This is a genomic window from Ralstonia sp. 22086 (assembly GCF_052045975.1).
Lineage (GTDB): Bacteria > Pseudomonadota > Gammaproteobacteria > Burkholderiales > Burkholderiaceae > Ralstonia > Ralstonia wenshanensis.
On the sequence record NZ_JBQEPZ010000003.1, the window covers coordinates 1 to 55,532 of the forward strand.

Annotated in this window: 57 protein-coding genes; 21 read left to right on the forward strand and 36 right to left on the reverse strand. The window is 63.2% G+C overall.

The window, feature by feature from the left end; genetic code table 11:
- From sdhD to ACTJK6_RS13150, 3 genes are all read right to left on the reverse strand, one after another.
- On the reverse strand, window positions 1-294 hold a 294-nt coding region (gene sdhD / locus ACTJK6_RS13140), incomplete at its 3' end, for a succinate dehydrogenase, hydrophobic membrane anchor protein (protein WP_440839327.1).
- Between the two features lie 10 nt (window positions 295-304).
- Window positions 305-715 carry a succinate dehydrogenase, cytochrome b556 subunit gene (gene sdhC, locus ACTJK6_RS13145; RefSeq protein WP_232040412.1) on the reverse strand — a complete coding sequence of 137 codons (411 nt, stop codon included), beginning with the start codon at window positions 713-715 and terminating at the stop codon, window positions 305-307.
- 272 nt (window positions 716-987) lie between these two features.
- A complete protein-coding gene (locus ACTJK6_RS13150) occupies window positions 988-1,797 on the reverse strand; it encodes a GntR family transcriptional regulator (protein ID WP_232040413.1) in 810 nt (269 codons plus the stop codon).
- 352 nt (window positions 1,798-2,149) lie between these two features.
- Here ACTJK6_RS13150 and ACTJK6_RS13155 point away from each other — a divergent pair, with 352 nt between their 5' ends.
- The 10 genes from ACTJK6_RS13155 (at window position 2,150) to ACTJK6_RS13200 (ending at window position 13,754) form a co-directional block, all read left to right on the forward strand.
- On the forward strand, window positions 2,150-3,136 hold the full coding sequence (locus ACTJK6_RS13155) for a malate dehydrogenase (protein ID WP_024975343.1): 987 nt from the start codon (window positions 2,150-2,152) through the stop codon (window positions 3,134-3,136).
- Window positions 3,137-3,252: 116 nt separating this feature from the next.
- Entirely contained in the window at window positions 3,253-4,233 is a 981-nt protein-coding gene (locus tag ACTJK6_RS13160) for an HpcH/HpaI aldolase/citrate lyase family protein (RefSeq protein WP_260801796.1), read from the forward strand.
- 23 nt (window positions 4,234-4,256) lie between these two features.
- Window positions 4,257-5,153, forward strand: a complete 897-nt coding sequence (gene prpB / locus ACTJK6_RS13165; RefSeq protein ID WP_440839328.1) for a methylisocitrate lyase — start codon at window positions 4,257-4,259, stop codon at window positions 5,151-5,153.
- A gap of 258 nt (window positions 5,154-5,411) precedes the next feature.
- Window positions 5,412-5,966 (forward strand): hypothetical protein, encoded by a 555-nt coding sequence (locus ACTJK6_RS13170; protein WP_440819170.1) that lies wholly within the window; start codon window positions 5,412-5,414, stop codon window positions 5,964-5,966.
- A gap of 35 nt (window positions 5,967-6,001) precedes the next feature.
- Entirely contained in the window at window positions 6,002-6,409 is a 408-nt protein-coding gene (locus tag ACTJK6_RS13175) for a 2-methylcitrate dehydratase (RefSeq protein ID WP_440839330.1), read from the forward strand.
- 77 nt (window positions 6,410-6,486) lie between these two features.
- The gene (acnA, locus tag ACTJK6_RS13180) at window positions 6,487-9,192 is read left to right on the forward strand and encodes an aconitate hydratase AcnA (protein WP_260801799.1); all 2,706 of its coding nucleotides are present in this window, start codon (window positions 6,487-6,489) and stop codon (window positions 9,190-9,192) included.
- A 217-nt stretch (window positions 9,193-9,409) separates the two neighbouring features.
- Window positions 9,410-9,691 (forward strand): hypothetical protein, encoded by a 282-nt coding sequence (locus ACTJK6_RS13185; RefSeq protein WP_440839331.1) that lies wholly within the window; start codon window positions 9,410-9,412, stop codon window positions 9,689-9,691.
- Between the two features lie 98 nt (window positions 9,692-9,789).
- Entirely contained in the window at window positions 9,790-11,001 is a 1,212-nt protein-coding gene (locus ACTJK6_RS13190; RefSeq protein ID WP_045206230.1) for a DUF2863 family protein, read from the forward strand.
- A gap of 161 nt (window positions 11,002-11,162) precedes the next feature.
- Window positions 11,163-12,761, forward strand: a complete 1,599-nt coding sequence (locus ACTJK6_RS13195) for an ABC transporter substrate-binding protein (protein ID WP_260801802.1) — start codon at window positions 11,163-11,165, stop codon at window positions 12,759-12,761.
- A 156-nt stretch (window positions 12,762-12,917) separates the two neighbouring features.
- Complete coding sequence (locus ACTJK6_RS13200; protein ID WP_316879040.1) at window positions 12,918-13,754, forward strand: BspC domain-containing protein; 837 nt, start codon at window positions 12,918-12,920, stop codon at window positions 13,752-13,754.
- Window positions 13,755-13,794: 40 nt separating this feature from the next.
- Here the strand turns inward: ACTJK6_RS13200 and ACTJK6_RS13205 are convergent, their stop codons facing one another.
- Both ACTJK6_RS13205 and yaaA read right to left on the reverse strand, forming a co-directional pair.
- Entirely contained in the window at window positions 13,795-14,940 is a 1,146-nt protein-coding gene (locus tag ACTJK6_RS13205; RefSeq protein WP_316869748.1) for a M14 family metallopeptidase, read from the reverse strand.
- Between the two features lie 14 nt (window positions 14,941-14,954).
- Window positions 14,955-15,728 carry a peroxide stress protein YaaA gene (gene yaaA, locus ACTJK6_RS13210; RefSeq protein ID WP_440839332.1) on the reverse strand — a complete coding sequence of 258 codons (774 nt, stop codon included), beginning with the start codon at window positions 15,726-15,728 and terminating at the stop codon, window positions 14,955-14,957.
- Between the two features lie 37 nt (window positions 15,729-15,765).
- Here yaaA and ACTJK6_RS13215 point away from each other — a divergent pair, with 37 nt between their 5' ends.
- Entirely contained in the window at window positions 15,766-16,290 is a 525-nt protein-coding gene (locus ACTJK6_RS13215) for a putative toxin-antitoxin system toxin component, PIN family (RefSeq protein WP_440839333.1), read from the forward strand.
- A 12-nt stretch (window positions 16,291-16,302) separates the two neighbouring features.
- Complete coding sequence (locus tag ACTJK6_RS13220; RefSeq protein WP_440839334.1) at window positions 16,303-17,475, forward strand: pyridoxal phosphate-dependent aminotransferase; 1,173 nt, start codon at window positions 16,303-16,305, stop codon at window positions 17,473-17,475.
- A 20-nt stretch (window positions 17,476-17,495) separates the two neighbouring features.
- On the opposite strand, the gene ACTJK6_RS13225 is transcribed toward ACTJK6_RS13220, so the two are convergent.
- Window positions 17,496-18,149 carry a glutathione S-transferase gene (locus ACTJK6_RS13225; RefSeq protein WP_440839335.1) on the reverse strand — a complete coding sequence of 218 codons (654 nt, stop codon included), beginning with the start codon at window positions 18,147-18,149 and terminating at the stop codon, window positions 17,496-17,498.
- 46 nt (window positions 18,150-18,195) lie between these two features.
- On the opposite strand from ACTJK6_RS13225, the gene ACTJK6_RS13230 reads away from it, so the two are divergent.
- The 4 genes from ACTJK6_RS13230 to ACTJK6_RS13245 are packed head-to-tail and all read left to right on the forward strand — an operon-like array spanning window position 18,196 to window position 22,454.
- Complete coding sequence (locus tag ACTJK6_RS13230; RefSeq protein WP_440839336.1) at window positions 18,196-19,767, forward strand: 3-hydroxyacyl-CoA dehydrogenase; 1,572 nt, start codon at window positions 18,196-18,198, stop codon at window positions 19,765-19,767.
- A 33-nt stretch (window positions 19,768-19,800) separates the two neighbouring features.
- Window positions 19,801-20,580 (forward strand): oxepin-CoA hydrolase, alternative type, encoded by a 780-nt coding sequence (locus tag ACTJK6_RS13235; protein ID WP_260801808.1) that lies wholly within the window; start codon window positions 19,801-19,803, stop codon window positions 20,578-20,580.
- A gap of 12 nt (window positions 20,581-20,592) precedes the next feature.
- Window positions 20,593-21,327 (forward strand): histidine phosphatase family protein, encoded by a 735-nt coding sequence (locus ACTJK6_RS13240; RefSeq protein ID WP_440839337.1) that lies wholly within the window; start codon window positions 20,593-20,595, stop codon window positions 21,325-21,327.
- Between the two features lie 38 nt (window positions 21,328-21,365).
- Complete coding sequence (locus ACTJK6_RS13245) at window positions 21,366-22,454, forward strand: phosphotransferase (RefSeq protein WP_440839338.1); 1,089 nt, start codon at window positions 21,366-21,368, stop codon at window positions 22,452-22,454.
- Window positions 22,455-22,463: 9 nt separating this feature from the next.
- On the opposite strand, the gene ACTJK6_RS13250 is transcribed toward ACTJK6_RS13245, so the two are convergent.
- Entirely contained in the window at window positions 22,464-22,883 is a 420-nt protein-coding gene (locus ACTJK6_RS13250) for a glyoxalase (RefSeq protein ID WP_440839339.1), read from the reverse strand.
- Window positions 22,880-23,593, reverse strand: coding sequence for an SDR family oxidoreductase (locus ACTJK6_RS13255; protein ID WP_440839340.1), 714 nt, complete (start codon window positions 23,591-23,593; stop codon window positions 22,880-22,882). Before ACTJK6_RS13255 ends, ACTJK6_RS13250 begins: the two co-directional genes overlap by 4 nt.
- A gap of 120 nt (window positions 23,594-23,713) precedes the next feature.
- Between ACTJK6_RS13255 and ACTJK6_RS13260 the strand changes: the two genes are divergently transcribed.
- Entirely contained in the window at window positions 23,714-24,700 is a 987-nt protein-coding gene (locus ACTJK6_RS13260; protein ID WP_414560793.1) for a LysR family transcriptional regulator, read from the forward strand.
- 52 nt (window positions 24,701-24,752) lie between these two features.
- Here ACTJK6_RS13260 and ACTJK6_RS13265 read toward each other — a convergent pair whose 3' ends face one another.
- The gene (locus tag ACTJK6_RS13265; protein ID WP_440839341.1) at window positions 24,753-25,697 is read right to left on the reverse strand and encodes a LysR family transcriptional regulator; all 945 of its coding nucleotides are present in this window, start codon (window positions 25,695-25,697) and stop codon (window positions 24,753-24,755) included.
- 93 nt (window positions 25,698-25,790) lie between these two features.
- Here ACTJK6_RS13265 and ACTJK6_RS13270 point away from each other — a divergent pair, with 93 nt between their 5' ends.
- The 3 genes from ACTJK6_RS13270 (at window position 25,791) to ACTJK6_RS13280 (ending at window position 28,401) form a co-directional block, all read left to right on the forward strand.
- Window positions 25,791-26,228: a PaaI family thioesterase gene (locus ACTJK6_RS13270; RefSeq protein ID WP_440839342.1), complete on the forward strand. Its 438-nt coding sequence runs from the start codon at window positions 25,791-25,793 to the stop codon at window positions 26,226-26,228.
- A gap of 81 nt (window positions 26,229-26,309) precedes the next feature.
- A complete protein-coding gene (locus ACTJK6_RS13275; protein WP_440839343.1) occupies window positions 26,310-27,572 on the forward strand; it encodes an acyl-CoA dehydrogenase family protein in 1,263 nt (420 codons plus the stop codon).
- Window positions 27,573-27,708: 136 nt separating this feature from the next.
- Window positions 27,709-28,401, forward strand: coding sequence for a glutathione S-transferase N-terminal domain-containing protein (locus ACTJK6_RS13280; RefSeq protein ID WP_440839344.1), 693 nt, complete (start codon window positions 27,709-27,711; stop codon window positions 28,399-28,401).
- Window positions 28,402-28,551: 150 nt separating this feature from the next.
- Here ACTJK6_RS13280 and ACTJK6_RS13285 read toward each other — a convergent pair whose 3' ends face one another.
- The gene (locus ACTJK6_RS13285; RefSeq protein ID WP_440839345.1) at window positions 28,552-29,538 is read right to left on the reverse strand and encodes a zinc-binding dehydrogenase; all 987 of its coding nucleotides are present in this window, start codon (window positions 29,536-29,538) and stop codon (window positions 28,552-28,554) included.
- A 97-nt stretch (window positions 29,539-29,635) separates the two neighbouring features.
- On the opposite strand from ACTJK6_RS13285, the gene ACTJK6_RS13290 reads away from it, so the two are divergent.
- Window positions 29,636-30,514, forward strand: a complete 879-nt coding sequence (locus ACTJK6_RS13290; RefSeq protein WP_260801817.1) for a LysR family transcriptional regulator — start codon at window positions 29,636-29,638, stop codon at window positions 30,512-30,514.
- Between the two features lie 5 nt (window positions 30,515-30,519).
- Here the strand turns inward: ACTJK6_RS13290 and ACTJK6_RS13295 are convergent, their stop codons facing one another.
- The 26 genes from ACTJK6_RS13295 to ACTJK6_RS13420 form a co-directional block, all read right to left on the reverse strand.
- Window positions 30,520-30,822 carry a hypothetical protein gene (locus ACTJK6_RS13295; RefSeq protein ID WP_440839346.1) on the reverse strand — a complete coding sequence of 101 codons (303 nt, stop codon included), beginning with the start codon at window positions 30,820-30,822 and terminating at the stop codon, window positions 30,520-30,522.
- A gap of 66 nt (window positions 30,823-30,888) precedes the next feature.
- Window positions 30,889-31,515: an urease accessory protein UreG gene (ureG, locus tag ACTJK6_RS13300; protein WP_009241038.1), complete on the reverse strand. Its 627-nt coding sequence runs from the start codon at window positions 31,513-31,515 to the stop codon at window positions 30,889-30,891.
- A gap of 11 nt (window positions 31,516-31,526) precedes the next feature.
- Window positions 31,527-32,216, reverse strand: a complete 690-nt coding sequence (locus tag ACTJK6_RS13305; RefSeq protein WP_440839619.1) for an urease accessory protein UreF — start codon at window positions 32,214-32,216, stop codon at window positions 31,527-31,529.
- A complete protein-coding gene (gene ureE / locus ACTJK6_RS13310; protein WP_440839347.1) occupies window positions 32,209-32,877 on the reverse strand; it encodes an urease accessory protein UreE in 669 nt (222 codons plus the stop codon). The genes ACTJK6_RS13305 and ureE overlap by 8 nt, the downstream gene beginning before the upstream one ends.
- 1,377 nt (window positions 32,878-34,254) lie before the next feature.
- Window positions 34,255-35,973, reverse strand: coding sequence for an urease subunit alpha (gene ureC, locus ACTJK6_RS13315; RefSeq protein ID WP_316879022.1), 1,719 nt, complete (start codon window positions 35,971-35,973; stop codon window positions 34,255-34,257).
- Between the two features lie 22 nt (window positions 35,974-35,995).
- The gene (locus tag ACTJK6_RS13320; protein WP_102066395.1) at window positions 35,996-36,301 is read right to left on the reverse strand and encodes an urease subunit beta; all 306 of its coding nucleotides are present in this window, start codon (window positions 36,299-36,301) and stop codon (window positions 35,996-35,998) included.
- An 11-nt stretch (window positions 36,302-36,312) separates the two neighbouring features.
- On the reverse strand, window positions 36,313-36,930 hold the full coding sequence (locus ACTJK6_RS13325) for a HupE/UreJ family protein (RefSeq protein WP_316879021.1): 618 nt from the start codon (window positions 36,928-36,930) through the stop codon (window positions 36,313-36,315).
- 34 nt (window positions 36,931-36,964) lie between these two features.
- Window positions 36,965-37,267: an urease subunit gamma gene (ureA, locus tag ACTJK6_RS13330; RefSeq protein ID WP_045206205.1), complete on the reverse strand. Its 303-nt coding sequence runs from the start codon at window positions 37,265-37,267 to the stop codon at window positions 36,965-36,967.
- A gap of 90 nt (window positions 37,268-37,357) precedes the next feature.
- Window positions 37,358-38,245: an urease accessory protein UreD gene (locus ACTJK6_RS13335; RefSeq protein WP_440839348.1), complete on the reverse strand. Its 888-nt coding sequence runs from the start codon at window positions 38,243-38,245 to the stop codon at window positions 37,358-37,360.
- A gap of 143 nt (window positions 38,246-38,388) precedes the next feature.
- Window positions 38,389-39,081: an urea ABC transporter ATP-binding subunit UrtE gene (gene urtE / locus ACTJK6_RS13340; RefSeq protein ID WP_316655230.1), complete on the reverse strand. Its 693-nt coding sequence runs from the start codon at window positions 39,079-39,081 to the stop codon at window positions 38,389-38,391.
- A 30-nt stretch (window positions 39,082-39,111) separates the two neighbouring features.
- Window positions 39,112-39,963 carry an urea ABC transporter ATP-binding protein UrtD gene (gene urtD / locus ACTJK6_RS13345; protein WP_009241045.1) on the reverse strand — a complete coding sequence of 284 codons (852 nt, stop codon included), beginning with the start codon at window positions 39,961-39,963 and terminating at the stop codon, window positions 39,112-39,114.
- Window positions 39,960-41,129: an urea ABC transporter permease subunit UrtC gene (gene urtC, locus ACTJK6_RS13350; protein ID WP_440839349.1), complete on the reverse strand. Its 1,170-nt coding sequence runs from the start codon at window positions 41,127-41,129 to the stop codon at window positions 39,960-39,962. Before urtC ends, urtD begins: the two co-directional genes overlap by 4 nt.
- A 1-nt stretch (window position 41,130) precedes the next feature.
- Window positions 41,131-42,762, reverse strand: a complete 1,632-nt coding sequence (gene urtB, locus ACTJK6_RS13355; protein WP_440839350.1) for an urea ABC transporter permease subunit UrtB — start codon at window positions 42,760-42,762, stop codon at window positions 41,131-41,133.
- 106 nt (window positions 42,763-42,868) lie between these two features.
- On the reverse strand, window positions 42,869-44,131 hold the full coding sequence (gene urtA, locus ACTJK6_RS13360; protein ID WP_232040451.1) for an urea ABC transporter substrate-binding protein: 1,263 nt from the start codon (window positions 44,129-44,131) through the stop codon (window positions 42,869-42,871).
- A gap of 264 nt (window positions 44,132-44,395) precedes the next feature.
- Window positions 44,396-44,875: a MaoC family dehydratase gene (locus ACTJK6_RS13365; protein WP_232040452.1), complete on the reverse strand. Its 480-nt coding sequence runs from the start codon at window positions 44,873-44,875 to the stop codon at window positions 44,396-44,398.
- 37 nt (window positions 44,876-44,912) lie between these two features.
- Entirely contained in the window at window positions 44,913-45,398 is a 486-nt protein-coding gene (locus tag ACTJK6_RS13370) for a MaoC family dehydratase (protein WP_232040453.1), read from the reverse strand.
- 56 nt (window positions 45,399-45,454) lie between these two features.
- Complete coding sequence (locus ACTJK6_RS13375) at window positions 45,455-46,585, reverse strand: acyl-CoA dehydrogenase family protein (protein ID WP_440839351.1); 1,131 nt, start codon at window positions 46,583-46,585, stop codon at window positions 45,455-45,457.
- Between the two features lie 35 nt (window positions 46,586-46,620).
- Window positions 46,621-47,817, reverse strand: a complete 1,197-nt coding sequence (locus tag ACTJK6_RS13380; protein WP_232040455.1) for an acyl-CoA dehydrogenase family protein — start codon at window positions 47,815-47,817, stop codon at window positions 46,621-46,623.
- Window positions 47,818-47,900: 83 nt separating this feature from the next.
- Window positions 47,901-48,362, reverse strand: coding sequence for a DUF1178 family protein (locus ACTJK6_RS13385; protein WP_414560805.1), 462 nt, complete (start codon window positions 48,360-48,362; stop codon window positions 47,901-47,903).
- Window positions 48,363-48,499: 137 nt separating this feature from the next.
- Window positions 48,500-49,111, reverse strand: coding sequence for an NUDIX domain-containing protein (locus ACTJK6_RS13390; RefSeq protein WP_232040457.1), 612 nt, complete (start codon window positions 49,109-49,111; stop codon window positions 48,500-48,502).
- Window positions 49,112-49,155: 44 nt separating this feature from the next.
- Window positions 49,156-49,470: a DUF2818 family protein gene (locus ACTJK6_RS13395; RefSeq protein WP_232040458.1), complete on the reverse strand. Its 315-nt coding sequence runs from the start codon at window positions 49,468-49,470 to the stop codon at window positions 49,156-49,158.
- A gap of 13 nt (window positions 49,471-49,483) precedes the next feature.
- Window positions 49,484-50,959 (reverse strand): NADH-quinone oxidoreductase subunit NuoN, encoded by a 1,476-nt coding sequence (gene nuoN / locus ACTJK6_RS13400; RefSeq protein ID WP_440839352.1) that lies wholly within the window; start codon window positions 50,957-50,959, stop codon window positions 49,484-49,486.
- A 16-nt stretch (window positions 50,960-50,975) separates the two neighbouring features.
- Window positions 50,976-52,442, reverse strand: coding sequence for an NADH-quinone oxidoreductase subunit M (locus ACTJK6_RS13405; protein ID WP_024975298.1), 1,467 nt, complete (start codon window positions 52,440-52,442; stop codon window positions 50,976-50,978).
- A gap of 12 nt (window positions 52,443-52,454) precedes the next feature.
- The gene (gene nuoL, locus ACTJK6_RS13410) at window positions 52,455-54,515 is read right to left on the reverse strand and encodes an NADH-quinone oxidoreductase subunit L (RefSeq protein WP_316879012.1); all 2,061 of its coding nucleotides are present in this window, start codon (window positions 54,513-54,515) and stop codon (window positions 52,455-52,457) included.
- A gap of 29 nt (window positions 54,516-54,544) precedes the next feature.
- Window positions 54,545-54,856, reverse strand: a complete 312-nt coding sequence (nuoK, locus tag ACTJK6_RS13415) for an NADH-quinone oxidoreductase subunit NuoK (protein ID WP_004630788.1) — start codon at window positions 54,854-54,856, stop codon at window positions 54,545-54,547.
- A 17-nt stretch (window positions 54,857-54,873) separates the two neighbouring features.
- Window positions 54,874-55,506, reverse strand: a complete 633-nt coding sequence (locus ACTJK6_RS13420) for an NADH-quinone oxidoreductase subunit J (protein WP_024975296.1) — start codon at window positions 55,504-55,506, stop codon at window positions 54,874-54,876.
- Window positions 55,507-55,532: the final 26 nt, after the last annotated feature.

A 55,532-nucleotide genomic window follows, 5' to 3' on the forward strand; every position in this document is an offset into this window, starting at 1 on the left:
CGTCAAACGCACTGCCACGGGCTTCACGTAGTCCATCCAGATGTCACGCACACCGATCCAGGCGTGATACGTGAGCGACACGAACGCCAGGAACGTCAGCATCTTCATCCACTGGTTGGAGAACAGCCCCGCCCAGCTTTGGTAAGACGTGTCTTTGGAGAGCAGGAACGCAGCCAGCAGCACGATGGTGTACACCGCCATGATCACGGCGGTGACGCGCTGCGCGAGGAAGTCCTTCAGGCCGTAGTGCGCGCCGACAACGAGGCGCTTGGGACCAATATTGTTTTGTGCCATTGCGGATTCCTCAGAACAGGCCGAACAGCTTGGCGCCGAACACGACGGTCAGCAGCAGGCTGACGATCAGCACGCTCACAGCCGACTTGGAGGCCGAGGCCTTGTCGATGCCGATATGCAGATCGAGGATCAGGTAACGGATGCCGGCGCAGAAGTGGTGCAGGTATGCCCAGATGAGGGCAAGGACGACGACCTTGGCAAAACCGTTGGACAGAAGCGCCGAGAACTTGGCGAAACTGATTTCCGACGTGAGACTTTGCTCGAACAAGTACAGCACGAACGGAAGAAGAAGGAACATCAACGCACCGCTGGCACGGTGCAAGATGGACACCTTACCGGCCCAGGGCAAGCGGTAACGGGCGATGTCGCCCACACCGATGTTCCTGTATACCGGCCTGGCTTTCTTGATGGCTTCTGCCATGGTCAGACCCCAATTGGCTAATCAACAAACAAAACAGCTTTGCACAAATCCGCGAGATTTTAGCGCGCTTTTGTTGCGCAGCGCACCATTAATTCCATGCGACGCGCTCCACTTTTGTGCTTCCTGCCCTCGCCTGCCAGTGGCGTGATACGGGGGCCGATTGTCCTCTCTACACTGCCTTCATGCCGCGCAATACGCTGTTGCGCGACGCACAACCCCAGACCCAGTCGAAGTCGCAACGGGCCGCACGAATCGGGCCTGGCAGCGCGTCGTCAATTCAATTCGTTCTGGTAAAAGTGCCGCGTCGTGACGTACAGGCCACGACGTATCTCCACCGGTTTGTCGCCGAACGTATGCGACACGCGCTCCACCGACAGCAACGGCGATTGAGCCGCCACCGAGAGCAATTCAGCCGTGGTCGCGTCAGCCGCCACTGCACGGATGCGCTCGGTGGCACGCAACATGCGCACACCGAACTCCGCCTCGAAAAAGGCGTACATCGGGCCCTTCCACTCGGTCAGTTTTTCAGCCGTCAGCCCTTTGAAACTCGCGCCCGGCAGCCAGATTTCTTCCAGCACGGTCGGCTCACCCGAAAAGAACAGGATGCGGCGGATCTGCACGACGCTGTCGCCGGCCTTGAGTTCGAGCAGGCGGGCGATCTCGGCCGGGGCGCGCATGCGCTTGCACTCCAGCACACGGCTGCTCGGATAGTGCTGTTCGCCCTGCTCCGGCATCAGACGCAAAAACCGGAACTGCACGCCCTCTTCGTAATGCGTGGTAACGAAGGTGCCCTTACCCTGGCGCCGCGCGACGAGGTTTTCGGCCGCCAGTTCGTCGATCGCCTTGCGTACGGTACCCTGGCTGACCTTGTAGCGGGCCGCCAATTCCATCTCACTGGGGATCATCTCGCCCGGCTTCCATTCGCCGGCCTGCAGGCTTTGCAGGATCAGCGTCTTGATCTGCTGATACAACGGGCTGAACGTGGGAGAGCCGCCCGCGCCGCCCGAAGAAGCGGGCGATGCGCCGCCTTCGCCGCCCGGGGGCGGCATCGCAGCGGATAGAGGGCTGGGTGTGCTCGACATAACTGCCGATTTCACCACAAAAGCGACAAAGGCGTCCAGCCCGTTTATAGAATGTCTTATGTCTTATATAAGACAGAAGATTCATTGACTTTCCGGCAAGGCCAGACCTACACTCGCGCCTGTTCCGGGCGACGGCCCCCACGACACGCCACAACGGCTCAAAGGTCAATTGCAGTGTGTTTCCACATCGTCATGCGGACGCAGTAAACTGCGAGGCTCTTGCCGTTTCTGAGCCGACCGCCCACGAGGCGCCGACCGTTGCCGGCAATGCCTGCGAGGCTGCACCGACATCCTGCTGGGATGCGCGCCGCGCGCAGTGCGATCCGCTTTCACTACCGTTTGGAGAGTTCTCATGGCAAAAGCACCCATGCGCGTCGCAGTGACCGGCGCTGCTGGACAGATCGGTTACGCCCTGCTGTTCCGCATCGCCGCCGGCGAAATGCTGGGCAAGGATCAACCCGTCATCCTGCAACTGCTGGAAATCCCCGATGAGAAGGCCCAGAAGGCGCTCAAGGGCGTGATGATGGAGATCGAAGACTGCGCATTCCCGCTGCTGGCTGGCATGGAAGCGCACTCCGACCCGATGACCGCATTCAAGGACGCCGACGTGGCTCTGCTGGTGGGCGCCCGCCCCCGTGGCCCGGGCATGGAACGTGCGGACCTGCTGTCGGCCAACGCCCAGATCTTCACGGCACAAGGCAAGGCACTGAACGCCGTTGCTTCGCGCAACGTCAAGGTGCTGGTGGTCGGCAACCCGGCCAACACGAACGCCTACATCGCCATGAAGTCGGCGCCGGACCTGCCGCGTGAGAACTTCACCGCCATGCTGCGCCTGGACCACAACCGTGCCCTGTCGCAGATCGCCGCCAAGACCGGCAAGCCGGTTTCGAGCATCGAAAAGCTGTTCGTGTGGGGCAACCACAGCCCGACGATGTACGCCGACTATCGCTACGCCACGATCGACGGCAAGAGCGTCAAGGACATGATCAACGACCCGGTGTGGAACAACGACGTGTTCCTGCCGACCGTTGGCAAGCGCGGCGCCGCCATCATCGAAGCGCGCGGCCTGTCGTCGGCTGCTTCGGCTGCCAACGCCGCCATCGACCACGTGCGTGACTGGGTGCTCGGCACCAACGGGAAGATTGTCACGATGGGCATCCCGTCGAACGGCGAATACGGCATTCCGAAGGACGTGATGTTCGGCTTCCCGGTCACCACCGAAAACGGCAAGTACAAGATCGTCGAAGGCCTGGAAATCGACGAGTACAGCCAAGGCAAGATCAAGATTACGCTCGACGAGCTGGAAGGCGAGCGTGCGGGCGTGCAGCATCTGCTGTAATCCGCATGATCTAAGAAAGAACCGGAGCGGATCGGCAGCGACCCCTCCGGTTTTTTTACACCTGCACTCCGATCAAGACACAGGCGCCACAAGCGCCGCAGAACCGATACCAGCCCGTGCACCCCACCGAGGTTTTGTTCCAGGACGATGCCCTGCCGGCCCAATTGCCGGTCTGCGACCACTACGCGGGCGCAGAAAAACTGATGCGCAAGTCGCTCGCCCTGCAACAAGCCCTTGGCCCCGTTTTCGACATCACGTTTGACTGCGAAGACGGCGCCGCCGTCGGTCAGGAACGCGCACATGCCGAATTGGCCGCCGCGCTCATCAACAGCGACGACAACCGCTTCAACCGCGTTGGCGTTCGCATCCACGATCCGAACCACGACGCATGGACGCAGGACGTCGACATCCTTGTCGGCCTTGCGGGCCGCCGCCTCGCCTACGTGACCGTGCCAAAGGTCCGTGACGTCGTGGAAGTCGCGCGTGTGACCGATCGCGTCAACCAAGCCGCCAAGGCGGCCGGCATTGCGAGGCACCTGCCGATCCACGTGCTGATCGAAACGCATGGCGCGCTCGCGCAGGTGTTCGATATCGCCGCGCTGGTGCAGGTGGAATGCCTGAGCTTCGGCCTGATGGATTTTGTCTCGGCGCACAACGGCGCGATTCCCGGTGCGGCAATGGGCTCGCCAGAGCAGTTCGAGCATCCTCTGATCCGCCGCGCCCTTGCCGAGATTTCCGCCGCTTGCCACGCGCACGGCAAGGTGCCGTCGCACAACGTCAGCACTGACATCAAGCACCCCGACCGAGCCGGCGCCGATGCCGCCCGTGCCCGCAACGAGTTCGGCTATCTGCGCAAGTGGAGCATCCATCCAGACCAGATCGCGCCAATCGTTTCCGCATTCCGCCCATCGCACGAAGAAGTGACACGCGCGGGCGCCATTCTTGCGGCCGCGCAGGACGCCTCCTGGGGGCCCATCCAGCACGAGGGCCGGCTGCATGACCGCGCAAGCTATCGCTATTGGTGGGCCGTGCTGCAACGGGCGCACACCACCGGCGTGGAGATGCCGGCCGACGCCGTTGCGCGCTTCTTCGCGTGACGTGCAGAGAAAGGAGATTCGCCATGACGACAAACACCCAAGCCAGCGCAGGAGCGCGCTTCCGCCAGGCGCTGGTCGATGAATCGCCACTGCAGGTGGTGGGCACCATCAATGCAAACCACGCGCTGCTGGCCAAGCGCGCCGGCTATCGCGCGATCTATCTGTCGGGCGGCGGCGTGGCAGCGGGCTCGCTGGGCTTGCCGGATCTCGGCATATCGGGCCTGGACGACGTTTTGACCGACGTCCGCCGCATCACCGATGTCTGCGACGTACCGCTCCTGGTGGATGTCGACACGGGCTTTGGCGCTTCGGCATTCAACGTGGCGCGCACGACCAAATCGCTCATCAAGTTTGGCGCCGCGGCCATGCATATCGAAGACCAGGTCGGCGCCAAGCGCTGCGGTCATCGGCCCAACAAGGAGATCGTCTCGAAGGACGAGATGGTCGATCGCATCAAGGCTGCCGTCGATGCCCGCACCGACGCCAGCTTTGTCGTCATGGCGCGCACCGATGCCCTGGCCGTCGAAGGCTTCGACCACGCCCTCGAACGTGCCGTGGCCTGCGTGGAAGCCGGCGCGGACGCGATCTTTCCTGAGGCAATGACAGAACTGTCGATGTACCGCAAGTTTGTCGACGCGGTGAAGGTGCCGGTGCTGGCAAACATCACCGAATTTGGGCAGACGCCGCTTTTCACGCGCGATGAGCTGGCCTCCGCAGGCGTATCGATGATCCTGTATCCGCTGTCGGCATTTCGCGCGATGAACAAGGCCGCGGAAAACGTCTACGCTGCCATACGCCGCGATGGCACGCAAAAAAATGTCGTCGACACCATGCAGACGCGCATGGAGTTATACGACAGCATTGGTTACCACGACTACGAAGCCAAGTTGGACGCGCTCTTCGCACAGAATCGCGGTTGAGCCGGGCCAAGATCCACACCAACGCAAACAAGGAGAACGGAAGGCAAAACTGCGGGGGCAAGCTGCCCGGGAACAACCCGAAAAACGGCGCTGGCGCAAGCACGACACCCCCTTTTGGCGGAGCGGTCGGGCAAGCATGTAACAGAACGTTGGGCGCGGCGTCCAAATCGGTCAAAATACCGGCCGGTGTGCGAAATGCCGTGGCATCTCGTGGCCTGGCAGCCGCCTCCCCCACTCTGTCTTACCGAAGGAAACCCTATGAACAAATTCATCGTGGGCGCCTGTGCTGGCGTTCTCTCGCTGGCTGCATCGCAATATGCAGCCGCTCAGGCCCCAGAGAAGTCGGCTACCAAGAAGGCTCCCGCCAAGAAGACTTGGACCAAGAAGCATGCCGCCAAGAAGGCCGCGCCTGTTGCTGCCGTCAAGCCGGAAGGCGTCGAATGGAAGTGCGAGCTTGGCAACGAGATGTACCTCAAGGGCGACATGGCGCGCGATCAGATCATTACGATGTACTGGAAGGGCAAGAACTACCTGCTGCCGCGCCAGATGACCCGCACGGGCGCCGACCGTTACTTCGACCAGAAGACCGGGATGGATCTGGTGGTGATCCCGGCCAAGGCCATGCTGTTCGACCGCAACGAAGGCCACCGCCTGGCCGATGAGTGCCAGACCGCCGAAATGGCTGCCGGCGCACCGGCCCCGACGCAAGCGGGCGCCCTGCGCGCTCCGGCCGGCCTGCCGCTGATGGCGCCGGACAGCCCTGCCCCCGCCCCGGCCCCTGCTCCGGGCGCAGTGCTACCGGCCCAGCAGTAACGCAATATCGCACAAGAGGCCCACAGGAGCCGCTCATGTCCGCACCAGTTGCGAACCTCCGCACGAATCTGGGCAAGGCCATCGTCGACGATGTGACCTTGCCCGGATGCGCCGGGCTCCGTGGGCCTTTTGTGTCTGGGACCGTCCTGTCAGATGGCACGACGGGCACGACGGCTCCAGGCACGCCCCTCTTCGGCCGCAAGCCAATCGAAGATCAACAAGATTCCGTCGCCCGCGGCCAGCGCACCCATGTGCTGCACATGACCATTGCCCGCGTGGACGATCAGCCTTTCACCACGAATGACCACGACGCCAAGAAGCGTGCGATCGCCCATGGCATCACCGCCCGCATCAGCGGCGGCAAGCCGTTCAGCGGTGTCGTGGCGGATTACCCGACCGGTCAGAAGCCAGGCCGGTCAACGCGTTTGTCGGTTTGTACGTGATTTGATTTTGTCGATTTGATGTATCCGCAAGGGGCGCCCCGGCACCCCGCGCAATCCTCAAGCCTTGGAGTCATGCCATGCCCCACAATCTGAAAAAAACACTCAAGGAATTTAAGATCAACGGCGGCCAGACCGGCAAGTTCCACTCCCTGCCGCAACTGGGCAAGGAACTGGGCGTGGCGATCGAGCGCCTGCCGGTGTCGATCCGCATCGTGCTCGAGTCCGTGCTGCGCAACTGCGACGGCAAGAAGGTGACCGAAGAGCACGTTGCGCAACTGGCCAACTGGAAGCCCAACGCCGAGCGCGTTGATGAAATCCCGTTCGTGGTAGCCCGCGTGGTGCTGCAGGACTTTACCGGTGTGCCGCTGCTGGCTGACCTAGCCGCCATGCGCAACGTGGCCGAGCGCATGGGCAAGAACCCCAAGAAGATCGAGCCGCTGGTGCCGGTCGACCTGGTGGTGGATCACTCGGTGCAGATTGACCACTTCCGTGAGAAGAAGGCGCTGGACCTGAACATGCAGCTGGAATTCTCGCGCAACAACGAGCGCTACCAGTTCATGAAGTGGGGCATGCAGGCATTCGACACGTTTGGCGTGGTGCAGCCTGGCTTCGGCATCGTCCACCAGGTCAACCTGGAGTACCTGGCACGCGGCGTCCATAAGAAAGACGGCGTGTACTACCCGGATACGCTGGTCGGCACCGACAGCCACACCACCATGATCAACGGTATTGGCGTGGTGGGCTGGGGCGTGGGCGGCATCGAGGCGGAAGCCGGCATGCTGGGCCAGCCGGTGTACTTCCTGACGCCGGACGTCGTGGGCGTGGAGCTGAAGGGCCGCCTGCGCGAAGGCTGCACGGCCACCGACCTCGTTCTCACGATCACCGAAATGCTGCGCAAGGAGAAGGTCGTCGGCAAGTTCGTCGAGTTTTTCGGCGAAGGCACCGCCAGCCTGTCGCTGCCGGACCGCGCAACCATCGGCAACATGGCTCCGGAATACGGCGCCACGATGGGCTTCTTCCCGGTGGACGACAAGACCATTGACTACTTCAAGGGCACGGGCCGCACGAAGGAAGAAATCGCCGCGTTCGAAAGCTACTTCAAGGCACAAAAGCTGTTCGGCGTGCCGAAGGCCGGCGAAATCGACTACACCAAGACGTTGACGCTGGACCTCGGCACGGTGGCCCCGTCGCTGGCTGGCCCGAAGCGCCCGCAGGATCGTATCGAAATCGGCAACGTGAAGTCGACGTTCTCGTCGCTGTTCTCCAAGCCGGTTGCTGAAAACGGCTTCAACAAGAAATCGGAAGACCTCGACAAGACCTTCACGACCACCAACGGCGTCGACGTGAAGAGCGGCGACGTGCTGATCGCGGCCATCACCTCGTGCACGAACACCTCGAATCCGAGCGTGCTGCTGGCGGCGGGCCTGCTGGCCAAGAAGGCTGTCGAAGCCGGCCTGGAGGTCGCGCCGCACATCAAGACCTCGCTCGCCCCGGGAAGCCGCGTGGTGACGAAGTACCTGGAAGCCGCCGGCCTGCTTCCGTATCTGGAAAAGCTCGGCTTTGGCGTGACGGCCTACGGCTGCACGACCTGTATCGGTAACGCCGGTGACCTGACGCCGGAGTTGAACGAAGCCATCGTGAAGAACGACATCGTGGCCGCCGCCGTGCTGTCGGGCAACCGTAACTTTGAAGCGCGCATCCACCCGAACATCCGCGCCAACTTCCTGGCCTCGCCGCCGCTGGTGGTCGCTTATGCAATCGCCGGCAACGTGACGCGCGACCTGATGACCGAGCCGGTCGGCAAGGGCAAGAAGGGCCGCGACGTCTATCTGGGCGACATTTGGCCGACCTCGGACGAGATCGCCAAGCTGATGAAGTTCGCGATGAACGCCGACACGTTCCGCACGAACTACGAACAGGTCAAGAAGCCGTCCAAGCTGTGGGCCAACGTCAAGGGCACGAAGGGTCAGGTCTACGACTGGCCGAAGTCGACGTACATCGCCGAGCCGCCGTTCTTCGAAGGCTTTGGCATGACGCCGGCCGCCGCCTCGGCATCGGTCAAGGGCGCACGCGCGCTCGGCGTGTTCGGCGATTCCGTGACGACCGACCACATCTCCCCGGCCGGTTCGATCAAGGAAACGTCGCCCGCCGGCAAGTACCTGCTGGCCAACGGCGTGCTCAAGGCCGACTTCAACAGCTATGGCTCGCGCCGCGGCAACCATGAGGTGATGATGCGCGGCACGTTCGCCAACGTGCGCATCAAGAACCTGATGATCCCGGCCAAGGCCGACGGTTCACGCGTGGAAGGTGGCGAAACGCTGTTCCAGCCGAGCGGCGAACAAATGTCGATCTACGACGCCGCTATGAAGTACATCGCCGACGGCACCCCGACGGTCGTGTTCGGTGGCGAAGAGTACGGCACGGGCAGCTCGCGCGACTGGGCCGCCAAGGGCACGCAGTTGCTGGGCGTGAAGGCCGTGATCGCACGCAGCTTCGAGCGCATCCACCGCTCGAACCTGGTCGGCATGGGCGTGTTGCCGCTGCAGTTCAAGGGCAATGACTCGGCACAGTCGCTGGGCATCGTAGGCGACGAGACCTTCGACATCGAAGGCCTGGATGGCGAAATCAAGCCGCAACAGGACGTCACCCTGGTCATCCATCGCGCCAATGGCGAGACGACGCGTGCACAAGTGCTGCTGCGCATCGACACGCCGATCGAAGTGGACTACTACAAGCACGGCGGCATCCTGCCGTTCGTGCTGCGTCAGCTGCTGGCGGCTTAAGCTTCACGCCGTTACGCTGCATTGGTGCAGGACGGAAACCGGCTCTTCGGAGCCGGTTTTTTTATTGCCTGCCGAATCAAACAAGGTGACGATGCTCCAATCGGCGAGCAGGCTTTGGTACAGTGTGCCGAATAGGCCGCGTGACGTGCTCGCCCTGTTGATGGCGAAATTGCCGCCCGTCCTCGCCTGATCGTTTCATTGCTGGAGTCCCGCACCCATGGCCCAAGTGGTACTAGCCTTCGTCGTCGTGGCGGCTGCCGTGTTCTACATCCTGATCAAGGCACCGCAAACCGACGCCCAGGCCCCAGCCTCGACAGCCCCTGCTGTAACAGCCGCGCCCGTTCCTCCGCCCCCGCCGCTGGCCGCTTCGGAGCCCGTCGCCACGACGCACGTGGCACCAGCCAGCGCGCCAGTTGCATCGGAACCCACACCGGCTTCCGTACCTGCGGCCACGAGCAGTGTCGCAGCGGAAGCGTCGGCTCCTGTGGCCAAGCCTTAACGTTTTCGCCCTATGGGTTTCGTAATAGGCGTCGCGCAGTAGCGTCCAAGGGTAAAATAACGCCCCTTTCATTGTTCCAACGACCGGTACGGCACAGCATGGCAGGATTCCGCTCCAAGGCTCCCCAACGTCTTTCCCCCGATGCAGAACGGCTGGTGGCCGATGCGCTGGCGCTCGACGCGTCAGGCAGCCGCATCGAAGACGTCTATTGGGAACAAAGGCTGTCCGAACGTCTTTCCCGGCTGCTCAAGAACGGCAGCCAGACCGCGCTCGACGCCGCGCTAGACCATCTTTTCAAACACAACGAGGAAGCGTCCGACGTGCTGGCCGAACAGGCCGAGACACTGGCCGAATCGGCCATCCTCAGCTCCGGTGGCGTCGAATATGATGCGTTGCTGATCGCGGCGCCCATCCTGGCACACACGCGCTACATGATCCCGTCGGGCACGATCAAGCCCGAGATGGCGCAAACGCTGCAGGTACACCTGCAGGCGCACGTGATGGCTTCCAACGCCCGCGTGGCGCTGGCTCCTTACCTGTACAGCATCGATCAACTGCCGCGCACGCACTCCGACACCTTTGCGCTCACGCACAAGCTGGCCGCGTATGCGCTGTCGGGCCAGCCGGCCAAGGTCGAACTACGCGACATGCCCGAGACGGCGCCCATCCTGGCCGATCCGCGGTATCTGGTGGCAATCGTCGTGGCGCAGCACGGCCAGGCGCTGTTCCGTTGGCAGGAAGACGCCAAGGAACACCACGCAGAGCGCTCCGCCTGCCTGGAGCAATGGCGCGAGCAGGTCACGCCAACCATCTCCACACTGATGCCCGGCTGCGAGTTCGACCTGCTTCTGCCGGACGCCTTCTTCCTGTCGTGCCGCGAGTCCGACAAGCAGATTCGCCCACTGACCGTACGCGCCGCCGTCAATTACCTGCAGGGCGCGCTGGATATGCCGGCCAACCGCTTCGGCGCCATCATCGGCGCGTTCGGCGAAGAGCAGATCGAGGAATACCGCGTAGCGTTCACGGTGCGTGGCGAGAAAGAACTCATCTACGGCATCGTCTGGCCGGTGTACGGCCGCGATGGCGGCGCCACGGATGTCACCGCGGAAGGCGAACCGGGCAGTCCGCTCGAGCAAATTTGCGATGAATTGCGCGCCTGCGGCATCGAAGACATCTTCCGCCACGGCCAGCTCTTCGAACCCGAGTACTGCGAAGATTGCGGCGCCCCGCTCTACGCAGACCGCGCGGCCGAAATCGTCCACGCAGAAATGCCGGAAGACGCGCCGACCCAACAGCCGCTGTTCCACTGACGGCGACGCGCGTGATCAAAGCCACCTCCGGGTGGCTTTTTTATTGCTCCGCCATCGTTCATATTGATTGTCGGTTTGCGTCGCACGTGCCCGGCCGGGCTGCGGCACAATGACGATCTTCCGCCACATGGCATCACCGCCCGAACCCCAGGAGCCCCCCGATGACAACCCGTCCCCTCTTGTGTGTTCCCATCCGCGCCCTGATCCGCAACCTTGCCGCCTGCGCGCTGGCTGCGGCCGCCGCGATGCCGTTCGCCGCGCAAGCCGATGACCTGCGCATCGGCCTGTCCGCCGACGTCACGTCGATGGACCCGCAATGGAACAATGCCGGCCCCAACAACGCCATGGCGCTGCACATCTTCGAATCGCTGGTCTTCCTCGACAAGAACGGCCGCTACACGCCCGGCCTTGCCACTTCGTGGAAACCCATTGACGCCAACACGTGGGAGATCAAGCTCCGCCCCAACGTGAAGTGGAGTGATGGCACGCCGTTCACCGGCGAAGACGTGAAGGCATCCATCGAGCGTCCGGCGCGCCTGACCAACAGCCCCGGCCCGTTCACCAGCTATACCAAGTCAATTACCGACGTACAGATCGTCGATCCACTCACGGTGCGGCTGAAGTTGTCGACGCCCAATTACGCGAGCATCCCGAACGATCTGAACAGCCTGCCCATCATCCCGAAGAAAGTGGCCAACGCGGCGCAGGCGGACTTCGATGCTGGCCGCGCCATGATCGGCACCGGGCCGTTCCTGTTCGACCACTTCACGCGCGGGCAGGAAATCGTGTTGAAGAAGAACCCGCACTACTGGGGCCGCGTGCCGCAGTGGGACAAGGTGACCTTCAAGATCATCACCGACAATGCCGCGCGCACGGCCGCGCTGCTTTCGGGCGATGTGGATGTCGTCGAGGCCGTGCCGGCTGCAGACGTGCCACGCATCAAGCAGGACCCGAGGTTCCACCTCGAACAACAGGTGTCGTGGCGCACGATTTTCTGGCAGATGGACCAGAGCCGCGATGTGTCGCCGTTCGTGACTGACAAGGCCGGCAAGCCGCTCGCCAAGAACCCTCTCAAGGACCATCGCGTGCGTGAGGCCATTGCACTGGCCATCAACCGCGATGCCATCGTCAGCCGCGTGCTGGAAGGCCAGGGCGTGGTCGCATCGAGCATCGTGTCGCCGCAGATCTTCGGACATCCTGGCGGCAAGCCGATTGCCTATGACCCGGCTCGTGCGAAAAAGCTGCTTGCCGAGGCGGGCTATCCGGACGGCTTCGGACTCACGCTGCACGCCACCAACAACCGCTATCTGAATGATGCGCAGGTCGCGCAAACCACCGCACAGCTGCTCACGCGCATCGGCATCCAGACAAAGGTGGAAACGCTGCCGGTGGCGGCGTATTTCTCGCGCGCGCGTCAGGGCGAGTTCTCGTTCATGATGCTTGGCTGGGGCTCGGTGGCGGCCGATGTGGCGCTGCGCAGCATTCTCGGCACACCCAACCCGAAAACCGGCTATGGTTCGTGGAACTGGGGCCGCTACAGCAATCCGGAACTGGACAAGCTGGTGCAGACATCGCTGTCGACGGTCTCGAGCGAACAGGCACATGAGCAGGCCGCCAAGGCCGCGGCGCGCTTTGCCCAGACAGACTACGCGATCATCCCGTCGCATCACCAACTGGCCACGTGGGCCATGCGCAAGGGCATCCGCTACGAGGCACGCACCGACGAATGGTCGCTCGCGTGGCTGTTCACCAAGCAATGACGATGACTTGGTAACCAACAGCTGGCCGTAACGCGCTGTTACAGCAAATTCGCTCGATGTGCCGCATTGGGGACGCATTGGGGTAACTAGCAGGAACTTTCATCCTTAGCTTTCCTCTATCATGGCGATTTCCACGCCGACACCCTGTAACTCGTGATGTTGCGACCCAAACTACTTTGTCTCGGCGTCGTCGCCTTGCTGGCCGCCTGCTCCAACCTGCAGACTGAACCGACCGATGCGTCGGCCCAGGCCACCAACGCCACGCCGAGCACCCCTGCCGCGCCAGCCAAGCCGGCCACCCAGCCCGTACCGACCACGCCGCCCATCGTCTTCGACTCGACCAATAGCAGCGGCACAACGACGGTCAATCTGCCCTCCAAGGACAAGATGAGCTTGTCCGAATACCGCGCACAAACCCGCGACCGCCTGATTCAATCGGAAGGTGCCCGGCCCGACGTGGCAGACTGTGCCGCACATGCGAGCTGGATCATCCCGCGCTCAACCAATTTCGACCAGTTCCGCCTGCCAACCGGCGCGCTCTCCAACGACCAAGCCAAGGTCGAACCGTGGGACTCCCGCTTCTCGTCCAGCAAGCAAGGCGCGATCAAGGTGTCCAGCGTGGTCAGCTTCAATGCCGCCGTGCATAAGCGCGGCACGGGCAATGACCAGTGGGAGCCGGTGCGCGTGCGCTGCGGGTATGACGAAGGGATGATGCTGGCGTATGAGCTGCTCGACGCCAATGGCCAGCCGTTCGCCGCGCCAGCCGCTGCACCTTCGTCGTCGAAAGCGCGCACGCACTGCCGCCGCGGCCATCGCTGCACGACCAGTGCGGCGGCACACGGCAAGAGCGCGGCCAAGGGCAAGGCCTCGACGAAAGCGACGGCCAAGTCCGCCAAGGGCAGCAGCACGGCCAAGACAAAGTCGACGACCGCAAGCAAATCCACCGCCAAGTCGACGGCCAAAAAGACGACGAAGAAGTCGTCCTCCAACTAAGCGCAACGCGCCGCCAACCCAGGCGGCGCGGCGTTTTTCTTCAGCCGAGATACTCCAGGATCGCCTGCAGCATGGCCGCGCCCAACGCGGCGCTGCGGGCGCCGTCCCAGCCCACGCGCGGGTCGGGCAGGTCGGCGTTGTCCTTGAACGGCATTTCGAGCGTCAACGACAGGCAGCCATACGTGTGGCCGATGTACTTGGAAGCGAGCTTAAGCGCGTCTTCGTTGTACTTGCTGGCCTCGTAGCCGTACCGCGTCTGGAAATCCGGTGACGCGCGAAGGAACGCCGCGACAAAGCGGTCTTGATCAGCGCGCTGTGCATCGGTAAAGCCCGGCAACATTTCACTGCCCGCGACGAACACATACGGCAGCGCCTCATCGCCGTGGATGTCGAAGAACAGGTCGACCCCGGTCTGCTCGATGGCCTGACGCACTGCCAGCACCTCGGGACTGCGCTGTGCGTCGGGCTCCATCCACTCGCGGTTCAGGTTGGCGCCGGCCGCATTGGTGCGCAGGTTGCCCAGCGACGAGCCGTCCGGATTCATGTTCGGCACGATATGGAAGACGGCGCGCTCGGCAAGCACACGGCCGATCGGATCGCCGCCCCAGACACCTTGACGCGTCAGCCGCGCAAGCAGGCCTTCGACGAACCACTCGGCCATCGTCTCGCCCGGATGCTGACGCGCGATGATCCACACGTTCTTCTTGCCGGGGCCGGGTTCGCCGACGGTGATGCTGGTCATGTCGCGGCCCTGCACCGTTTGCCCCAAGCACTGCGTGCGCACACCGGGCTTCGTCTGCGCTGCGGCTACGAGCGAAAGGTGGCGCTCATCCGAGTACGGCTCGAAGTAAGCAAACCAGATGCTGTCATGCTCGGGCGTCACCTCGATGGTCAACGTCTTGCCGTCATAGCGGGTCGGTACACGGAACCAGTGCTCGCGGTCGTACGAGGCGACGGCACGGTAGTCCTTCCAGCCGGAGGCATAGGTGCATTCGCCGGCGTTTTCAAGCGCGAGCTTGCAGGCTTGGCCCCGCACACCCTGTAGCCGGAAGTGGAACCACTGGGTGAAGTCGGCGTGCGAATCGCGGCGAATTCGCAGGCGGACGGCATCGGCGCGGGCGGCATCGACGATTTCGATGGCGCCGCTGTCGAACGCGCTGGAGATGTGCGGTTGAGTGGGGGTCATGTCGGATCCTGTCATCAGGTGAGCTTGCGGCGGAAGACCCAGCGCTCGTCGTCGGAATCGGCAGCGGCGAAGGCGTAGCCATCGACATCGAACGCCTTGAGCTTGCGCGGATCGATGATGCGGTGCTCGATCGCGTAGCGCGCCATCAGGCCGCGCGCACGCTTGGCGTAGAACGAAATGATCTTGTACTGGCCGTTCTTCCAGTCTTCAAAAACCGGTGTGACGATGCGCGCCTTGAGCACTTTGGGCCGCACCACCTTGAAGTACTCTTCCGAGGCAAGGTTCACGAGCACGGGGTCGTCGTCCTGTTTGAAGAGCTTGTTCAGCGCGAGCGTCACGTCGTCGCCCCAGAAGGCGTACAAATCCTTGCCGCGCGGATTGGCAAGGCGCGTGCCCATTTCGAGGCGATACGGCTGCATCCAGTCGAGCGGACGCAGCACGCCATACAGCCCCGACAGAATCCGCAGATGCTTCTGCGCGAACTGCAGATCGTCGACCGCCAGCGAATTGGCGTCGAGTCCGCCGTAGACGTCGCCGTCGAAGGCGAGCGCCGCTTGCTTGCTGTTCTCGGCCGTGAATTCGGGCGACCAATCGGCATAGCGCGTGGCATTGAGCGCCGCCAGCGGGTCGGAGATGTGCATGAGCGTACCGATCTGGGCCGGCGACAGCTTGCGAAGCACTTCAATGAGTTCTGCGGAGCGCGCGATGAAATCGGGCAGCGTGTGGGTCTTGTTGCGCGGCGGCGTGTCGTAGTCGAGCGACTTGGCCGGCGAGAGGACGATGATCATGTCAGAATCGCGGTTCACAAGTCTGGAATTGTATCGAATGGCAGACGCTGCCGCCCTCGCCCACTCCACCCAGGCTCCGGCCCCGCGCGTGGTGCTGGACTCCAACATCTGGGTCGACATCCTGATCTTCGACGATGCGGTTGCCCGCCCGATCCGCGCTGCTCTGGAAGCCGGCCGGCTGGACGCCATCATCAGCCCCGCCTGCCGTGAAGAACTGCGGCGCGTGCTGGATTACCCGCAATTCGCGCATTACGCCGTCGACGCGCAAGCCGCCCTGGCGTGGGTCGATCGCGTGACACGGTCCGTTGCCGATCCTGAAGAAGCCCCCCGCGTGCAAGGCGAAGCGTTCGTTCCGCGCTGCAAGGATCGCGACGACCAGAAATTTCTCGCGCTGGCCGATGCCGCCGACGTTGCCTATCTCGTTTCCAAGGACCGCGCCGTGCTCAAGCTCAAGCGCCGCATGGCCAAGTATTGCGACGTGGCGGTGCTGCCGCCCAAGCAGTTCGTCGCGCTGGTCCAGTTGGAAAACGCACCCCTTGCTGCTATCCCGAATCAAGCCTGAAGCCGTCTTGTCATGACCACTGTTGAATCGCTCGCACCGATCGCCCCGCCGCCGTCGCGGCTGCCGAATGTCGGCACCACCATCTTCACCGTGATGTCGGCGCTTGCCGCGGAAAAGCAGGCCGTCAACCTGGGCCAGGGCTTTCCGGATTTCGATTGCGACCCGCGCATCGTCGATGCGGTCTCCGACGCCATGCGCGCGGACCTGAACCAATACCCGCCAATGACCGGCGTGCCCGCGCTGCGCCAGGCCGTCGCCGCGAAGATCGCCAATCTGTACGGCCACGCTTACGATGCCGACCGCGAGATCACCATCACCGCCGGCGCCACACAGGCGCTGCTGACGACGGTGCTGTGCTGCGTGCATCCGGGCGATGAAGTCATCGTCTTCGAGCCGACATACGACAGCTACATCCCGTCGATTGAACTGGCGGGCGGTAAGGTCGTGCCGATCACGCTGAACGCGCCGGATTTCCGCATCCCGTTCGACACGCTCGCCGCGGCCATCACGCCGCGCACGCGCCTGATCATGCTCAACACACCGCATAACCCGACCGGCACGGTCTGGCATGCGGACGACATGCAGAAGCTGGCCGAGATCCTGGCACCCACCAACGTGCTGCTGCTCTCAGACGAGGTGTACGAGCACATGGTGTACGACGGCGTGCAGCATGCGTCCGTCGCGCGCATTCCGGAGCTGGCGCGGCGCGCCTTCGTGGTGTCGAGCTTCGGCAAGACGTATCACGTAACGGGCTGGAAAGTCGGCTACGTGGCCGCGCCCGCCGCACTCATGGCGGAGTTCCGCAAGGTGCACCAGTTCAACGTGTTCACCGTCAACACGCCAATGCAGCACGGCCTGGCGAACTACATGGCGGATCCGCGCCCGTACCTGGAGCTGCCGGCGTTCTACCAGCACAAGCGCGACCTGTTCCGCGCGGGGCTCGAGAAGACGCGCTTCAAGTTGCTGCCCTGCCAGGGCACGTACTTCCAGTGCGTCGACTACAGCGCCATCTCCGACCTGCCCGAAGCCGAGTTCGCCAAGTGGCTCACCAGCGAGATTGGCGTGGCAGCGATTCCCGTGTCGGCGTTCTACTCGCAGCCGCACGAATCGGGCGTGGTGCGCTTTTGCTTCGCCAAGAAAGACGAAACGCTCCAAGTTGCCCTGGAGCGTTTGTCGAAGGTGTAAGAAAGTAAGGCAGGAGCCGATCAGCGCTTGCTGGCGTAGTGCGCCAGCATCTGCTCCAGATTGGCCTTGCTGTCTGCCCGCACTTTCTGCACGTTGGGGTTTTCCGCCATCTGGGCCAGGTAGGGCTTGACGCCCTCGACCTGCGCCAGCAGGTCTTCACCGTAGATGATCTTGGTGGCCTGGCTGACCAGCGGGAAGTGCACGATGGCCGCGCAGTCCGCAATGGTGAACGTGTCGCCCGCCACATACGGCGCGAACTTGAACAGCTGGGCCGCCGCCGGGATGTTCTTCTGCAGTTGCTCGCGCACCTTCACCTTCAGGTTGTCGCTGATCTTGCCGCCGAAGAACGCTTCGGGAAACAGCTGGCGCGCGACCAGCTCCAGGTGCAGCTCCAGGAACGTCACGATCTCCCGCACCTTGGCCGCCTTGAACGGATCAGCCGGAATCAGCGGATGTTGCGGGTAGCGCGCTTCCAGATAATCGAGGATGACCTGCGATTCGCACATTCCACCATCCTCGCCCACCAGATACGGCACCTTGTGCAGCGGCGAAACCTCACCGTCGGTCTGGTCCGGCCAGCGCAGCGATTCCTCAAACGCAATCCCCTTCTCCATCAGCGCGAGCTTGACCTTGTTGTAGTAGTTGCTCGCAGAAAAACCGTATAGCGTCAGCATGAAGCCGTCTCCTTGGTAATTTGGCCGTCCGTTATGGTCGGTGCGGATGCCAGAAATCGCACGCTCGTGCTATTTTAGCCAGACTTCTTTCGATCGCAGCGGATTTCATATGCAGACTATCGGGATTGTGGGCACCGGCGCCATGGGGCGCGGCATTGCGCAGATCGCGGCCCAGGCCGGTTTGCGCGTCAAACTGTTCGACGCCAACCCGCAGGCCGTGGAAGCGGCGCGCACTGCACTGGCCGATACGCTCGCCAAGCTGGCCACCAAGGGCAAGATGACGGCGGAGGAAGCCGACGCCACCGTCGCGCGGCTCGTTCCTGCGGGCGCGCTCATCGATCTGGCGGACTGCGATCTCGTGGTCGAGGCCATCGTCGAAAAGCTCGACGTCAAGCGCGACCTCTTCCGCCAGCTCGAAGACATCGTCCGGGCGGATGCCATCCTCGCGTCGAATACCTCATCGCTGTCGATCACGGCGATTGCCGCCACATGCAAGCACCCCGAACGCGTCGCGGGCTTCCACTTCTTCAACCCGGTGCCACTGATGAAGGTGGTCGAGGTGATCGACGGCCTGCGCAGCGCGCCCGCCACCGGCGACGCCCTGGCCGCACTCGCCAAGCGCATGGGGCATACCGCCGTGCGCTGCATCGACATGCCGGGCTTCATCGTCAACCACGCGGGGCGTGGCATGAATACCGAAGGCCTGCGCGTGGCCCAGGAAAGCGTGGCGGCGTATGCGGACATAGACGCCATCATGCGCGAGCAGGCCGGCTTCCGCATGGGGCCGTTCGAGTTGATGGATCTCACGGGGCTAGACGTTTCGCATCCCGTGATGGAATCGGTCTACCGCCAGTTCTACGACGAGCCGCGCTATCGTCCGTCGCAGATCACGGCGGTGCGCTTTGCCGGCGGCATCCTGGGCCGCAAGACGGGCGAAGGTTTCTACCGCTATCCGGAAGGACAGAAGCAGGTGCCGGCTGAGGCGCCTGCACCCACTTCGCGCCCATCTTCGGTGTGGATCAGCCGCGCGCATGACGCCGGCCACGCCGCAGCGCAGCGCCTGTTGCTCGATCTGGGCATCACGCCCGAAGGCGGTTCCAAACCGTCCGCCGACGCACTGATCATCGTCACGCCACGGGGGCTCGACGCCACGGCCTGCGTGGCCGCCGAAGGGCTCGACGCACGCCGCACCGTGGCGCTCGACACACTCTATCCGTTTGCCGCCACCAAGCGCCGCACGCTGATGACCACACCCGCCACCGACGCAGCCTATCGCGATGCCGCACACGGCTTGCTGGCCTCCGATGGCGTGCCCGTCACGGTGATCCGCGATTCGGGTGGCTTTGTCGCGCAGCGCATCGTTGCGTGCATCGTCAACATCGCGTGCGACATCGCCCAGCAGCGCATTGCCACGCCCACGGACATCGATCTCGCCGTCACGCTGGGCCTCGGTTATCCGCAAGGGCCACTGGCACTCGGCGATACGCTCGGCACGAACGCCATCCTTGAAGTCCTGCAGAACCTCTACGCGCTCTATGGGGACCCGCGTTATCGCCCGAGCCCGTGGTTGCTGCGCCGTGCCCGTCTGGGCATGTCGTTGCTTACGCCTGATGCCTGACGCCTGATTGCCGCTTACCCTGACGAGGCCGCCATGACCGCGCAATTGCTCTCCAAACGCATCGGCTCGACGCTGGTGCTGACGCTGTCCAACCCTGACGCGCGCAACGCGCTGGACCCGGTGATGTACACCGCGTCGATGGAAGCGCTGGACCGCGCCGCCAACGACAACGAGATCCGCGCTGTCATCTTCACGGGCGCCGGCAATGCCTTCTGCGCGGGCGGCAACCTGAACCGCCTGCTGGAAAACCGCAGCAAGCCGCGAAGCGTGCAGGAAGACGGCATCGACGCGCTCAACCACTGGATCGAGACGATCCGCACGTTTCCCAAGCCGGTGATTGCCGCAGTGGAAGGCCCAGCGGCAGGCGCGGGTTTCTCACTGGTGCTGGCGTGCGACTTTGCGATTGCCGCATCGGATGCGAAGTTCGTGATGGCGTATGTGAACGTCGCGCTCACCCCGGACGGCGGTGGCTCGTGGCACATCGCACGCTTCCTGCCGCGTCCGCTGGCGAGCGAAATCATCATGCTCGGCAAGCCCGTCAGCGCGGAGCGGCTCGCGCACTTCGGCCTCATCAATGAGGTGGTCAAGCCCGGCGAGGCGCTGGACCAGGCATTGGCGCTGGCGGAAAAACTCGCCGCGCAATCGCCGCATGCCGTCGGCCGGATCAAGGGCCTGATCGCCCACGCCGAAGACGCCTCGCTGCACGATCACCTCAAAGCCGAACAGCACAGCTTTGTCGAAGCCCTGCACCACGCTGACGGCAACGAAGGCATCTCCGCCTTCCTGCAAAAGCGCAAACCCCAATACCGCTAGTTTCCGGCTCGCATGGTTCCCTTCCCAACACCCAACCGCCGCCGCGTCTACCTGATGCGTCACGGCGCGGTCACGTACTTCGACGACACCGGCCGCCCCGTTCCCTTACCCGAGGCCGTACCACTGAACGAACTCGGCCGCAGCCAAGCCACCGCAGCCGGCAAGATCTTCGCCGCCGAGAACATCGTCTTCGACCGCGTGATCGTCAGCGGCTTGCCGCGCACGGTCGAAACCGCACAGCGCGTGCTGGCCGAGATGCCCGCGATGCAGGAACGCGGCATCGCGCTTGAAGAATGGCCCGATCTGCAGGAAATCCGCGGCGGCAAGCTGGCGGAGATTCCCGAGCACGAACTCGCGCAAGCCTTCATCGGCGCGTTTGAAGGCACGGTGGCCGAAGACCGGCGCTTCCTCAATGGCGAGAGCATCGGCGAATTTCTTGACCGCGTGATTCCGCCAATCGCCCAGCTGCGCGCGCAAACCGACTGGGACACCGTGCTGCTGGTGCTGCATGGCGGCACCAACCGCGCGATCCTTTCGCACGCCATCACCGGCGGGGAGCGCGTGTTCTTCGGCAGCCTCGCGCAGACCGCCGGCTGCATCAACGTACTCGATGTGGGCGATACCCCGACCGACTGGGTGGTGCGCATGAGCAATTTCTCGGCGCCCTCGCCCGCGCATGTCGGCTCGCGCCTGACGACGATGGAAGTGCTGCTGCAGCAGTACCTTCGCCATCGCCAACCGACCTGAACTTTCCTCGATACACAACAAGATTCGGAGACACACCCATGGCACAGACGGACCAGCAGGATTTCTCGGCCTTCGAGGGCACGCGCCCGGTAGCGGATCAGCAAAAGTTCGACATCGGCGCGCTCGAGGCGTGGATGCGCGAACACGTTGAAGGCTTTGCAGGCCCGCTCACGGTGGAGCAGTTCAAGGGCGGTCAGTCGAACCCGACGTTCAAGCTGATCACGCCGTCGCGCACCTACGTAATGCGCGCCAAGCCCGGCCCGAAGGCGAAGCTGCTGCCGTCCGCACACGCCATCGAACGCGAATACCGGGTGATGGATGCACTGGCGAAAACCGACGTCCCGGTCGCGAAAATGGTCGCACTGTGCGAAGACGAAGCCGTGATCGGCCGCGCCTTCTACATCATGGAATTCGTGCAGGGCCGCGTGCTGTGGGATCAGGCGCTGCCTGGCATGGAGCCTGCCGAGCGCACTGCCATCTATGACGAAATGAACCGCGTCATCTCTGCGTTGCACACGGTCGACTACGCCGCCATCGGCCTGGCCGATTACGGCAAGCCCGGCAACTATTTCGCGCGCCAGATCGAGCGCTGGAGCAAGCAGTACAAGCTGTCGGAAACCGAGTCGATTCCGGCCATGGACAACCTGATTGAATGGCTGCCCAAGCACGTGCCGCAGGAAGCCGAGGAAATCACCAGCATCGTTCACGGCGACTACCGGCTCGACAATCTGATCTTCCACCCGACCGAGCCACGTGTGCTCGCCATCTTGGATTGGGAGCTGTCGACGCTCGGCCACCCGCTCGCCGATTTCAGCTACCACTGCATGAGCTGGCACATCGAGCCGGGGCAGTTCCGCGGCGTCGCGGGTCTGGACTTTGCCGCACTCGGCATCCCCACAGAAGCCCAGTACATCCGCCAATACGAAGAACGCACCGGCCGCCGCATCACGGGCGACTGGAACTTCTACCTCGCCTACAACATGTTCCGCATTGCCGGCATCCTGCAGGGGATCATGAAGCGCGTGGTGGACGGCACGGCGTCTTCGGCGCAGGCGATGGAAGCGGGCAAGCGCGCCCGCCCGATGGCCGAACTGGGCTGGAAGTACGCCCAGCAGGCCGGCGCATGATGTTGCGCCTCACTCCGTAGCGGGCTTCTCGTACTCGCGCGCCGCTTCCAGCGGACCGGACATTGGCGCCTCCAGCTCCAGCACCACCCCGCCCGGCAACTGCACGAAGATCTGTGCGGCAGGCCGCGCGGGGTGTTTTCTTACCTGGTGCGGCACGCCGCTTTCGCGCACGGCGGCCAGCACATCGGCCGCGACCTTCCCGGTGCGAAACGCGATATGCGAGAACACCAGTTCCGGCGTGTCGCCCTCCTGCGTCACGAGGTGGACCAGCGCATCGTCGTTCTGGTACAGCCACGTGCCGGGAAATGGAAACGCCGGACGCGGCCCCGGTTTCCAGCCGAGCACATCGGCGAAGAATTTCAGGATGGGCGCATCTCCTGCCACGTGAAAGTTCACGTGGTCGAATGTCCAGTCGCTGTCAGGTGTCATAGCAAACCGCCTCCTTCAATGTCGATGATGGCGCCGGTCATGAAGCCGTTGATCATGGCCAGCAGATAGCCTTGGGCGAGGTCTTCCGGCGTGCCGACACGGCCCACCGGCAAGCCGCTGCCGATGCGCGCGAGCATGGCCTGCCGATCGGCCGGGGCGCCCCACACTTCCGTATCCACCACGCCGGGGCTGATCACGTTGACACGGCGCGGTGCGAGTTCCTTCGCCAGATTCTTGGCGGCGGCTTCCACTGCAGCATTGATCGAGCCACGCAGCAAGCCGGTCGCCGTCGCCTTGCGGGAAAGCAGGCCAGAGGTGAGCGTAATCGATGCCCGCACTGCCAGGTGCGGCAATGCGGCCTGCACCGCCATCAGCGCGGCAAACAACTTGGTGCCGAAGGCCTGCTCAAGGTCGGCACGCTGCAGCGAAGCAAACGGCGGCGGGCTCGTGCGCGAGCCGATGGTGATGACAAGGTGGTCGATCTTGCCGCTGGGCGACAACTGGGCTGCCTGTGCCAACGCGCCCGCCAGCGATGCCGTATCGTTCGCATCCACGGCAATGCCATGCACACCGTCCGCCGCTTTGGCCGAGCGCCCCAACACCGTCACGCGCGCACCTTCGGCTGCCGCCGCGCGTGCCACCGCCTGCCCAATACCAGCCGTACCGCCCAACACCACCACCGACTTGTCCTGCAGAGTTTTCGAAGTCATGCCAATGCTCCCTTGAGAAGAGGAAAGAAAAAACCGTCAATCGATTGGGGCCATTCTTTCATCAAACAAGAGCAAGATAATCTGGCTATGCTTTGATGATTTTCCAAACCTGCTTTGACAATGATCGCCCTCGACGACCTCCGCCTGCTGGTGCGCATTGCTGATGCCGGCAACCTTTCCGCCGCCGCGCGCCAGCTCGGCTGGCTGCCCGCCACCGCCAGCGCAGCGCTCAAACGTGTGGAGACTGAACTCGGCGCCCGCCTGTTCGAGCGCACCACGCGCAGCATGCGTCCGACCGAAGCCGGTCAGCGTTATCTGGGGTATGCAAGACAGGCGCTGGAGGCGCTGGACGAAGGCGCCGAGAGCCTAGGGCAAGATCGCACCGAGCTGTCCGGCCCCATCCGCATTGCAGCCACATCAGACCTCGGGCGGCACATCCTGCGCCCGTGGCTCGACGCGTTCTGCGATGAGCACCCCGGCGTGCGCGTCACGCTGGTGCTGGGCGACCGGCTGGCCGACCTGATGCGCGAAGACCTCGACTTCGCGCTGCGCTATGGGCATCTGCAGGATTCCGCGCTGGTGCGGCGGCCATTGGCGTCGCACCCGCGCGTGATCGTGGGCGCGCCGTCGTACTTCAAGCAGCATGGCCGGCCAGCACACCCGAGCGACCTCGCCGACCACCGCTGCCTGATCCTGCTGCGCAACGGCGAGCCCGTCACCCGGTGGCTACTCACGCACGCCAGCGGCCCTGCCCCGATCGACGTGCGCGGCGATTTCCAATGCGACGACGGAGCCGTGGTGCGGGACTGGGCGATCGCGGGGCGTGGCCTGGCATTCAAATCATGGTTGGATGTCGCGCAAGACGTGAGCGCGGGCCGGCTGGAGGTGGCGTTGCCGGCATGGAGCCATGCGCCCACGCCGCTGCAGCTGGTCGCCCTTGCGCGCCGCCATCGACCGGCACGGCTGACGGCATGTGCAGATTTTCTTGCTGCGCGCTTTGCAGAATTCAGCGCGCATTACCCGTTCCCTTCGGCAAAGGCGACAACGGCATCGCCCAAGCCGGTCAAGTCGGCCAAAGCCAAGTCGGCCGTCACGGTGAACACGTAGGCGTTCTTATTGATTGCTGCTGCGGCGGCGATTGTGTCCGCTTTTGCGTTCGTCAACGCCCATCGGCGAATGCGGCCGCCGCGTCGTCCAGCGCCACCTCCGCCATCGCGGCGAATACGTGGTCGCGCAGCCAGCGGCTGGCGGCATCCTGGTCGCTGTTCGTGTGCCAGTACAGATACAGCTCCAGCGGCTGCACGTTGAACGGCAGCGGCAGCATCACGTTGCCATACGGCTCGTTGGCGATGCGCGCATAGCGGATCGGCAACGTCGCAAGCAGATCCGTGCAGCTCACCACGCGGCAGGCGGCCGGGTAATGCTGGCAACGCAGCCGCACGCGCCGCTCGTGGCCGAGGCGGCGCAGCTCCACGTCTTCCAGCCCCGCCCCACGACGCCGGGACGATACATGCACGTGCTCGCACGCCAGATAGCGCTCCAGCGTCAACGGCGCGTTTGCAATGGGGTGGCCCGGGCGCGCCAGCACCACCATCGGGTCGGTCAGCAGCGGCGCATGCCGAATGGCCGGAGATGCCGGCAGCAGAATGTCCGCAGCCGCATCAATGGTGCCTGCCAGCAACTCGGTTTCGAGCTGGCGGCGGTCTCCGCGCACAGTCGTCACGTCGATGCGCGGCGCTTCCTTGGCAATGGCCGCCATGAGCGGCGGCAGCAACGTCGCTTCCAGCGCATCACGCATCGACAGCGTGAAGCGGCGCTCACTCGTGGCCGGGTCGAAGCGCGTGCCCTCGCGCAAGGTGCGCTCGAAGCCCTGCAGCGCCGTGCGCACCTCGGCGATCAGCGTACGCGCCAGCGGGGTCGGCACCATGCCTTGGCCGCGACGCTCGAACAGCGGGTCGTCAAACAACTCCCGCAATCGCCCCAGGGCGTGGCTCACGGCCGGTTGCGTCAGGTTGAGCGTGCGGGCGGCCGCCGTAATCCCGCCTTCCGTATAGATGGCGTCGAAGACGACAAACAGGTTCAGGTCGACGCGCGATATATGCATGGCATTGATGGATCACAATCTACGAAATTCATTTCTCTTATTGTAGGCGAAGGCTTATTCTGCGGACACCACTTGTGAGTTGCGCCGCGCGCCATGACCACAACCCCCGATCTCGCCGTACCGATGGGCTTTGACCTGCTGAACAAGCCGAGCCCTTTTCTGACGATGCTGGGGCCGGTCTATTCCCGAGGCATGGGGCCGACGATGGTGATGGGTTTCCACGTGCAACATCACCACCTGAATCGGCGCGGCATCCTGCACGGTGGTGTGGTGGCATCGCTGGCGGACGCGGCGCTCGGCTATTGCCTGGCCGAGCCCGGTGAAGGCACCGGTGGCGCCTTGGCCATGTCGACCGCCAGCCTGACCGTGGATTTCATCGCCTCTGCCGGAGAAGGCGACTGGATCGAGATCACCCCGGAGGGATTGCGCACGGGCAGCAAGCTGGCCTTTGCGCAGGCCCTCTTCCATCGCGGCGACCGGTTGATTGCGCGCGCGAGTGCCGTTTTTGCCGTGCTCGGCGGACGTATTTGACGTATGGCCGAGCCCGTCTGGCCTGAACTGAGTTGATGGCTGCCCGTTCGAGGCGCTTGTTCGATGTACTGAGGAGACACCATGAATTTCGATTACACGCCCAAGGTCAAGGAAATGCAGGCACGCCTGCTTGAATTCTTCGACCAGCACATCTACCCGAACGAGCACCGCTTCCACGAAGAAGTCGAAGCCAACCGCGGGGCTGGTAACGCGTGGATTCCCACCAAGGTCATCGAAGAACTCAAGCCGCTGGCGCGCAAGGCCGGGCTGTGGAACCTGTTCCTGCCGCGTTCGCCGCGCGCGCCCGAAGGGCTGTCGAATCTGGAATACGCCCCGCTGTGCGAAATCATGGGCCGCGTGCCCTGGGCGCCGGAAGTGTTCAACTGCTCCGCGCCCGACACCGGCAACATGGAAACGCTGGAGCGCTACGCGTCCGAAGAGCTGAAAGACCGCTGGCTCGAACCGCTGCTGCGCGGTGAGATCCGGTCGGCCTTCCTGATGACCGAGCCGGCCGTGGCCTCGTCGGACGCCACCAACATCGAATGCCGCATCGAGCGTCAGGGCGACGAATACGTCATCAACGGCCGCAAGTGGTGGTCGTCGGGCGCCGGCGACCCGCGCTGCGCCGTCTACATCGTCATGGGCAAGACCAACCCCGATGCCGGTCGCCACGAGCAGCAATCGATGATCGTAGTGCCGGCCAATGCACCGGGCATCACGGTCATGCGTCCGCTGTCGGTGTTCGGTTACGACGATGCGCCGCACGGCCACATGGAAGTCGACCTGAAGGACGTGCGCGTGCCGGTGGGCAACATCCTCCTGGGTGAAGGCCGCGGGTTCGAGATCGCGCAGGGCCGCCTGGGCCCGGGCCGTATCCACCACTGCATGCGCAGCATCGGCGTGGCCGAGCGTGCGCTGGAACTGATGTGCAAGCGACTGTCGTCGCGCATCGCGTTCGGCAAGGCCATCGCGCAGCACAGCGTCTGGCACGAACGCATTGCCGAAGCCCGCTGCATGATCGAACAGGCCCGCCTGCTCACGCTCAAAGCCGCGTACATGATGGACACCGTCGGCAACAAGGTCGCCAAGGCCGAGATCGCGATGATCAAGGTCGTGGCCCCGAACATCGCCTGCCAGATCGTCGACTGGGCGATCCAGGCACACGGCGGCGGCGGCGTGTCGGGCGACTTCCCGCTGGCTTCGGCCTATGCGCACCAGCGCACGCTGCGCCTGGCCGACGGCCCGGACGAAGTGCACCGCGCGGCCATCGCCAAGCTGGAGCTGGCCAAGCACCTGCACAAGCTCGCCGATGTGGCAGACATGCCAGTCACGCGCGGCGCATGACGCTGGCCACAACGATCACTCCTTGCCCCCGCGTTAAGCGGGGTTTTTTTTGCCCGCGCGGGCCGTCAGCGCGTTTTGACGTTCTGTGCTTGAATGACCGGCTCTCCCCTCTTTCCTGCTCAGGAGCACGCAAGTCATGATCGACGTCTATAGCTGGGCCACGCCCAACGGGCACAAGGTGCACATCATGCTGGAAGAATGCGGGCTGCCCTACCGCGTTCACGCCATCAACATCGGCGCAGGCGACCAGTTCAAACCCGACTTCCTCAAGATCAGCCCCAACAACAAGATCCCGGCCATCGTCGATCAGGATGGCCCGGACGGCAAACCGATTTCGCTGTTCGAATCGGGTGCGATCCTGCTGTACCTCGCCGGCAAGACGGGCAAGTTCATGCCCGACGACGTGCGCGGCAAATACGAAGTGCTGCAATGGCTGATGTTCCAGATGGGCGGCGTCGGCCCGATGCTCGGCCAGGCGCACCACTTCCGCATCTACGCACCCGAGAAGATCGAATACGCCATCAACCGCTATACGAACGAAGCCAAGCGTCTGTACGGCGTGATCGACAAGCGCCTGAGCGAATCGAAGTTCCTCGGTGGCGCGGACTACTCCATCGCCGATATTGCAACGTGGCCGTGGCTGCGCAGCTGGAAGAATCAGGGGATCGAGCTGTCGGATTACCCGAAGCTGCAGCGCTGGTTTGAAGCCATTGAGGAACGTCCCGCCGTGCAGCGTGCGGTGAAGGTGCTCGCCAAGGAACGGCCGGCTGTGCAGGACGACAAGGCGAAGGAAATTCTCTTCGGCGCGACGCAGTACGAGCGGCGCTGATCGCGCGTCTTCGCATCGGGGAACAGGCCGCGTGATGCGGCCTTTTTCCTTTGGAAGCCCTCCTTGCCGGATAGCAGCGGATTCCTGCCGCTATGCCGCCCGGGCGGCTGGGCAGCGCAAAGCGTTCAGGCTAGAGCCAAGCGCGATGCATCAGCAGGCGCCTTCCACCACCATCTTTCCGCCGGCCGTACCGGCATCGAGCACGCGATGCGCGCTCTGGATGTCGTCAAAGGCAAACACCTGCGCCGGCCTGGCGCGCAGCACGCCGGCCTCGACCAGATCGACGATGCGTTGGAACGGAATGTCCGTGAGCGGGTACTCCGGCGTGCCATAGACAAACGCGCTGCCGAAGAAACTCAGGTGCCGCCCGCTGGGCAGATGCTGTAGCGGATCAAACTGCTCGATCGGCGCATGCCCACCGAGAAACCCGGCCACGCAGACGCGCCCGCCGCGACGGGTCAGCCGCAGCGACTCCAGCACGGTGCCGGTGCCGACCAGGTCCAGCACGGCATCGATGCCGGTTGGCGCTAGTTCGCGCAGCGCATCGCCCACGCCTTCGCCCTCGACCAGGACGACATCCGCACCGTTCTCCTTGGCAACGGATGCCCGGACTGCGTGGCGCACGGTCGCCACCACGCGAGCCTGTGTGTATGCCGCCAGGTTGAGGGCCGCCAAGCCCAGCGCCGAAGTGGCACCACGCACCATGACCGTGTCGCCGCGCCGCAGGGCCAGGTTATCGAACAGGCAGCTCCACGCCGTGGCGTACGACTCGGGAATGGCAGCCAACTCACTCCAGCCAAGCGCGCTGCGGATGGGCACGACATTGACGGCGGGCACGGCCACCAATTCCGCATAGCTCCCGCTGCGCGAACGCCCCATGCCGCCCATCAGGGCGAACACACGCTGTCCGGGCTGCAACTTTCCGCTCGGGTCGCGCACCACTTCACCTGCGCATTCGATGCCGGAAATCGCAGCCACATCGCCCCAGTGCCCTTGCCGGAAGTACTGCTCCGCGCGGTTGATGCCAAACGCCCTGACGCGCACCAGCACCTCGTCCTTGCCGGCAACCGGGTCTGGCACCTCGGTTACGCAAAGTTGCTCCGGCCCGCCGTATTGCTGCCGCACGATCGCTTTCATGCCTGCTCCTTTTTTGTATTGGGAGGTGCTAGGCTAGGTTTTCAGGCAGTCAAAAGAAATTGAATAATTCCGCCATTCTTCGTCAATCGAGCTAACAATGGATTTTTCTCTGCACGAACTCGCCTGTCTTGAAGCGGTGGTTACCGAAGGCAGCTTCCAGGCGGCTGCGGACAAGCTGCATCGCACGCATTCGGCCGTGCATGCTGCCATCAAGCAACTGGAGCAACGGCTTGGCGTGTCCCTGCTTGACCGCAGTGAATACCGTGTGAGGCTCACAGCAGCAGGCGAAGCGTTCCGCCATCAATCGGCGGCAGTGCTGCGCCAAGCCGCGGCGCTGGATACGTTGTGCCGGCAACTGAGCCAGGGCGAAGAAACAGACTTGCGCGTGATTGTGGGAGACCTCACTCCGACGGCCGAGACGCTCCGGCGTCTGAAGCGCTTCTTCAACGCATGGCCGCAAACGCGGCTGCACCTGCATTTCGAAGTGATCGGCGGCCCCTGGGAGCGCCTGCTTGCCGAAGAGGCCGACCTGATCATTCACCACGTGGACAAAAGCGACCCACGCTTCGAGTGGACGGACCTGACGAAGGTGGTGCTCGTGCCAGTGGCTGCACCCGGCTACGTGACCGCGCCTTCCATGCGCAACCTCACACCCGAGCAGATGCAGGCCTATGTTCAGGTGGTGATTCGCGATACGGCACAACAGCCGCAGCGTGACTACTTTGTCATCAAGGACGCGCCCAACTGGACGGTCGCTGATCAGCACACCAAGAAGGAGTTGATCGTGCAGGGCATGGGTTGGGGCCACATGCCGTTGCATCTGATCGAAAAGGAGCTGCGCAGCGGCAAGCTCGTGTCATTGGAGGGCCGACACTTCAAGCGCTCCAAACTCGACATTGTTGCCGCACGATTGCGTGCGCGCCCCGTCGGGCCGGTGGCGCAGGCGCTCTGGCACACCCTGACAGAAGACGCCTGAACGCTCTACCGGGGCAACGCAAAGCACTGCACGTCCGGCGCGGTGTAGACCGTCGGATACGGCGACCGCGGCCCGGTCTGCAACCGCAGCGGCTGCGTCGCCAGCACCTCGGCTTCGTTACGCTCGCGCACCGTCAGGGGTTCCGGCGGCGGACTCGGCAAGCGCACCGGCTGATTCACCGCACACCGCACGGGTTTCCCATCGGCCAGCCGCACATCCATCGTGTAATACGGTCCGACGATGGTGGGCGCGCAGGCGGCTGCACCCAAGACCACCATCGTCAGCACAGCTGAATGGATCGTCTTCATCACCCGCCTCCGCACTGCACACGTCAGTGCGTTTGACTCAGTACGGCCCCCGCAAGTGCCGCTCCTTCAGGCAGCCGCCGTCAGCATCCCCTGCTTCTCAATGAAGCGGATCACCTCATCCAACCCACCCTGCGCCCGCAGATTGCACATCACGAACGGACGGTCGCCACGCATCTTGCGCGTGTCGCTTTCCATCACCTCCAGCGACGCCCCGACGTACGGCGCCAGATCCGTCTTGTTGATGATGAGCAGGTCCGACTTGGTGATGCCGGGGCCGCCCTTGCGCGGAATCTTCTCGCCGCCCGCCACGTCGATCACGTAGATGGTCAGGTCCGACAGCTCGGGGCTGAACGTCGCCGCGAGGTTGTCACCGCCCGACTCGATGAAGACCACATCTGCATCTGGAAACTTGGAGAGCATGCGATCGACCGCTTCGAGGTTGATCGACGCGTCTTCGCGGATGGCGGTATGCGGGCAGCCCCCCGTCTCGACGCCCATGATGCGTTCGGCAGGCAGCGCGCCGGAGATGGTCAGCAGGCGCTGGTCTTCCTTCGTGTAGATGTCGTTGGTGATGGCCACGAGGTCGTAACGCTCGCGCATGGCCTTGCAGAGCATTTCGAGCAGCGTGGTCTTGCCGGAGCCCACCGGGCCGCCCACGCCAACACGCAGGGCAGGAAGTTTCTTGGTTCGCATGATGATCGGGTTCAGGATCGAAAGAGTCGTGAGTATTGCGTTTCATGCCGGGCGGACAACACGCCGAGCCCCGGCGAAAACGTAGACAGTTCAGGTGGATGACAAGCCGCACGGCGCGTGGCCTCTTCCACCGCCCGCGCCACCGCTGCGTGCAGGCCAAAGAGAATGCGTTGCCCCGCAGCCTGACCGAGCGGCACGGCCTTCACTGCCGCCGCCATCTGGTTTTCCACCCACGCAAAGCAGTACGCCGTCACGCCGTCGCGCGGGTCGACATTCAGCGCGGCAGCCGCAGCGGCAAAGGCGGTCGGAAACGTCACTGAAGCGCGCGCGGCCAATGCACTGCGCAGTGCACCATCGCCCCACTCCATCTGCTGGATGAGGCGATTGAGCGACCAGCCCATCTGCGACGTTTCGAGCCGCAGCTCGCGCGTCTCGCGGGTGGCAAGGAACCACGCATCGCGCTCGGCCACGGCATCGAAGCGGCCTGCCTGCCAGTCGGCAAACTGCAGCAGCCACAGCGGCGCCTCACACGCGGCGAGCACGTCGAGCCCCTCGGCAATCCACGCCGCAGCCGACGTTTCATCCACCACGTGCCGCACGTCTACCGCTGCCTCCAGGCCCTGCGAATAGCTGAACGCGCCCACCGGCAGCGCCGGCGACGCGAGATGCAGCAAGGCAGTGAGCTGCGCGGCGTTAGTCATGGTGATGGTGGTGATGGCCGCAGCCGGGCCCGTGGACATGGCCGTCGCCGTGACCGTGGTCGTGCCCATGCGCGTGGTCGTGTGCGTGATCGTGGCTATGCGCGTGGGCATGGTCATGATCATGCGAGTGCTCGTGATCGTGCCCGTGATGCTCGTGGTACAGCGCCTGCGCGGCTGCATAGTCCTCTTCGAACGTCGCATCGTGGCCGTGACGATGGCCGCCGCCGTAGGCGCCTGCCTCGGGCTCAAATGGCGCCTCCACATGCGCGACGGTCACGCCCAGGCGGACCAGCATGTCTTCGAGCACCGGATCGGCTTCGAGCTGCAGTGCATCTGCACTGACCTGCACGGGTGTGTGGCGATTGCCGAGGTGGTAGGCAGCGCGCATCAGTGCAAGACGGTTGTCGCTCGTCACGCGCAGGACCTGCTCAGGTGCGGCCTGCACTTCGACCAGCGTGCCGTCTTCAGCGACCAGCACATCGCCGCCACGCATGACGGTGCCGCGCGGCAGCACGACGGCCACGTCACGGCCATCGTCGAGGGTGGCGCGCAGGCGGCTGCGGCTGCGCTCCAGGAATGGCAACACCAGCTTGGGTGCGCGCTTGACCAGCACGGAGGCCAGGCCATGCGGCGCGGGGAGATGTTTAGTGATGGAAAGCATCGTTGGGGCCTATTCACAATCTCATGACGGCCCAGCTTGGAGCTGAGTCTGTCAAATACCAGGATCCGAGCCTCGAAGGTCGAGCTCTGAGCCTCAACCGTCAGGCTCAAAGGCTCAATCGTCAGGCTCTGAGGCTCAATTGCCAAGCTCTGACACTCAACGGTGGGGCTCTGAACTCCGACTTTCACACTTTTGGTTTCGAATCTCGAGCTTTGAGGGTCGAACGTCGGGCTCGGAGGTTGGAGCACGAGGCTTTTTGCATCAAGCATGGCCCTCGGAGGCTCGAAAAAATCACCATTTTTGCTTCGGTTGCGTCTCGTTTTGTCCAGATTGGGGCCTATGGCCGAATTGCTTTGCTTCGTTGGCTCTTATTCGATATCTGGAGTATCGAATTTGAGGGTCAGAGGGTCGTGGTTGGGGGTCTGACGCTGGGACTTCGAGGTTCGAGGCTCGTTTTCTTCTTTTCTGCCGGGGCGGGGCCTTGGTGGTTTGCTGCTGTTTCACCCCCTGCCGGGGGCGACTCACTTTCTTTGTCTTGCCAAAGAAAGTAAGCAAAGAAAGGCGCGCCCGAGATGGCGAAAGACTCCTTGAATTTATGTCGCAGAGAGGGAGGGGAGGCAAACTCGCTTCGCTCAAACAGGCCTCCCCTCTTTTTCCTCTCTGCAACAGAAATTCAAGGCGCCATCTAGGGCAAGGGGTAAAGCACACAATCTTCTGCCCGTGCGCCACTCCGTTGTACGACTGGAACCATCGCACGCCCTTGCCCTTGCCCTTGCCCTTGCACTTGCACTTGCCCTTGCCCTTGCCCTTGCCCTTGCCCTTGCCCTTGCCCTTGCCCTTGCCCTTGCCCTTGCCCTTGCCCTTGCACTTGCCCTTGCACTTGCACTTGCACTTGCACTTGCACTTGCACTTGCACTTGCACTTGCACTTGCACTTGCACTTGCACTTGCACTTGCACTCGCACTCGCACTCGCACTCGCACTCGCACTCGCACTCGCACTCGCACTCGCACTCGCACTCGCACTCGCACTCGCACTCGCACTCGCACTCGCACTCGCACTCGCACTCGCACTCAACGAGCCCCGGCGCCCACCTCAGTTCCCCGCCGGTGTGGCCGTTGACTTACCTGCCCTAGATGGCGCCTTGAATTTCTGTAAGCGGGCGGATAAAGGAAGGAGGCCTGTCTGAGCGAAGCGAGTTTGCCTCCTTCCCCGCCCGGTTACAGAAATTCAAGGGATGGTTCGCCATCTCGGGCGCGCCTTTCTTTTGCCTACTTTTCTTTGGCAAGACAAAGAAAAGTAGGTCGTGCCCGGCAGGGTACGAAACAGGGATGGACCAACAACAACAAACCCAAGCCCATCCCACCCACCCCACCAACTAGAACAAGAAATACCTCTGCGCCATCGGCAACACCTCCGCCGGCTCACAAGTCAACACCGTCCCATCCGCCACCACCTGATACGTCTCCGGATCAACGGTAATGTCAGGCTGCCAGTCGTTATGAATCATGTCCGCCTTGCTCACAGTACGCGTGCCCTTGACCACCGCCGTGGTCTTGGCCAACCCATACTGCTCCGCCACGCCGGCAGCAGCAGCCGACTGCGACAAGAACGTCAACGACGTCCGCCCCAGCGCCCCACCCGCCGACCCAAACATTGGCCGATAGTGCACCGGCTGCGGCGTCGGGATCGACGCATTCGCATCCCCCATCGCCGCGGAGGCAATCATCCCGCCCTTCAGGATCAGGCTCGGCTTCACGCCAAAGAACGCAGGTTTCCACAGCACAAGGTCGGCCCACTTGCCGACTTCAACCGAGCCGACTTCATGCGCAATGCCATGCGTGAGTGCGGGGTTGATCGTGTACTTGGCGACGTAGCGCTTCACGCGAAAGTTGTCATGCCCGCCGCGCGCATCGTTCGGGTCTCCGGCCAGCTTGCCGCGCTGCACCTTCATCTTGTGTGCGGTCTGCCACGTGCGCAGCACGACTTCGCCGACGCGGCCCATGGCTTGGGAATCACTGGAGATCATCGAGAACGCGCCGAGGTCGTGCAGGATGTCTTCGGCCGCAATCGTCTCGCGGCGGATGCGGCTTTCGGCAAAGGCGATGTCCTCGGCAATGGACGCATCGAGGTGATGGCACACCATCAGCATGTCGAGGTGCTCGTCCAGCGTGTTGACGGTGAACGGCCGCGTCGGGTTGGTGGACGACGGCAGCACGTTCGACTCACCGCACACGCGGATGATGTCGGGCGCGTGTCCGCCGCCCGCGCCTTCGGTGTGATACGTGTGGATCGTGCGGCCCTTGAATGCAGCGACGGTCGCCTCGACAAAGCCTGATTCGTTCAACGTATCGGTATGGATGGCGACCTGCGTGTCGGTGTCGTCGGCCACACCCAAGCAGCAATCGATGGCGGCGGGCGTGGAGCCCCAGTCTTCGTGCAGCTTCAGGCCGATGGCGCCTGCGTCGATCTGCTCGCGCAGCGCGCCGGGCAGGCTGCCGTTGCCCTTGCCCAGGAAGCCGATGTTCATTGGGTACGCATCAGCCGCCTGCAGCATGCGCTGCATGTACCAGGGGCCCGGCGTGCAGGTCGTGGCGTAGGTGCCGGTGGCGGGTCCGGTGCCGCCGCCGATCATCGTCGTCACGCCGCTGTTCAGCGCTTCGTCGATCTGCTGCGGGCAGATGAAGTGGATGTGCGTGTCGACACCGCCGGCGGTGACGATCATGCCCTCGCCCGCGATGATCTCGGTGCCGGGGCCGATGACGATGGTCACGCCGGGCTGGATGTCCGGATTGCCTGCCTTGCCGATCGCCGAGATGCGGCCGTGCTTCAGGCCGATGTCCGCCTTGACGATGCCCCAGTGGTCGATGATCAGCGCGTTGGTGATGACGGTGTCGGCGCAGTCTTTCGATTCGCGCTGGCTCTGGCCCATGCCGTCGCGGATGACCTTGCCGCCGCCGAATTTCACTTCTTCGCCGTAGATGGTGAAGTCGCGTTCGACTTCGACGATGAGGTCGGTGTCGGCCAGGCGGACGCGGTCGCCCGTGGTTGGGCCGAACATTTCCGCATAGGCGCGGCGGTCGATCTTGAGTGTCATGTCCGTTCCTTCTGCGTCAACTTCACAGCTTGCCCATCACACGGCCAGCAAAGCCATAGACCACGCGATCGCCCGCAAGCGCTACGAGTTCGACCGTGCGCTCCTGCCCCGGCTCGAAGCGCACGGCGGTGCCGGCGGCGATGTTGAGCCGATAGCCGCGCGTGGCTTCGCGGTCAAAGCGCAGCGCGTCATTCACTTCATAGAAGTGGTAGTGCGAGCCGATCTGCACGGGGCGATCACCGGTGTTGGCCACTGTGACCGTGACCGTCGCGCGGCCTGCATTGAGTTCGAGATCGCCGTCTTGCGGCAGGAGTTCTCCGGGGATCATCTCGCGCCCCTTCAGACGGCCGCCGCCAGCAGGCCGGCACCGTACAGCGCCACGCCCACACCCGACAGCCGCGCCAGCCATGCCAGACGCGGCTTCAGCGCAAAGCCCGCGCCGATACCCGCGGTATGCAGCAACGCAGTCGCCACGGCAAAGCCGCCCACGAAGGTCGGGAACATGGCCTGCGCGCCTGCGGGGAATTCCGTGCCGTGTGCATAGCCGTGGAACAGCGCGAACGTGCCGCACAGCAACGCACCACCCCATGCCGGCAGTTGGGCGCGAGCGGCAATCAGCAGGCCGAATACCAGCAGCGATGCGGCGATCATCGGCTCAGCCATCGGCACCGCCACGCCGCCCGCGCCGAGCAGCGCGCCCAGGATCATCAACGCAACAAAGGCGACCGGCGCCCACAGCGCATCGCGCACCGAGCGCGAGGCCAGTGCGCTCCACACGCCCACGGCCACCATCGCCAGCAAGTGGTCGGCACCCGTGAGCGGATGCAGAAACCCGGCAAGCAAGCTGCCTTCGGCGGTATGGCCCGGATGCCCCGGGTGGGCAAACGCGATGGACGCGCCAAACGTGAGCGCAATGGCCGCAGCGGGCCGGACGAAGCGAGACAGGGTAGGCGTCATGGCAGGACTCGTAGTGGTGAGTGGCGTGCGGACTTCAAACAATCGGGTGATGGACGGTGACCAGCTTCGTGCCGTCCGGAAACGTGGCTTCGACCTGGATGTCGGGAATCATCTCAGCCACGCCGTCCATCACGTCATTGCGGGTGAGGAGCGTGGTGCCGTAGTGCATCAGCTCGGCGACGGTCTTGCCGTCACGCGCGCCTTCCATGATGGCGGCGCTGATGAAGGCGACGGCTTCCGGGTAGTTCAGCTTTAGGCCACGGCCCTTGCGGCGCTCGGCCAGCAAGGCGGCGGTGAAGATCAGCAGCTTGTCTTTTTCGCGCGGGGTCAGTTCCACGAGGGGCTCTCTTCGGTGAGGGTCAATTCAATTCAGTTCAGATCGGGCGATGCGAGGTCACGTCGCCATCATGTGGCCATCACGTGGCCGTCATGTCGCCCATAGGCGCAGCGGACGGCCCGCCACGCCATGCATCGGTTCACGCAGCGCCAGCCACGTTTGGGCCAACAAGGCGCGCGCATCTTCGGGCCGGCGTGCGAACACGCGCAGCAGCAAAACGTTTGGCAGACCGGGTGCATCTTGCGTGAGGCAGGTGACGCCGGCGCGCAGGTCGTCGTTGTACGGCAGGTGCTCGGCCATCGATTCGGCCAGGGCTTCGGTGGCGCCCTCGCCCACGGCCCACAGCGTGCCGACGACGTGGAAGCCGGCCATGCCCGTCGTCGCATTCAGCATGGGTGATTGCGCATCGAACGCAGCCGACTCGATCCATAGCGGCTGGCCGTTGCAACGCAATGCGGTGCGCATGGCGATGCGGCCTTCGTCCCACGATTCGCCAGCGGCATGGCGGCCGAGCATGGTGGTGTCCCAGCCGATGGCGGTGGCACCGGGGGCCAGATCGAGAGTCAGGTCGATGATCGGGCAGGCCTGGTTGAAGACGATGTTCTCTTGCGGCAGCCAGTCGAGCCGCGCGCCTGCATCCATGCGGATCGCAACGCGCTGCGTGGCCGTGCGGCCGAGCGACTTGTACCACTTGGTGGCGCCGGGCGTGGTCAGCACGGCATGCGCATCGGCGCCGAGTTCGATGTCGATATCGAGCACGTCGCCGCCGGCAATGCCTGCGGGCGGATGCAGCATGACGGCATGGCAGACGCCCTCGCCTTCCGGATACAGGGCCTTCTGCACCCGCAGCGGCCCCTGATGCCGGCACGTCGCCAGCACGGTGCGCTCACCGCGCCGCGCAAACGCCAAGTGCAACGAGGCTTCCCAGGATGCAAATGCGGAGGCCTGCGGCGGAACAGGAAAATCGGGATGGCGCATCGGTCATGCAAACGGGAGGCGTCCCTCATGAAACGCGGCTGTGCGCTTCAGACCGGACCCCGCCCTAAGCAAACGGAAAGGTTTTCCATCATAGCCAGATGCCGCCCATTTGGCACCCGACTTTTTCACACGACACCTGTGCGTCAAACCGCCACCAGATCGCGTACGCCATCGGCCTCCATGTTGGCGCCGTCGCCCTGGGCGATCACCTCGCCACGGCTCATGACGACGTAGCGGTCGGCAATGCTGCGCGCGAAGTCGTAGTACTGCTCGACCAGCAGCACCGACATGCCAAACTCATCCACCAGCCGGCGCAGGGTGCGGCCGATCTCTTGGATGATCGACGGCTGGATGCCTTCGGTCGGCTCGTCCAGGATCAGCAGGCGCGGTTCGCTCATCAGCGCGCGGCCAATGGCAAGTTGCTGCTGCTGACCGCCAGACAGATCGCCGCCGCGCCGGCCCTTCATCTCCTTGAGCACCGGAAACAGCTCGTAGATGGAATCGGGCACCTTGGAGGGCGCACGCTTGGCGGCGGCACCAATCAGCAGGTTCTCTTCCACCGTCAGGCGCGGGAAGATCTCGCGCCCCTGTGGCACATAGGCAAGCCCCTGCGAGACACGCTCATACGCGGGCAGCTTCTGGATGGTGCGCCCTTCCCAATCGATCGCACCGCTGGCAGCGGGCACCACACCCATCAGGCATTTGAGCAGCGTCGTCTTGCCGACACCGTTGCGGCCAAGCAGCGTGGTCAGCTTGCCCGTGGGGACGTCAAAGCTGACGTTGCGCAGGATGTGGCTGCCGCCGTAGAACTGGTTCAGTTGTTGGACCTGCAACATCGCGTTCTTTCCTTTTGCCTTGAGGAAGCTCTAGCGCCCCAGATAGGATTCGATCACCCGCTCATCGCGCTTGACGGCGTCGAGGGTGCCTTCGGCCAGGACGCTGCCTTCGGCCAGCACGGTCACGCGCCCTTCCGCCCCCGCCAGCGCGGCGACGAACTCCATATCGTGCTCCACGACCATGATCGAACACGTGCCGCGCAGGCCGTTGAGCAACGTTGCGAGCTGCATCGTCTCTTCATCCGTCATGCCGGCAACAGGCTCATCGAGCAGCAGCAGTTGCGGCTGTTGCATCAAGAGCATGCCGATCTCCAGGCGCTGTTTCTGCCCGTGCGAGAGCAGCCCAGCGGGCCGATAGGCTTCCGCTTCCAGGTGGATGCGGCCGAGCGTTTCTTCGATGCGCTGGCGGCCGTCGTTGAGCAGACGCGCGCGCAGCGAGACCCACCAGCGCTTGTCGGCCTTCATCGCCAGTTCCAGGTTCTCCCAGACGGTGTGCTGCTCGAACACGGTCGGTTTCTGGAACTTGCGGCCGATGCCGATCTGCGCGATGCGCGGTTCGGTCAGGCGCAGCAGGTCGATGGTCTGGCCAAGGAAGACGCGGCCCGTCACGTCGGCATTGCGCGGCCCGGTCTTGCCGGTAATCACGTCCATCATCGTGGTCTTGCCCGCGCCGTTGGGGCCGATGATGCAACGCAGCTCGCCGTGGTCGATCGACAGCGTGAGCGCGTTCAGCGCGCGAAAGCCGCCGAAGCGCACGGTCACGTCTTCGAGGTACAGGATGGCGCCGTGCGAGACGTCGATGGTGTCCGGCTCGACCAGGTGGCCCATGCCGGTGGCGGTGCCAGTCTCCGCGCGGTCGGGAAGTTCGGTGAACGTGCTCATGCGTGGTCTCCGGTGACGGTCGCGGCTTCAGGCGACTTGGCTTGCGTGGGCGTGCGCCGCTTCATCCGCAGCTGGCCCATCAGCCCCAGCACGCCGTTCGGCAGATACAGCGTCACCAGCACGAAGATCGCACCGAGCACGAACAGCCAGTATTCCGGCACCCATGCGGTGAGCAACGTCTTGGCCCCGTTGACGAGGAAGGCGCCGATGATCGGGCCGATCAACGTGCCGCGCCCGCCAACGGCCACCCACACGGCCATCTCGATGGAGTTGCCCGGCGACATCTCGCCCGGGTTGATGATGCCGACCTGCGGCACGTAGAGCGCCCCGGCAATACCGCACAGCACGGCCGAGAACGTCCAGACGAACAGCTTGTAGCCGAGCGGGTTGTAGCCGGAGAACATCACGCGCGCTTCGGCATCGCGAATGGCAGTGACCACGCGGCCGAACTTGGACGTGACGATGGCGCGGCACGCGATGAACGCCAGCACCAGCGCCACGAACGTCGCCACGAACAGCACGGTGCGCGTGGGCAACGCCGAGATCGGGAAGCCGAGGATGCGCTTGAAATCGGTAAAGCCGTTGTTGCCGCCAAAGCCCGTCTCGTTGCGGAAGAACAGCAGCATGGCCGCATACGTCATCGCCTGCGTAATGATCGACAGGTACACGCCTTTGACGCGTGAGCGGAAGGCGAAGAAGCCAAACAGCCACGCCAGCACACCGGGCACCAGAATCACCAGCAGCATGGCCCAGGCAAAGTGCTCGGTGCCGTGCCAGAACCATGGCAGTTCCTTCCAATCGAGGAAGACCATGAAGTCCGGCAGATCGCTCTTGTACACGCCTTCGCGGCCGATGGAGCGCATCAGGTACATGCCCATCCCGTAGCCACCCAATGCGAAGAACAGGCCGTGACCGAGGCTCAGGATGCCGCAATAGCCCCACACCAGATCGAGCGCCAGCGCTGCAAGCGCGTAGCACATGATCTTGCCGACGAGCGTGAGCGCATACGCCGACAGATGCAGCGGGCTGCCCTCCGGCACCAGCAGCGCACACACCGGTGCGCCAATGCACACGATGAGCGACACGAGCACCAGCGCAGACCACCCGCGCCGCGACAGCAGCGGCATGCGCGCCGGAATATCGAGAGAGAACTTGGTTGTCGTCATATCAGGCCTCGGCGCTGCGGCCTTTGAGGGCGAACAGGCCCTGCGGACGCTTCTGGATGAACAGCACGATCAGCACCAGCACAATGATCTTCGCCAGCACCGCGCCATAGAACGGCTCGATGAATTTGTTGATGAGGCCCAGCCCGAACGCACCGATGATCGTGCCGGCCAACTGCCCCACCCCGCCCAGCACCACGGCCATGAAGGAATCGATGATGTAGCTCTGGCCGAGGTCCGGCCCGACGTTGCCGATCTGCGAGAGTGCGCAACCGCCCAGCCCGGCAATGCCCGCGCCGAATGCAAACGCGTAGCTGTCGACCTTCCACGTACGCACGCCAACGCAGGCCGCCATCGTGCGGTTCTGCGTGGTGGCACGCACGAACAGTCCCAGGCGCGTGCGGTTGAGCACCGCCCAGGCAATCGCCACCACGGCCAGCGCAAATAGCAGGATGACGAGCCGGTTATACGGCAGCACAAGGCCCTGCGTCAGGGCAACGCCGCCGCTCATCCAGCTCGGGTTGGCAACCTCCACGTTCTGCGCGCCAAAGATGGAGCGCACCGCCTGCATCAGCAGCAGGCTGATCCCGAAGGTGGCGAGCAGCGTTTCGAGCGGGCGGCCATACAGATGGCGCAGCACCAGCCGCTCCAGCGCAAAGCCGACGACGGCCGCCGCCAGGAATGCGGCAGGCAGCGCTGCGGGCAGATACCAGTCGAACGCGTTCGGAAAGTAGTTGCGGAAGATCGTTTGCACCACGTACGTGGCGTACGCACCGATCATCAGGAACTCGCCGTGTGCCATGTTGATGACGCCGATCAGGCCGTAGGTGATGGCCAGCCCGAGGGCAGCCAGCAGCAGCACGGAGCCCAGGCTCAGTCCGGCAAACAGGTTGCCGATCAGCTCGGATTTGCGTTCCTGCGCGGCAAGACTGTCGAGCGCTTGCTGTGCGGCGGCGCGCAGCTCATTGTCGGCGCCGCTGTCTTTGGCAAGCAACGGGGCGATGCGCTGGCGCGTCTGCGGATTCGTATCGGCTGCGAGCAACTTCAGCGCTTCGAGCTTCTCGGCATGTGTGCCGTCGTCGAGCGCGAGATTGGCCCACAACAGGTGCAGCTTGGTACGCAATTCCGGATCGGTTTCATGCTTGCGTGCCGCGTCGACAATGGGGCGCGACGCCGTCTCGGGATGCGCGAGAAGCGTATCGACGGCCTGCGCGCGCACGGCACGGTCGGGCGATTGCAGCACGAAGCCGCTCGCCGCGCTGTCCACTTGCGCACGCAGGGCATTGTTCAGTGTGAGGGATTGCAGATCGTCGGCCTTGACGGTGACAGGCTGGCCGGTGATCGCGTCCAGGTACTTGTCGCCGTCCTGACGCACCATGCCGGCGGCGGGCGCGAAGAACAGCGCGTCATTCTGCAAGGCTTGCAGGATCGGCCCGGCTTGTTCGGCGGGCGCAGCGGCCAGCGCGTTGAGCGTCTTGACCTTGGCATCGAAGTCGTCTTCGGCCAGGGGCTTGAGATCGGCCTGGGTCAAGGGTTGTCCGGCCGCCCACGCAGATACCGCGGGCATCGCAGTCAGACAGAAGGCGCACAGCAGTGCGGCAAGGGAATGAAACAACCAGCGGGACAAGCGCATCATGGCAATCCGATGCGTGGCGGCCGATGCCGAGATCGGTCCGCCACGTCGTACAGCGTCGTTCAAAGGACCGGCCACGTCAGACACGTGACCCGCCCGCCTGACCACATTACTTGCTTGCAACCATGTCAGGCTTGCCCTCGTTGCCCGGGATGTACGGGCTCCACGGCTTGGCGCGGATCACCGTCGGCGTCTTCCACACGACGTTGAACTGGCCGTCGCCGCGCACCTCGCCAATCATCACGGGCTTGCTCAGGTGATGGTTGTTGTTCATCACCAGCGTGAAGCCCGACGGTGCCTTGAACTGCTGGCCGTACATCGCCTTGCGGACCTTGTCCACGTCGGTCGAGCCAGCCTTCTCGACAGCCTGCTTCCACATCATGATGCCGACGTAGGTGGCTTCCATCGGGTCGTTGGTGACGCGCTTGTCGCCGCCGGGCAGGTTGTTGGCCTTGACCCATGCAGCCCACTTCTTCTTGAAGTCGTCGTTGACGGGGTTCTTGACCGACATGAAGTAGTTCCATGCAGCCAGATGGCCCACCAGCGGCTTGGTGTCGATGCCGCGCAGTTCTTCTTCACCCACCGAGAAGGCCACCACCGGCACGTCCTTGGCCTTCAGGCCCGCGTTGCCGAGTTCCTTGTAGAACGGCACGTTGGAGTCGCCGTTGATGGTCGACACCACGGCCGTCTTGCCGCCCTGCGCAAACTTCTTGATGTTGGCAACGATGGTTTGGTAGTCGGAGTGGCCGAACGGGGTGTAGACCTCTTCGATGTCGCTGTCCTTCACGCCCTTGCTGTGCAGGAACGCGCGCAGGATCTTGTTGGTCGTGCGCGGATACACGTAATCGGTACCGAGCAGGAAGAACCGCTTGGCGCCGCCGCCCTCCTTGCTCATCAGGTATTCCACGGCCGGAATGGCCTGCTGGTTGGGCGCCGCGCCGGTGTAAAAGACGTTCTTCGACATCTCTTCGCCTTCGTATTGCACCGGGTAGAACAGCAGGCCGTTCAGCTCTTCATAGACCGGCAGCACCGACTTGCGCGACACCGACGTCCAGCAGCCGAACGTCACGGCCACCTTGTCCTGCGTCAGCAGCCCGCGCGCCTTCTCGGCAAACAGCGGCCAGTTCGACGCCGGGTCCACCACCACCGGCTCCAGCTTGCGGCCCAGCACGCCACCACTCTTGTTGATCTCGTCGATCGTCATCAGCGCGACGTCTTTCAGCGACGTCTCGGAGATGGCCATCGTGCCCGACAGCGAATGCAGGATGCCGACCTTGATCGGTTCTTTGGCCTGGGCAAACGCGAGGCTCGACACGGACAACAGCGTTGCGGCGGCGACGGCAGACAGCTTCAACAGCTCACGACGTTTCATTGCGGCTCCTTGGGTTTATTGGTGGCGAGAACGACTCCCGGGGCCCAAAAGTGCAACTACCGTGCCATCGCATTTGGCTCGTTCAAAGGGAAATACGCGCCAAAACGGTGCTGAAGCCGCGCCAAGTCAGCGCATTTGTTCGTTGGAATGCGCCCGCTTGGGGCGCGTAAAGACAAGCACAAAACAAGCGGAATGCAAGCGCACGCCAGTGCAAAAAGAAAGGCCGGCATTGCGCCGGCCTGGGGAACATGAGAAAGACGCGACTCAGGAATAGCGGCGAGAGATCGATTCGGCCACGCACACCGGGCGATCCTGCCCTTCGCGTTCGATGGTCACCGCCCAGGTCATCTGGGCGCCCGTCAGCGTGGGGGCATTGGGCAATGGCGGCAGCGCTTCCATTTCCACCAGCTTCACGCGGGCGCGCACACGGCTGCCCACCGGCACGGGTGCGGTGAAGCGGACCTTGTTTAGGCCGTAGTTCACGCCCATCTTCACGTCTGACATCTCGATCGCGTTGGCCATCAGCATGGGCAAAAGCGACAGCGTGAGGAAGCCGTGCGCCACCGGCGCGCCAAACGGCGACTCGCGCTTGGCACGCTCCACATCCACGTGAATCCACTGGTGATCGCCCGTGGCCTCGGCAAAGAGGTTGACCTGCTGCTGCGTGATCTCGGTCCAGTCACTCACGGCAACTTCCTGGCCGATCAAGCCTTTGAGCTCGTCGAGCGATTCGATGATGCGCATCTGCGTTGTCTCCTTGTTGTGATGGAATGGCGAGCGATCAGGCTTGCGGACGGCGACCGAACAGGCCCATGCCCGTGACGGTACAGACGAGTTCGCCGCGCTGGTTGCGAGCCTCCCAGCGGTTGACGGCCACGCCGCGGTCCGGCTTCGACTGCGACGGACGCACTTCCATGCAGGTGCTCGACACCGACAGCGTGTCGCCCGGATACACCGGCTTCATCCAGCGGATTTCATCCACGCCGGGCGAGCCCATGCTGGCCGCCTTGCCGAGAAACCCCGTCACCATCAGCCGCATCATGATCGAGCAGGTCATCCAGCCGCTGGAAATGATGCCGCCGTAGATGCTGTGCTTGGCGGCTTGCGCATCGATGTGGAACGGCTGCGGATCGTACTGCCGCGCGAAGGTCAGGATCTCTTCTTCGGTAACCGTGTAGGTGCCCATCTGCAGCGTGCGGCCGACTTCGAAATCGTCGAAGTAGAACTCGTACGAACGCGCTGTTTCTGCCCTTTCGTTCTCTGCCATCTCGTCTCCTCCAAATGACAACGCCCCGCACGAATGCGGGGCGTTCAGGTTTGCCGTTACGCCGCTTGCTGGAAGCCGGGCAGCGATGCGAAGCGTGCCAGGTGATGGTCCACGTCGCCCAGCGTCGTGTTGATCATTGTCAGCCGCTTGAACATGTGCGCGGCCGGCAATTCGTTCGTCACGCCCATGCCGCCGTGCAGTTGCACGGCCTCCTGACCAACGTCACGCGCTGCCTGGCCGACACGCGCCTTGGCCGCCGACACGTAGCGGCGGCGTGCCTCGACATCGCCATCTTCAAAGTGCGCAGCAGCCAGATAGGTGATCGAACGGGCCTGCTCTGCGTGGATGAACATATCGACCATACGATGCTGCAGTGCCTGGAAGCGCGCGATGGGCACGCCGAACTGCTGGCGGGTCTTGGTGTACTCCAGCGTTGCGGCGTTCAGCGCATCGATCAGGCCGATTGCTTCTGCGCACAGCAGGACACAACCAAGATCGGCCACGGCATCGATGGTTTCCCACGCCTCGCCCGCTGTGCCCAGTAGCGTTGCCGGTGCGTTGTCGAAGCGGATATCCGCAGCACGCAGATTGTCGATCGTGCGGTAGTCCTTGACCGTGACGCCGGCGGCGTTGCGGTCGACCACGAAGAGCGACAGACCCGACGTATCACGTGCTTCGCCGCCCGTGCGTGACGAGACGATCAGCTTGTCAGCCTGTGCGCCGTGCACCACCACCGCTTTCTCGCCCGTGAGCATCCAGCCGTTGCCCTGCTGCGCAGCGCGCGTGGTGACGTTGAAAAGCTCATAGCGCGATTGGGGCTCGCCGAAGGCAATGGCCAGCTTCACGGCGCCGCCAGCGACTTCTTCAAGCAAGGCATCCTGACCGCCAGCGAGCTTGAGCGCCTGCGCGCCCAGCACGGTGGCCTGATACGGCTCTACAACCAGACCGCGGCCGAGTTCCTGCATGACGACCAGCAGGTCCATCGCGCGGCCGTCGAAACCGCCTTGTGCTTCGGGCACGGGCAGTGCAGTCAGGCCCAGTTCGGCCAGCGCATCCCAATGACCTTGCGACACACCTTCCGGCGAGTACACCACCTTGTTGCGCGCCTCAAAACCGTAGTCCTTGTCGATGAAGCGGCGCACTGCATCGGCCAGTTGCTTCTGTTCGTCGGTGAACGAGAAATCCATGTTTGTCTCCGCTATGTGTTCTGTCGCCGTTCTGATCAGACGCCAAGGATCATCTGCGAGATGATGTTGCGCTGGATTTCGTTCGACCCGCCGTAGATCGAGGTCTTGCGATAGTTGAAGTAATAGGGTGCCAGCGGCGCGGCATCGTTGTCGCCCGTGACGGCCTGCGGCACATCGCCCTCGAGGTAGTCCGGGTCGAACGGCTGGGCATACGGCCCCACGGCCTCGACCATCAGTTCGGTCAGCAACTGCTGGATCTGCGTACCCTTGATCTTCAGCAGCGATGCCTCGGGGCCCGGGCCCTTGCCGGCGTTCTCGCTCGACACCACGCGCAGCACCGTCATTTCCAGTGCCAGCAGTTCAATTTCGAGCGAGGCGATCTTGGCGGCGAACATCGGATCTTGCAGCAACGGCTTGCCGTTCTTCTGATGCTGCAACGCGACGCGCTTGAGGAATGCGAGTTCGCGCTTCGAATTGCCCACGCGAGCAATGCCGGTCCGCTCATGACCAAGCAGGTACTTGGCATACGTCCAGCCGCGGTTCTCTTCGCCGATGAGGTTTTCGACCGGCACCTTCACGTTGTCGAAGAACACCTCGTTCACCTCGTGCTCTTCGTCGAGCATGATGATCGGGCGAACGGTAATGCCCGGCGTCTTCATGTCGATCAGCAGGAACGAGATACCCTCCTGCTTCTTGGCCTCCGGGTCCGTGCGGACGAGGCAGAAAATCATGTCGGCGTGCTGGCCGAGCGTCGTCCAGGTCTTCTGGCCATTGACGATGTAATGGTCACCTTCGCGTACCGCGCGCGTCTTGAGCGAGGCGAGGTCGGAGCCAGAGCCCGGCTCCGAATAGCCCTGGCACCACCAGTCGGTACAGTCCAGGATGCGCGGCAAGTAGTAGCGTTTCTGCGCTTCGTTGCCGTACTTCATGATGACTGGCGCGACCATGCTAACGCCGAACGGCAACACGCCGGGCGCACCGACCTGCGCGCACTCTTCGTCCCAGATGTGTTTTTGGATGGGGGTCCAGCCGGTGCCGCCCCATTCGACCGGCCAGTGCGGGACCGACCAGCCCTTGCCCGCCAAAGCCTTGTGCCAGCGTACGAAATCGTCGCGGTTCAGGCGGCGGTGGTTCAACACCTTGTCCTGGATGTCCTTGGGCAGATTGGCTTGCAGCCAGCCGCGGACTTCCTGGCGGAACGCATCATCGGCCGCCGAGTAGTTCAGATCCATGCCTGTCTCCTGTGGTTGGCTCTCCACCGCGGCAAATCGATGGAGAACGTTCTGTCGGACCGGCGCGGACCTGAATCGGGCGACTAGTGCACGGGCTGCTTGAGCGCGTCGGGCACCAGCAGCGGCATCACGTCGATGCCTTCCTCCGCCAGTTCCTGCGCTTCTTCCCGAGATGTCGTCCCGCGAATGCCCCGCTCCGGCGCCTCGTTGTAGTGCATGCGGCGCGCCTCTTCTGCAAACCGCTCGCCGACGTCCTCGGTATTGGCAAGGACATGGCGCACGGCTTTCAGGTAGAGCTGTTGCAGGGTCGCGGGCACACCGCTCTCGCCTTCGGCCGCCTTGCCAGCGCCGCTCTTGTGGGCGGACTCCGGACGAGACGACGATAGATTCAGGCGGGGCGCACTCGGCAAACGCTCAACCTCGTTGTGACCGCAAACTGGGCACGTCAATAGCCCGCGCTCTTGCTGCGATTGCAGATCGGCATCGGAGCCGAACCAGCCTTCGAAGCGGTGGTCATTGGCACAGCGGAGGTCCAGCACTTTCATGATCGGTCCAGCGCATGGGGACGAGTGTATCCCCGATTCGAAAATTTGTGAACGGTCGTGCTAATTTTTTCGCACGACCGTTCGCTATGGTAACAACGACAGGAAAACGGTGTGATCAAGCGACGGCTGTAAGCGCCTCAGACTGCACCCGGCGTCCACGCGCCTGACAGAATCTTCTCAAGCCAGAACGTGCCGATGATGGTCTTCACGTCGGAAATCTTACCTTCGCGCACCCAATCGATCAGTTGGCCGGCCGGCGTGACGAAGGTCTCGAGAAATTCGCCTTCATCTAGCATTGCCGTACCTTGTTTAAGATCGCGTGCGAGATAGATGTCGATGAACTCGGTGGAATAGGAAATGACCGGATGAATGCGCGTGAGGTAGTCCCAGCGCTCGGCCGTGTAGCCGGTTTCCTCGCGCAGTTCGCGCTTGCCGCATGTGAGCGCACCTTCCTCCGGATCGAGCTTGCCTGCCGGGAACTCAATCATCACCTTGCCGACCGGGTAGCGGAACTGACGCTCCATCAATACGGTGCCGTCATCGAACAGCGGGATCATCATCACCGCGCCCGGGTGAATCAGGTATTCGCGGCTCGCATTGCGGCCGTCCGGCAGGCGAACAATGTCGTGCTTGAGCGTAAGAAATTTGCCTTGGTGCATCAACGCAGACGCAACCTGCGTCTCGCGCAGACCGGCGTCGGGGTCCTGCGTCGTCTCAGGAGTGGCGTTCAGCGGGGTGTGATCGGACATGGCGCTCTCTCATGCCGAGACAGCGAGAACCTGCCCGGCGGGAATTAACGGGAATCGCGGGGATGGCGAACCAGGTATTGCCACGTAAAGCCGGGAAACGCGAAAACCAGCATCAAGCAAGCGGTGATCGCGTAAAACTGCCAGCCTTGCGGAAATGCATTGCCCTGGCTCGATTCGATACCAAAGCCGATCAGCCCAACCACAACGTACATGGCAATCAGCTCGGTGCCGCGCAGCCAGAACGGCTTGCGCGGCCAGCGTGCCGGCACCAGTGCCAACACGCGTTGATTGACGAACGGCAGGTTGGCACAGATGAGTGCCAACACGATGACAAACAGACCGCCCGTCGACGTAGTCATGGTGCTCGGCGTCTTACGAAGCCAACGTCAGGCGGATTGCCTGATAGCACACAGCCATCAGGCCGGCCGGGAAGATACCCAGCAACAGCACCAACAAGCCATTGATCGACAGCAACGAGCGCAGGCCCAAGGTGGCCTCCACGGGGGCCTCGTCCGCCGGCGCATCGAAATACATGACCTTGATGACACGCAGGTAGTAGAACGCCCCCACCAGCGAGAACAGCACGGCCACCACGGCTAACCACGGCATTCCGGCATCAACCACCGCCCCCAGGACCGACAGTTTGGCGTAGAAGCCCACCGTCGGCGGCAGGCCCGCCAGCGACATCATGATGAACAGCATCAGCAGCGCAAACCACGGGCTCTTTTTCGACAAGCCCTTGAGGTCGGCAATCTCTTCCGCTTCGTAGCCCTTACGCGCCAACAGCAAGATGATGCCGAAAGCGCCGAGTGCGGTCAGCACGTAGGTGATCGCGTAGAACATCGACGCGCTGTAGGCCTGTGCCGTCAAATCCGGCTTGCCGGAGCTGACGCCTGACACCAAGCCCAGCAGCAGGAAGCCCATGTGCGAGACCGTCGAATAGCCCAGTAGACGCTTGAAGTTGGTCTGAACAACGCCCGTGATATTGCCGATAGCCAGCGACACAACGGCCAGCACGATCAGCATGTTCTGCCAGTCGAACGCCAGCGGCAGCAAGCCTTCCACCAGAATGCGCAGCGTCATCGCGAACGCAGCCACCTTCGGTGCGCCGGCGATCAGGAGCGTCACGGCCGTCGGCGAGCCTTGGTACACGTCCGGCACCCACATGTGGAACGGCGCCACGCCCAGCTTGAAACCCAGACCGGCAACGATGAACACCACGCCGAACACGAGGATCGTCTTGTTGATCTCGCCGTTCTTGATGGCGTCAAACACCTTGCCCAGCTCCAGCGAGCCGGTTGCTCCGTACAGCATCGACATCCCGTAGAGCAGCAGGCCCGATGCCAGCGCGCCCAGGATGAAGTACTTCATGGCTGATTCGGACGATACGTTCGAACGGCGACGCAGCGCCACCAGCGTGTACGACGCCAGCGACAGCAATTCCAGGCCCAGATAAAGCACAAGGAAGTTGTTGCCGGTGATCATCACTACCTGCCCACCCAGCGTGAACAGGGCGAACATGTAGAACTCGCCCGCATACATGTCGCGGTCGGCAAGATAGCGGCGCGTGTAGACGAGCGTGGCAAACAGCGTAAGCGCGCAGAACGACGCCAGCACGTTGGCCATCGGGTCGATCACGGCCATATTGCCGAAGACGTAGTGCGTCTCGCCGTTCGCGGCGTTCAGCCCGAACCACACGGCCAGCACCAGCGTGATCACCAACGAAACCGGATACGCCACGCTGCTTCGTTTCTGGCCGCGCGCCAGGTCAATCCAGTTGACTGCACCAATGCCCAGCGCGAGAAAAACGATTGGGGCAACAGCCGCAATAGAGGAGGACGATTGCATAGTTTCTTCTCGCTGCTTACAGCTTCGACTGAGCCACGTGGGTCAGCAGGTTGACCACGGACGCATGCATGACATCGGTGAAGGGTTTCGGATACAGACCCATGTACAGAGTGGCGATCGCCAGCACGCCCAGCATGAAGAACTCGCGGCAGTTCAGGTCCTTCAATTCGGCCACGTGCTTGTGGGTCACATCACCGAAGATCACGCGCTTGACCATCCACAGCGAATACGCTGCACCAAAAATCAGTGCCGTGGCGGCCAGCAGACCAATCCAGAAATTGAATTTGACCGAACCCAGGATCACCATGAATTCGCCAACGAAACCCGAGGTTGCCGGGAGGCCGCAGTTGGCCATCGCAAAGAACACCGACAGCGCCGCGAACTTCGGCATCGTGTTCACCACACCGCCGTAATCGGCGATCTGACGTGAGTGCACCCGGTCGTACAGCACGCCGATGCACAGGAACATTGCACCTGAGATGAAGCCGTGCGAGATCATCTGGACGATACCGCCCTCCACACCGATCTCGTTGAAGATGAAGAAGCCCAGCGTGACGAAGCCCATGTGGGCGATCGACGAATAAGCGACCAGCTTCTTCATGTCGGCTTGCACCAGCGCGACCAGGCCGATGTAGATCACAGCAACCAGCGAGATCGCAATGATGAATGCGGACAGGCTATGGCTGGCATCCGGCGCGATCGGCAGCGAGAACCGCAAGAAACCGTAGGCGCCCAGCTTCAGCATGATGGCCGCCAGCACCACGGAACCACCAGTCGGCGCCTCCACGTGGGCATCCGGCAGCCAAGTGTGCACCGGCCACATCGGCACCTTCACGGCAAAGGCCATGAAGAACGCGAGGAAGATCAGGATCTGCTCGTTCATCGACAGCTTGACCTGATGCCACTGCAGAATTTCGAACGTGCCGCTGTGGAAGTACAGATACAGCAGCGCGACCAGCGTCAGCAACGAGCCCAGCAACGTGTACAGGAAGAACTTGAATGCCGCATAGACGCGGTTCGGGCCGCCCCACACGCCGATGATGATGTACATCGGGATCAGCGTGGCTTCAAAGAACACGTAGAACAGCAGACCGTCGAGCGACGCAAACACGCCGATCATCAGACCCGACAGGATCAAGAACGCGGCCATGTACTGGGCCACACGCTCGGTGATCACTTCCCAGGCGGCAATGACCACGATGACGGTAATGAATGCAGTCAGCACCACAAACCACATCGAGATGCCGTCGACACCCAGGTAGTAGCTGATGTGGAAGCGCTCGATCCACGACGACTTCTCGACGAACTGCATCGCAGCCGTCGTCTTGTCGAAACGCGTGATCAGCGGCAACGTCATCACGAAGCTGATCAGCGAGCCGATCAGCGACATCCAGCGGACATAACCGGGATTGCGGTCTGAGCCCGAGGCCAGCACCAGCACGCCGAAGAAGATCGGCAGCCAGATCGCAAAAGACAGAACCATTTTTGTAATCCCTTATTTGCCTGCCAGGAACACGAAATACGTCAGCAGCCCAACCGTGCCGATGATCATCGCGAACGCATAGTCATAGATGAAGCCGGACTGGAGCAGGCGCACGACAGTCGCGAACCAGCCCACCAGACGCGCGCTGCCGTTGACGACAACACCGTCGATCACGCCCTGATCGCCGCCCTTCCACAGGCCACGGCCAAACTTGACCGCACCGTTGGCAAAGACGATCTCGTTGATCTTGTCCATGTAGTACTTGTTGTCCAGCAGCTTGTAGACGCCAGAGAAACGCTTGGCAATCGCTGCCGGGATATCCGGGCGCTTCAGGTAGAAGAACCACGACAACACGACGCCCGCCAGCAACAGGATGAACGGTGCCGACGTAAAGCCGTGCAGCGCCATCTCGACCCAGCCGTGGAAGTCTTCAGCCAACACCTTCATTGCCTCGTGGTTGTCAGCATTGAAGATGACTTCCGAGAACACCACACCGTGCTTGAAGAACTCCCCGAACAGCATCGGCTGGATTGCCATTGCACCGATGATGACCGACGGAATCGCCAGCAGGACCAGCGGCACCGTCACCACCCACGGCGACTCGTGCGGCTTTTGGCCCGGGGCCAGACCATGGTGATGATCGTGGTCGCCCTCTTCCTCTTCATGGTGATCGTCGTGATGAGCATGGGCCTTGCCGAAACGCTCTTCACCGTGGAACACCAGGAAGTACATGCGGAACGAGTAGAACGCGGTCACGAACACGCCGGCCAGCACCGCCCAGTAAGCGAAGCCAGCGCCCGGCAGGTGCGATTCGCGCACCGCTTCGATGATCGAGTCCTTCGAATAGAAGCCCGCGAAGAACGGCGTGCCAATCAACGCCAGCGACCCCACCAGCGACGTCAGCCAAGTGATCGGCATGTACTTGCGCAGGCCGCCCATGTTGCGCATGTCCTGATCGTGGTGCATACCGATGATGACGGAGCCCGCGCCGAGGAACAGCAGCGCCTTGAAAAATGCGTGCGTCATCAAGTGGAACACGGCTACTTGATAAGCCGACGCACCCAGCGCGACGGTCATGTAGCCCAGCTGAGACAGCGTGGAGTACGCCACCACACGCTTGATGTCGGTCTGGATGATGCCCAGGAAGCCCATGAACAGCGCGGTGATGGCGCCGATGATCAACACGAACGACAGGGCGGTGTCCGAGAGCTCGAACAGCGGCGACATGCGCGCGACCATGAAGATGCCGGCGGTCACCATGGTGGCCGCGTGAATCAGCGCAGAAATCGGGGTCGGACCTTCCATCGAGTCCGGCAGCCACACGTGCAGCGGGAACTGCGCCGACTTACCCATCGCGCCGATGAACAGGCAGATGCAAGCGACCGTCAACATGTGCCAGTCGGTGCCCGGGAAGCCAATCGTTGCCAGGTTGTCGCGGGCGGCAAACACGTCGGCATAGCTCAGGCTGCCGCTGTACGCCAGCAGAAGGCCAATACCGAGCACGAAGCCGAAGTCGCCCACGCGGTTGACCAGGAACGCCTTCATGTTGGCGTAGATGGCCGTCGGACGCTTGAACCAGAAGCCGATCAGCAGATACGACACCAGACCCACAGCTTCCCAGCCGAAGAACAGCTGCAGGAAGTTGTTGCTCATCACGAGCATCAACATCGAAAACGTGAACAGCGAGATGTACGCGAAGAAACGGTTGTAGCCGTCATCTTCCGCCATGTAGCCGATGGTGTAGATATGCACCATCAACGAGACGAAGGTCACCACGCACATCATCATCGCCGTGAGCGAATCGATGAGGAAGCCGACTTCCATCTTCAGCGAGCCAATCGTCATCCATTCATAGACGGTGCCGTTGTAGCCGGCGCCATTGATGACGTCGGACAGCGTCAGCGCCGACAGAATGAAGGCGATCGCAACACCAAGGATGGTGACGCTGTGGGATGCCGTGCGGCCGATCTTCTCGCCAAAGAACTTGGTGCCGAAAAGCCCGGCGATCGCCGCGCCGGCCAGCGGCGCGAGCGGAATCGCCAGCAGCAGGTTGGGATTGAGCGTGGTAGCCATGGAACGCTTCTTATAGGTGGATGCGGAGGTCAGCCTTTCAGGCTGTCCAGATCGTCGACGTTGATGGTGTCCAGATTACGGAACAGCACCACCAGGATGGCGAGACCGATCGCGGATTCCGCCGCGGCCACCGTCAGGATGAAAAACACGAACACCTGCCCTGCCAGATCGCCCAGGTAATGGGAGAACGCAACGAAGTTCAGGTTGACCGCCAGCAGCATCAATTCGATCGCCATCAGCAGCACGATGACGTTCTTGCGGTTCAGGAAGATGCCGACGATGCTGATGGCAAACAGCACCGCGCCGAGCACGAGGTAATGGGCAAGGGATAGCGAAGACATATGGGTTCTCCCGGGGCTCAGCTCTTGGATTCAGCCGAAGCTGCGCCAGCCGACTTTTCAGACGGCATCGAGACCAGACGCACACGGTCCTTGCGCTTCACGCGGATTTGATCAGACACGTTCTGGGCTTTGGTGTCCTTGCGGCGACGGGCGGTCAAGGCCACGGCCGCGACAATCGCCAGCAGCAGCACTGCGCCAGCGACTTCAAAGGCATAGATGTAATCGGTGTAGATGAGCTTCCCGAGCGCCTGCGTGTTCGGACCGGTAAAGCCTTTCGGCAACTCCTGCACGGGCTGTACGCGCCCCATGAAGGTCTTGGTCAGCACGACGGCCATTTCGAGGATGATGACCACGCCCACGAACGCTGCCATTGGCACGTACGTCCAAAAATCGCGTCGCAAGTGCTCGATGTCGATATCGATCATCATCACCACGAACAGGAACAGCACCATCACTGCCCCAACGTAGACCAGCACCAGCGTGATGGCGAGGAACTCCGCCTTGAGCAGCATCCAGATCGCCGCTGCGGTAAAGAACGAGAGCACGAGGAACAGCGCCGCGTGCACCGGGTTCTTCGCGGTGATGACCTTCAGCGCTGCGAGCACCAGCACGAGCGCGAAACAGTAGAAGATGATCGTCGTGATTTCCATGATCCTGGCACGGGCCGTTTTGCGGC

What these genes read in the sequence shown, in the direction of transcription:
- ACTJK6_RS13265 (WP_440839341.1), bottom strand. Translation starts at nt 25,697, where the DNA reads ATGCATATATCGCGCGTCGACCTGAACCTGTTTGTCGTCTTCGACGCC.
- ACTJK6_RS13175 (WP_440839330.1), top strand. Translation starts at nt 6,002, where the DNA reads ATGTCCGCACCAGTTGCGAACCTCCGCACGAATCTGGGCAAGGCCATC.
- ACTJK6_RS13220 (WP_440839334.1), top strand. Translation starts at nt 16,303, where the DNA reads ATGACCACTGTTGAATCGCTCGCACCGATCGCCCCGCCGCCGTCGCGG.
- ACTJK6_RS13195 (WP_260801802.1), top strand. Translation starts at nt 11,163, where the DNA reads ATGACAACCCGTCCCCTCTTGTGTGTTCCCATCCGCGCCCTGATCCGC.
- ACTJK6_RS13395 (WP_232040458.1), bottom strand. Translation starts at nt 49,470, where the DNA reads ATGACTACGTCGACGGGCGGTCTGTTTGTCATCGTGTTGGCACTCATC.
- ACTJK6_RS13255 (WP_440839340.1), bottom strand. Translation starts at nt 23,593, where the DNA reads ATGACTTCGAAAACTCTGCAGGACAAGTCGGTGGTGGTGTTGGGCGGT.
- prpB (WP_440839328.1), top strand. Translation starts at nt 4,257, where the DNA reads ATGACGACAAACACCCAAGCCAGCGCAGGAGCGCGCTTCCGCCAGGCG.
- ACTJK6_RS13380 (WP_232040455.1), bottom strand. Translation starts at nt 47,817, where the DNA reads ATGGATCTGAACTACTCGGCGGCCGATGATGCGTTCCGCCAGGAAGTC.
- ureE (WP_440839347.1), bottom strand. Translation starts at nt 32,877, where the DNA reads ATGCTTTCCATCACTAAACATCTCCCCGCGCCGCATGGCCTGGCCTCC.
- ACTJK6_RS13295 (WP_440839346.1), bottom strand. Translation starts at nt 30,822, where the DNA reads ATGAAGACGATCCATTCAGCTGTGCTGACGATGGTGGTCTTGGGTGCA.
- ACTJK6_RS13260 (WP_414560793.1), top strand. Translation starts at nt 23,714, where the DNA reads ATGATCGCCCTCGACGACCTCCGCCTGCTGGTGCGCATTGCTGATGCC.
- ACTJK6_RS13200 (WP_316879040.1), top strand. Translation starts at nt 12,918, where the DNA reads ATGTTGCGACCCAAACTACTTTGTCTCGGCGTCGTCGCCTTGCTGGCC.
- ACTJK6_RS13335 (WP_440839348.1), bottom strand. Translation starts at nt 38,245, where the DNA reads ATGCGCCATCCCGATTTTCCTGTTCCGCCGCAGGCCTCCGCATTTGCA.
- ACTJK6_RS13305 (WP_440839619.1), bottom strand. Translation starts at nt 32,216, where the DNA reads ATGACTAACGCCGCGCAGCTCACTGCCTTGCTGCATCTCGCGTCGCCG.
- ACTJK6_RS13365 (WP_232040452.1), bottom strand. Translation starts at nt 44,875, where the DNA reads ATGCGCATCATCGAATCGCTCGACGAGCTCAAAGGCTTGATCGGCCAG.
- ACTJK6_RS13285 (WP_440839345.1), bottom strand. Translation starts at nt 29,538, where the DNA reads ATGAAAGCGATCGTGCGGCAGCAATACGGCGGGCCGGAGCAACTTTGC.
- ACTJK6_RS13190 (WP_045206230.1), top strand. Translation starts at nt 9,790, where the DNA reads ATGGCAGGATTCCGCTCCAAGGCTCCCCAACGTCTTTCCCCCGATGCA.
- ureC (WP_316879022.1), bottom strand. Translation starts at nt 35,973, where the DNA reads ATGACACTCAAGATCGACCGCCGCGCCTATGCGGAAATGTTCGGCCCA.
- ACTJK6_RS13235 (WP_260801808.1), top strand. Translation starts at nt 19,801, where the DNA reads ATGACCGCGCAATTGCTCTCCAAACGCATCGGCTCGACGCTGGTGCTG.
- ACTJK6_RS13420 (WP_024975296.1), bottom strand. Translation starts at nt 55,506, where the DNA reads ATGGAAATCACGACGATCATCTTCTACTGTTTCGCGCTCGTGCTGGTG.
- ACTJK6_RS13290 (WP_260801817.1), top strand. Translation starts at nt 29,636, where the DNA reads ATGGATTTTTCTCTGCACGAACTCGCCTGTCTTGAAGCGGTGGTTACC.
- ACTJK6_RS13215 (WP_440839333.1), top strand. Translation starts at nt 15,766, where the DNA reads ATGGCAGACGCTGCCGCCCTCGCCCACTCCACCCAGGCTCCGGCCCCG.
- ACTJK6_RS13325 (WP_316879021.1), bottom strand. Translation starts at nt 36,930, where the DNA reads ATGACGCCTACCCTGTCTCGCTTCGTCCGGCCCGCTGCGGCCATTGCG.
- urtD (WP_009241045.1), bottom strand. Translation starts at nt 39,963, where the DNA reads ATGAGCACGTTCACCGAACTTCCCGACCGCGCGGAGACTGGCACCGCC.
- ACTJK6_RS13270 (WP_440839342.1), top strand. Translation starts at nt 25,791, where the DNA reads ATGACCACAACCCCCGATCTCGCCGTACCGATGGGCTTTGACCTGCTG.
- ACTJK6_RS13230 (WP_440839336.1), top strand. Translation starts at nt 18,196, where the DNA reads ATGCCAGAAATCGCACGCTCGTGCTATTTTAGCCAGACTTCTTTCGAT.
- ureG (WP_009241038.1), bottom strand. Translation starts at nt 31,515, where the DNA reads ATGCGAACCAAGAAACTTCCTGCCCTGCGTGTTGGCGTGGGCGGCCCG.
- ACTJK6_RS13150 (WP_232040413.1), bottom strand. Translation starts at nt 1,797, where the DNA reads ATGTCGAGCACACCCAGCCCTCTATCCGCTGCGATGCCGCCCCCGGGC.
- ACTJK6_RS13320 (WP_102066395.1), bottom strand. Translation starts at nt 36,301, where the DNA reads ATGATCCCCGGAGAACTCCTGCCGCAAGACGGCGATCTCGAACTCAAT.
- ACTJK6_RS13405 (WP_024975298.1), bottom strand. Translation starts at nt 52,442, where the DNA reads ATGGTTCTGTCTTTTGCGATCTGGCTGCCGATCTTCTTCGGCGTGCTG.
- nuoK (WP_004630788.1), bottom strand. Translation starts at nt 54,856, where the DNA reads ATGTCTTCGCTATCCCTTGCCCATTACCTCGTGCTCGGCGCGGTGCTG.
- urtC (WP_440839349.1), bottom strand. Translation starts at nt 41,129, where the DNA reads ATGACGACAACCAAGTTCTCTCTCGATATTCCGGCGCGCATGCCGCTG.
- ACTJK6_RS13155 (WP_024975343.1), top strand. Translation starts at nt 2,150, where the DNA reads ATGGCAAAAGCACCCATGCGCGTCGCAGTGACCGGCGCTGCTGGACAG.
- yaaA (WP_440839332.1), bottom strand. Translation starts at nt 15,728, where the DNA reads ATGATCATCGTCCTCTCGCCGGCCAAGTCGCTCGACTACGACACGCCG.
- ACTJK6_RS13240 (WP_440839337.1), top strand. Translation starts at nt 20,593, where the DNA reads ATGGTTCCCTTCCCAACACCCAACCGCCGCCGCGTCTACCTGATGCGT.
- ACTJK6_RS13280 (WP_440839344.1), top strand. Translation starts at nt 27,709, where the DNA reads ATGATCGACGTCTATAGCTGGGCCACGCCCAACGGGCACAAGGTGCAC.
- acnA (WP_260801799.1), top strand. Translation starts at nt 6,487, where the DNA reads ATGCCCCACAATCTGAAAAAAACACTCAAGGAATTTAAGATCAACGGC.
- urtA (WP_232040451.1), bottom strand. Translation starts at nt 44,131, where the DNA reads ATGAAACGTCGTGAGCTGTTGAAGCTGTCTGCCGTCGCCGCCGCAACG.
- nuoL (WP_316879012.1), bottom strand. Translation starts at nt 54,515, where the DNA reads ATGGCTACCACGCTCAATCCCAACCTGCTGCTGGCGATTCCGCTCGCG.
- nuoN (WP_440839352.1), bottom strand. Translation starts at nt 50,959, where the DNA reads ATGCAATCGTCCTCCTCTATTGCGGCTGTTGCCCCAATCGTTTTTCTC.
- ACTJK6_RS13245 (WP_440839338.1), top strand. Translation starts at nt 21,366, where the DNA reads ATGGCACAGACGGACCAGCAGGATTTCTCGGCCTTCGAGGGCACGCGC.
- ACTJK6_RS13170 (WP_440819170.1), top strand. Translation starts at nt 5,412, where the DNA reads ATGAACAAATTCATCGTGGGCGCCTGTGCTGGCGTTCTCTCGCTGGCT.
- urtE (WP_316655230.1), bottom strand. Translation starts at nt 39,081, where the DNA reads ATGTTGCAGGTCCAACAACTGAACCAGTTCTACGGCGGCAGCCACATC.
- urtB (WP_440839350.1), bottom strand. Translation starts at nt 42,762, where the DNA reads ATGATGCGCTTGTCCCGCTGGTTGTTTCATTCCCTTGCCGCACTGCTG.
- ACTJK6_RS13385 (WP_414560805.1), bottom strand. Translation starts at nt 48,362, where the DNA reads ATGAAAGTGCTGGACCTCCGCTGTGCCAATGACCACCGCTTCGAAGGC.
- ACTJK6_RS13275 (WP_440839343.1), top strand. Translation starts at nt 26,310, where the DNA reads ATGAATTTCGATTACACGCCCAAGGTCAAGGAAATGCAGGCACGCCTG.
- ACTJK6_RS13205 (WP_316869748.1), bottom strand. Translation starts at nt 14,940, where the DNA reads ATGACCCCCACTCAACCGCACATCTCCAGCGCGTTCGACAGCGGCGCC.
- ACTJK6_RS13185 (WP_440839331.1), top strand. Translation starts at nt 9,410, where the DNA reads ATGGCCCAAGTGGTACTAGCCTTCGTCGTCGTGGCGGCTGCCGTGTTC.
- ACTJK6_RS13225 (WP_440839335.1), bottom strand. Translation starts at nt 18,149, where the DNA reads ATGCTGACGCTATACGGTTTTTCTGCGAGCAACTACTACAACAAGGTC.
- ACTJK6_RS13375 (WP_440839351.1), bottom strand. Translation starts at nt 46,585, where the DNA reads ATGGATTTCTCGTTCACCGACGAACAGAAGCAACTGGCCGATGCAGTG.
- ACTJK6_RS13390 (WP_232040457.1), bottom strand. Translation starts at nt 49,111, where the DNA reads ATGTCCGATCACACCCCGCTGAACGCCACTCCTGAGACGACGCAGGAC.
- ACTJK6_RS13370 (WP_232040453.1), bottom strand. Translation starts at nt 45,398, where the DNA reads ATGGCAGAGAACGAAAGGGCAGAAACAGCGCGTTCGTACGAGTTCTAC.
- sdhC (WP_232040412.1), bottom strand. Translation starts at nt 715, where the DNA reads ATGGCAGAAGCCATCAAGAAAGCCAGGCCGGTATACAGGAACATCGGT.
- ACTJK6_RS13250 (WP_440839339.1), bottom strand. Translation starts at nt 22,883, where the DNA reads ATGACACCTGACAGCGACTGGACATTCGACCACGTGAACTTTCACGTG.